Genomic DNA, 49,797 nt, shown 5'->3' with positions numbered 1-49,797 from the left:
GGAAGCATTCTTCTTAGCAAGGCTTCCTTAAGTTCTTGACTGTAGTTCATAGTGAAAGCTCCTTCCTGTGATAGTTATATACTACCACAAAAACTTTTTTCTTTCACTGACAACTATTCTAACACACAGGGCTGATGCCGGAAAACCATATCATAAATTACACAAAACATGCACAAAATGGTATAATTGCATCATGGATTAAACACAGATTTTATATATTTCAAATTATTATTTCATGAACATTTTCAATTATCGTATGGGGGACTCAAATGTATACAAATAATGCATATCTAAATAACTCAACAATCGACAGAAAAGATAAATCAAAGCCTCTCGTCGTAACCATGTGTGGAGCTTACAAGTTATATACTCACCCTAAACTTCCCACATGGAGACCACGGGGCAGAGTTGATTTTCAGTTGATCTTTATTGCTGCTGGGAAAGCTCATTTTCATTTTAACAATGATGAGGAAGAAACGATTGTTCATGCTGGTCATATGGTTTTATACCGTCCAAAAGAACCACAGAAATATGAATATTATGCCAAAGACCAGGTCGAAGTTTACTGGGTTCATTTTACAGGAAACAATGTCACTAATCTGCTCCGTTCCTATGGATTGACAAATGACAAAAGGGTGTTCCACTGTGGTTCTGGTTCGGAATATCAGTATCTTTTCCGTGCCATGATAAATGAATTACAAATGTGTCAGGATAGCTATTCTGAAATGCTTGAAATGTATTTAAGACATATTTTTATAAAACTACAGCGCCACTTTAAATCTTCTATCACCACAGTGAACTCCCATGCTGCTGAGGAAATAGACAAAGCAATTTCTTATTTCAGTGAGCATTACAATGAACCGATCAGTATTGATGACTATGCTGAACAAAATCATGTCAGTGCCAGTTGGTTTATCCGTAATTTCAGATTATATGCCGGAATTACACCAAAACAATTCATTTTGCAAAAAAGAATATATAATGCCGAAGCACTACTTCAGAATACACAATATAATATCAATGAGATCGCACAAATTGTTGGTTATGATAATCCACTATATTTCAGCCGGATTTTTCAAAAGGCAAAGGGGCTGTCACCTTCTGAATATCGTAAAAACATATAAAAAATGCAAAAAGCAGAGGATTAAAATCTCTGCTTTTTGCAATTTTTGTCCATTTATTTTTTTATTTTGGCAAGTAATATCCCCTTTCGTGTTTTATAATGACAGCGTAAACAGAAAGGAGATGAACTTCCATGAGAAACAAATTCCACAACTTTATTGAAAACTTACTTAGCTTTTATGCAACATTCTTCACAAGAGGATTTTATCATTTTTAAATATTATTCATATCTGTTCTCTTGCAACCGTAAGGAAATAAGATAACAATCTTGTCTCTATCATTTGTCACGCTTTCTTTAAAACAGGCATACGGAAAATCTGTATCAGAAGCGGAATTACCATGATAAACCATACAATTGGCTCCGCTAAGATAACGCCGGTATATCCAAGCCATGGAACCAGTGTCAATGCGATGACAATTTTTCCAAGCATCTCTAGAGAGCTTGATACAAGCGGAGTCACATGGTCTCCAAGTCCCTGCATCGCATTACGAAGCACACAGATGACAGCTGTCACATAATAAAAAAGCGTATCAAATTTCAGATAATTGGTTGCATTTGTGATAACCGTATCATTATAAGTTCCTGTAACGAGGTGCACAAGCCACGGTCCGATCGTATAGCTTGCAATGATCGTAAGCGTACACCAGATGCAGGTATATAAAATTGACAGGCGGATTCCCTTCTTCACACGATCGATCTTCCCTGCTCCAAGATTCTGTCCACAATAGGTAGCCATCGTCTGTCCGAACACGGTAAACATAATCATAAAGATTTCCGAAATCTTTCTCGCTGCGGTATGTGCCACAATGATCTCCTGTCCCAGTTTGTTGATGGCAGTCTGTAATGTCAATGAGCCAATGTTGATCAGGGAACTCATAAATCCCATCGACATGCCTGCACCGATCATATTCTTTATCATCTCCGGATCGTGATCTTTAAAATCCTCCTTCTCCAGCCTTAACATATCGTATTTACGGATCATATAGATCCAGCAGATCACAAAGGCCAGAATCTGGGCAAGCACAGTTGCAAGCGCAGCTCCTCGTACTCCTGCTTTCAAGACCATCACAAAGAACAGATCTCCAACAATATTAAGTCCAACCGAAACAGCAAGAATAATCAGTGGAGTAAGTGTATCTCCGAGTGCACGTAACGCTGAGGCACAGGCATCATAGAGAAACGTTGCCAAAAGCCCTGCTATGATAATCCATATGTAAGAAGCAGCAACCGAAACCAGCTCTTCCGGAACATTTAAAAAATTCAGGATCGGCCTTAAAAATAAAAGTCCTGCTGCAGTTAACAGCACTGCAATCCCGCATCCAAGCATCAGTGATGCTGCAAAAGATTTCTTCACGCCCTTCATATCTTTTGCCCCGAATTTCTGTGCTGTAATAATTGCCAATCCATTTGACAGTCCCATCAAAAATCCGATGATCAGATTACTGAGTGTTGTCGTTGCACCGACAGCAGCCAGTGCGTCCTCCCCCAGAAAAGAGCCCACGATACGTGTATCCACAAGACTGTAGGTCAACTGTAACAGATTGGCCAGAAAAATCGGTAATGCAAATGCCAGAATCAATGTGGATGGTTTTCCTTTTGTAAGATCTTTCATTCTTCCTCTCTCCTTGTATCTTTTCAGGCAGTGCCTGTATTTTCAAACTACGCCGCATTATTATATTCTGTTTTCTGCAATTAATCAACGAATTTTTATCCGGAATTTTCTTTTCTTTTGTTTAAAATTTCTAGGTAATTATCTCTATTTTCTCCTGTAGTACAAACCACCAGGATGTGATATAAGGAAAGTATCTAATTTATGAATTGGGGAGGTTTTTATAATGAAATATACAAATCCTGTCTTAAAAGGATTTTATCCGGATCCGAGTGTCTGCTTTGCCGATGGAAAATACTATATGGTATGCAGTTCTTTTCAGTATTTCCCAGGCGTCCCGCTTTTTGAAAGTGAGGATCTTGTTAACTGGACCCAGATTGGTCATGTTCTGACGAGGAAAAACCAGATTATGCTCTCACATGTTGAAAGCTCCGGCGGCGTTTTTGCTCCGACCATCCGTTACCATAACGGAAGGTTCTACATGGTAACTACAAATAATTCCACTCAGACAAACTTCTATGTCTATACAGATGATATTCACAAAGAATGGTCCGATCCTGTTCCGGTTGCCCAGGGAGGTATCGATCCGTCTCTTTACTTTGAAGACGGCAGAACCTTTTTTATCAGCAATGGCACCGATGATTCCGGAGTCTATGGTATCGTACAGTGCGAGATTGATATTGCAACCGGCAGAAAACTGACAGAAAGCAAGTGCATCTGGCAGGGATCCGGCGGACGTTTTATTGAAAGTCCACATATGTATAAGATTCATGGTGAATACTATCTTATGGTCGCAGAAGGCGGCACTGAATATGGTCATATGATCACCTATGCAAGAGGCAGCTCAGTCTGGGGACCATTTAAGGGTTATCCTGACAATCCAGTACTTACCAACCGCAACAAAGCCCCTTATATCATTCAGGGAATTGGACATGGTGAACTGGTCACCGATCCCTATGGAGACTGGCACATCTTAAGTCTTGGTTTCCGCCAGATTCATCTGTGGCAGGCATATCATACCCTTGGTCGTGAAGTTTTTCTCACTCCTGTTACCTTCCATGAAGACGGCTGGTTCACTGCAGGAAAAGACAAGACTACAGACGAAAGCTATGAGATCAAAGGAGATTTTCTGCAAAAACCTTTAAAAACCTACTCCTTTGATACAACCAATCCCGCCATTGACTGGTGTTATCTCCGTCATCCTTATGAGGAGAACTATACTTTCGGCGAGCATGATCTTACCATTTATGGAACCGAACTTACACTTGAAGATGTAGATTCTCCTACTTTTATTGGTTTAAGGCAGCGTGATTTCTGTTTTGAAATGTATGCTGATCTTATGGTCGATCACGGCGAGGGTGGAATCACAGTATATTCCACGGAAAACGAGCATTATGACCTTGCCGTTTTGCGGACACTCAATGAATCCCAGATCGTATTCAAGCGGAATATCGGTGGTATCAAGCATATTGAAAAAGCCATCCCTCTTCCACCTTCCAACACGGTTCGCCTCATCATAAAAGCAGATTCCCTGACCTACTCCTTCTATGCCGTCGTAGATGGCAAAGAAGTTCTCCTTGGAACAGCTCTATCCAAATATGTTTCCACGGAAGTCAGTGGAGGGTTTACCGGTGTCATCCTTGCATTCTACGCAACCGGGAATAACGAAGCCTGCATAAAAGATTTTCAGATAAAATATCTGCCACAGATTTGAGTGAGTCTTTCTGTAAAAAAAACTGTCCGTAATGGATGCCAATGAACTTTTATTTGAAATGAATGAACCTATTTTAACTTAAAAAAGCGTCCTGTCTGAATCACCAACGTCGGCAGAAAAGCGAGTCCCGCTATCGTAAATATCTGCCCTGTTCCAAGCGGTGCAATCTGAAACAGTCCATGCAGAGCCGGGATACACAAAACGCACATAAGCAGTCCGGTTCCTGCCGCAAAAGCAGCAACGCTCCACAGATTGCTTTTTATTCCAATCTGTACAATCGAGGCATCCTCGCTTCTGCATGTGAATCCATGAAACAGCCGTGCCAGCGTCAATGTGGAAAAAGCCATGGTACTGGCGGCAGATGCACTTATGGAATCTCCCATATAAAATGCCGCCAGAGTCACTGCTCCGATCAAAACACCATACAAAAGCAGGCTGCGCGAGAATTTTGCGGTAAAAATTCCCACTTTCGGATCTCTTGGTTTCTGCTCAAGAAGCCGCGAATCCGATGGCTCCATTCCGATTGCCAGTGCCGGAAGGGAATCTGTAAGCAGATTGATAAACAGCAGATGCACTGGCTGAAACGGTATATGAAGTCCGCCGAAGGTGCAGTATAACACGACAAGGATTGCTGCAAGATTGCCTGATAATAAAAACAAGATTGCATTCTGTATGTTCCGGTATACATTCCTGCCGTTTAATACAGCCTTTAAGATCGTTGCAAAATTGTCATCTGCCAGAATCATGGCGGCAGCGTCTTTTGCAACCTCGGTTCCTGTAATTCCCATTGCAATTCCAATATCCGCTTTCTTTAAAGCCGGAGCATCATTGACACCGTCTCCGGTCATGGCTGTAATATGCCCTTTTTTCTGCCATGCACTGACGATCCGGATCTTATCTTCCGGTGATACTCTTGCATATACTGAGATATTTTCAATGTTTTCTTCGAGTTCCTGATCCCCCATCTGCTTCAGTTCCTGGCCGGTCACAGCCTTGTCACCGGCTTTGAAAATTCCGATTTTTTCAGCAATCGAAACAGCAGTGATCTTGTGATCCCCGGTGATCATAACGGGTCTTATTCCTGCACCGATTGCTTCTTTTACAGCACGCACCGATTCCTCCCTTGGCGGGTCCATCATCGACACCAGTCCAAGAAATACCAGCTGTGTTTCACTTTCCTCTGTCAATTGTGTTTGTGTATATTCTCTATATGCAAATGCCAGCACACGCATCCCTTTTTGCGAAAAAAGGAGATTTTGTTTTTGTATACTTTCTTTATCCTCCTGAGTAATTGCTCTTACTCCATTCTCATCTGCGATTCCTGTAATGCGGTCCAGAAGGACATCCACTGCTCCTTTCGTAAAAAGCATTGGCACATTGTGTACCATATATTTGGTCGTCATGCATTTTCGCTCTGAATCAAACGGCAGCTCTGCAAGTCTTGGCATCAGGGAACGCAGATGTTCCACAGCACCTTCCTTTGCAAAAACAGGAATCTGTTCTGCCATAGCAAGCAGACAGCTTTCCGTTGGATCACCAATTGTTTTTCCCTCACGGATGCACGAATCATTATTTAATATGGCATTGTACAGAAAATACCTGTGATCCTGTTTCCAGATATCCAGTTCCTGTGGCATCATGCATGTTCCACCAATATAGATCTCCTGTACAGTCATTTTATTCTGTGTCAATGTTCCAGTCTTATCCGAACAGATCACCGATACGCAGCCAAGACTTTCTACCGCCTTTAGATCTTTGATGATTGCATGCTCTCTTGCCATCTTTCCGGTTCCCATCGCCTGCACAATAGTCACGATCGATCCGAGTGCTTCCGGTATTGCAGCAACCGCAAGTGCAACTGCAAAAAGTAGCGCATCAAGTATCTCTGCCCCCTGCCATACCTCAAGTGCAAGCACAAGTGCGCTTACTGCCAGAATAAAACCTGCCAGCTTCCTGCTGAATCCATCCAGACTGATCTGCAGCGGCGTACGCTTCTCTTTTGTATTATTCATAAGCCTTGCAATCTTTCCGATCTCTGTATCCATTCCTGTCGCAGTGACAAGTACCATCCCTCTTCCATATGTAACAAGGCTGCCGGAAAAGACCATGTTCTTCCTGTCTCCAAGCGGAACTTCTCCCGGAATCACTTCGTCAATTTTTTCAACATTGGCAGATTCTCCGGTAAGAGAGCTTTCATTTACCTGAAGGGAATGGCTCTCGAGAAGTCTTCCATCTGCGGCTGTCAGATCTCCCGCTTCCAAAATCAGCAGATCTCCAGGCACGATCTCTTCCGATGGAATCTCCTGCTTTCTCCCATCTCTTATAACCTTTGCATGTGGCGACGATAATTTTTTTAGTGCTTCCAGTGATTTTTCTGCTTTGACATACTGAACGGTTCCAAGCACCGCATTCAATACGATCACAGCCAGAATTACGATCGTACTTTCGGGATTTCCCGAGAACATGGAAATCACGGCTGCAATTATAAGGATGATCACCAAAAGATCTGCAAACTGTCCGGCAAAGACGATTCCAATACTCTTTTTCTTTTGTTCCGTCAGCTGGTTTCTCCCATACCGCTCCATGCGTTTCTGTGCTTCGGCACTGCTTAATCCCATTCCCGCCTGATATTGCTTCTGCACCTCTTCTTTTGTCATCTGATAAATTTCTTTCATGAGCTCCTCCTTTTCCTATAAACAAAAAAGACCTTCTGTGCACCAAAATAAATGCACAAAAAGTCTTGTTTAACATCGGTTATCTGCTTCCGGTCCCTGTGGACGTACTGACGGAACACAGCACATGTGATATTCACATGCAACTACTCCCTCTTTGTTGATACAAATCTATCATATCCATGTTCCAGTGTCAACGCACTGGCATTTTCTTTACCGGATCTTTACCAGCCTTTCGCCTGCTACAGCTGTCTTACCATATCCGCATCAAAGACAACCTGTGAAAGATGATCAACTTCGATCTGATAAAGCGCATTCGCCGCAATATGTTCTGCAGCCTGCTCCAGATCACGGATTCCTGTCGTATCAGCATACTGTTCGATCAACGCATCCAGTGCTTCATCCGTGATAATGCATTCTTCTTCCCGCATTCCCATACGTTTTAACACTTTTGGGAGCGCAAATTTTGAGAAAATAACCTTCTTTTCTTCCGGTGTATAATCCGGGATCTCGATCACTGCAAATCTGGATAAGATCGGAGCACTGATCTGATCTTTCTCGTTGGCCGTTGCGATCGGATAAACACCAACCGTCGGGATCATACATTCCATATAATTATCTGTAAAGCCAAGATTGTCTAACAGTGTCAGAAGGACATCTGCCGGGTTGCCATTTCCTTTTCCGGCTGCTGCCTTATCCAGCTCATTGATAATAAATACCAGATTGGATTCTCCCGCCATGGAAAATGCATCCATGATCAGCCCCGGTTTGGCGTTCGAATAAATCCGCGAGCTTCCGGTCAGCTGCTCCGGATCATGAATGGAGCTCATATCAAGCGTTGTCCATGGCAGTTTTAAAATACGTGCAACTGCATAAGCGATCTGGGATTTACCGGTTCCGGCCGGTCCGATCAGAAGAATACCATACGCAGGAAGTGTATGTGTCCGGTTGATCTGGATAATTGTCTCAATAATTCTCTGCTTTACACGTTCCATGCCATACAGTTCTTCGTCAAGGATCCGTCTTGCCTCAGCCGGATCGATTGCTTCAAAATAATTGCTTTTCCACTGTACATTCATCATAATGGACAGCGCTCTCTGTGCATGACGTCTTTCTTCCGGCGATACCTCATTGGATCTTGCAACAGCAAGATTTCTTCTTGCCCATAAACGGATATTATCCGGAAGCGTTCTTCCCGCACAGTTCATGAAATCCGTGATGCTCTGAATGCTTGTCAGCTTCATATCATCTCCGCTTTCTTCCTGCTCCTCATCCTCACTCATTTCTTCCGGTGCACTGCTTGCAAGAAGCCGGTCGATCATAAACTGTAAAAATCCATCTTCCGCTGAAAGCTTGGTTCCACCACCAAAAGCGATCTCTCGGATCTTATAAACCGCATATCCTTCCGGTCTGTTTTCTCCAGAAAGCCGCACATTAATATGATTCTCACCAAGCCACTTTAACAGGCTTACAAACCTGGAATCGATCTGCAGGATATCTGCACTGACGGTTCCTTCTTCTTCCTCAAATTCAAATGACGTGCGCCGGATCGGATTGGTGAATTTACCACAGGAATGGTGATTCCACTTTCTTTTTTCATTATCCAGCAAAAGTAACGGTTTGTCCGCAGTAGGCTTTGACTCATTGGACTGAAATGTCGTATATGTACATTCCGCCGTAAATTTATTATCCTGTTCCTCATTAAAATCAAATACTGGCATATCCATCCCTCTCAATTCCCTTGTAATCTGAAACTCTCTGTTTCTAATGATTATACGATAAACAACAGCCACCATGCAACTGCCTTAGTCAAAGCAGCGGTATTTTTCGCTGGCACAAAGTATCAATCAGCGCACAGACTGCCTTCTGTTCTTTCCCCGCATAGAGCTTCACACTGACTGCGATTGCATATTCACTGTATTTCCCGTCTTTCAGCCGCTCTTTCTCTGCATCCCCGTATGTATTCCCGATCAATGCAAGTACTGCCTCATTCAGCTGTTCGAGATAACCAAAAAGTGTCTCTTTCCCCTCTGTAATCGGAATCTTTTCCATTCCATGAAGACTTTCATATTCAAAAACAGATACCGCTTCCAGGCAAAGATGCAGATGTCCGTCAATATCTGAGGCTTCCATCAGGATATCCGGTCTTTTCTGGTAACACGACAGGAAGTATGTTTTTGCTTCCTCTACTTTCCTTTCTGCAAAAAGTGAAAGCATCTGCTCCACAACCTCACCCGTCTCATTTTTGGCACCGATCATGCCAACTTTGCATTCCCGCACTTTAAGTCCGCGGTATTCCGTCCATACCATAAGCAGAAATTCGGATAAAAATCCATACAGCCGCTTATGATAATCATCATAGCTGTCCAATTGCAGCAGTTTATGCATATTTGCAAAAATCGGAAAAAGGAAGCTGCAATATTCATCATAAAGCTTTTTCGAGCAGATCATCAGGTTGCCAAAATACGTATGATTTTCCTGAATGCGTTTCCGATACAGTGGATAAAAATCCGGATAAAGTTCATGGATCACGGTATCCGCCGCATCCAGATCTTCCTTCGTATGATTCACGGTAAAACCATACTCATAGGAAAAATTAAGTTTTAATTTCATGGAAGTCAGAATATCATAGTGCTGCAATAACTGCTCAAGTTCCTTTTTGGTATAGACAAACCCAAGTTCATTCAGCAGGTATCTTCGATAATGACATACTCCAACATAATCTGCATCAAATACATTTTTCCATACCCAGTACATGCCTGTAAGCTCTGCATAATAACAGTTCTGAGCCGAAATGTTCTCTCCGGAATCATCTCTTAAATAACCAAGTGGTTCGTGCACTGCACTCCCTACCTGAAGCGGAACATACATCGGGTCCGGTGGAACCGAAAACTTTTTGTGTGTCATTGTATAAATCTGGATACGCATCTTTTGCCCCCATATTCCTGTATCACTCTGTTTTGCCAAGTTCCCAGAACGCAACTGCACTTGCTGCCGCTACGTTTAAGGAATCCACACCATGCATCATCGGGATCTTTACGGTATAATCGCAGTCCGCAATCGTTGAATCTGCCAGCCCGTCCCCTTCTGTGCCAAGGATAACCGCCAGTTTATCCTCTTTTAAAAGCTCCGGTGCATCAATCCTTACTGTATCTTCTTTCAAAGCCATTGCTGCTGTCTTAAATCCTTCTTCTTTTAAGACTGCCATTGCATCCTGCGGCCATATGCAGCTTTTTGCATCCATCATCGTCCACGGAACCTGAAATACCGTTCCCATGCTCACTCTTGAAGCCCTGCGGTAAAGAGGATCACTGCACCCTGCTGTCAAAAGCACCGCCTCCATCCCAAGGGCAGCAGCAGACCGGAATATGGCACCGACATTCGTCGGATTCACAACATTCTCCAGGATAGCGATCCGACGTTTCTCTGCGATTGTCTGTCGAATGTCCAGAAGTCTCTTTCTTCTCATGACACCAAGCATTCCCCTCGTCAGTTTAAATCCCGTGAGTTTCGTCAGCACATCAAATTCTGCTGTATAAACAGGAATATCTCCGCATTTTTGAATTACCTTCGAACCTTCAGTCTCAATATGCCGTTCTTCCATCAGCAGGGAAACCGGTTCGTATCCCGCATCCAGTGCCCGTTCGATCACTTTCGGGCTCTCTGCAATAAATAATCCCGGCTGCGGTTCATAATAGCGAAGCAGCTGAACCTCTGGCAGACGCGCATACACATCCAGCTCCGGTGCATCAAACTCTTTGATCTTTATAATATTAGCCATATCTTCTTCCTTTGTTTTTCTGCATAAAAACTTTGACGGCTATTCATAAGAAAAGCCGTCAAAGCAATTGTATGGATTTTAAAAAAGCCTCTTTTACAACATAACTGTCCGTGGTTGGCATACTACTTGTGTTCCACCTTATCAAATGTAAATACGTTCAAAAACTGTTTTGCGCGTTCTGTCTTCGGATGCTCGAAAAATACTTCCGGTGCATCTTCTTCTACAATATGTCCCTGATCCAGAAAGATCACACGGTCTGCAACCGCTTTTGCAAACTGCATTTCATGTGTCACAATGATCATGGTACGTCCCTGCTTTGCAAGGTCAAGCATAACATCCAGTACTTCCCGTACCATCTCAGGGTCCAGTGCTGCTGTTACTTCATCAAACAAAAGGATCTCCGGATGCATACAAAGAGCTCTTACAATTGCCACCCTCTGCTTCTGTCCACCGGACAACTGTCTTGGATAACTATCCGCTTTCTCCTTTAATCCAACACGTTCCAGGAGCTGCAAAGTCTCCTGTTTTACTTCATCTTTTGCCCGTTTCTGCACCTTTAATGGTGCAAGCATAATATTGTCAAGCACGGTCAGATGTGGAAACAATTCATAGCTCTGGAATACCATTCCAATCTTCTGGCGGACTGCAGCAAGATTCCTGCTTCCGTATTCTATCGGTTTTCCGGAAAGAGTAACCGTTCCTCCCTGTATCGGCTCCAGTGCATTGATGCAACGGAGCAGTGTGCTCTTTCCACATCCACTTGGTCCTACGATTACTATGACCTCACCTTTCTTAATCTCCAGATTAAGTCCGTCTAATATGGTGTGATCTTCAAATTTTTTTGTAAGATTCTGTACGCTTAAAAGTGTCTCTGCCACATCTATCACCTCCATCTTTTTTCCAGATATCTTGCAAGCATACTGATCGGCCAGCATGCAAGAAAATATAAGATAAATACAATAAGGAATACTCCAAACGCTGCGTTTGGACTTGTCATACGGTTTGCTTCAATGATCTGCTGTGCTACCTTTAACATCTCGACAACACCGATCATAAGCACCAGACTGGTCGTCTTGATCATTCTGGTAATCAGGTTGATCGCAAGCGGAATCAGTCTTCGCACCGTCTGCGGTATGATCACATAACGGTATGTCTGCAGTTTGCTGAGTCCAAGAGCTTCGCTGCTTTCGTACTGATGCTTCGGAATACTGATCAAAGCTCCTCGTACAAGATCTCCCATCTCGGCCGTTCCCCAGAGAACAAACACAATCACAGAAGCACTCTCTCCTGATAAATTCCAGCCAAACACTCTTGTGCTTCCAAAATAAACAATGAATAAAAGCACCAGCTGTGGCATGATACGTATAAACTCCAGATAAATGCGGAAAATAAACCGAACGAGTCTATTTTTCATGGTCATCAGTCCACCGGCAAGAATTCCAAGCGGCATACTGATTGCGATGGACACAAGGCTGATCTGCATTGCAACCCAGAGTCCCTGCAGAAGACGCACCATGTTTGTGCCTTTCAATAAAACATCAAGCCCCAAATCCAGCATGACGCAGCCTCCTTTCGAGCAAACTTCCCAGAATGGATACTGGAAGCAGAATGATCAGATAAAATACAACCAGTAAGAACAGACTCTCTATGGTCTTGTAATAAAGTCCGATCAGGTCTTTTGCAGTAAACATCAGATCCATAAGGCTGATGGCACTGAATACACTCGTCTCCTTTAAAAGGAAAATTACGTTCGCAACAAAAGCCGGCACACTGATAGAAACCGCCTGTGGTAAAATGACATACTGCATCGTCTGCCGGTTCGTCATCCCAAGACTTAATGCGCTTTCTCTCTGAATCGGCTCAATGGTCTCAAGTCCGCTTCGGAAACTTTCTGCCATATAACTTCCCCCAAGGAAAGCCAGCCCGATAATACCACAAAGCTCGGGGCCAAACTGCAGCCCGAGCTTTGGTAATCCATAATAGATAAAGAACAACTGCACCAGAAGCGGTGTATTTCTGCTCAATTCAATATATACTGCAACAATCTGTCTCGCCACAGGTATTTTATGATATTGGATCATCGCACAGATCAGTCCGACAAGGACAGCAAAGGCAATTCCAATGAGGCCCAGTTTCACGGTAAGTATCGCTGCCCGTTCATACATCGGCAGATACTCCATTATAAAATCCCAATTCATGAAACTGCTTCCTCCTTTCTTTTTGTATTATATTATTCCCTGCGGCGTATGCAGGTTTCTTATTCTGTTTTGCCGCCTTCTACGACAAGGCTGTCTTCATAATCCATACCGTAAGTGTCAGCAAGTGTAGCTTCATAATCTGCATGGAAGAAGTTCTCTTCTCCTAAGCTTGTGATCTCATCGTTGATCCAGTTCAGTAAAGTATCATTTCCTTTGGTAACTGCCGGTGCAATACTGTCTGCACTTCCAAGTTCCGGAATACCAACAGTATAACCTTTATTCTGAAGTGAAAATGCAATAACTTCCGTATTATCATTTGCCCATGCAACCGATGTTCCATTTTCAAAAGCTTCTTTTGCAGTTGCATAAGAATCAAATTTCTGAAGTGGAATATCCGGATAATTCTTTGTCAGATAAGTCTCAGCGGTTGTACCAGAAATAACGATGATAGAATCATCCTTGTTCCAGTTGTCAAGGCTTGTGATCACATTGTCATCTCTTGAAACAACACCAAGAGAAACGTTCATATATGGATTTGCGAAATCAACCTCTTCTGCTCTCTCTTCTGTTACCGTAAAGTTTGCAAGAATCACATCTACTTTTCCTGTCTGCAGATATTCGATACGGTTTGCAGCCTCAGTCGATACATAGTTTACCTTAACACCAAGGTCTTTTGCAAGTCTGTCTGCAAAATAAACATCATATCCCTGATATTCACCGTTCTCATCTACATAACCAAATGGATTCTTATCGGAAAATACACCAATATTGATGGTTCCGTCTTTTTTGATTTCATCTAATGTGCGATATACTTCTTTGCCGGAAGCAGATGTATCAGAGCCTCCGTCCTTTGTGCTGCTTCCACAAGCGGACACACCGATTGCCAATACAAATGCAAGGGAAAGTGCTAACAGTTTTTTCAAATTCTTCATTTTCATGTCTCCTTTTCATATCTGAATGTTGTTTGCATTATATCCCTCATTTCCTAGTATGTCAATAGGTTTTATATGTTTTTGTTGGAAACTCAATATGAGACACATGATCCATCGGTATTCTGGCATCATCCTCCATCCAGATCATCCGTTGATCTGCATCGATTTTGCGGACAATTCCAGTGACATCTACATAAGAACCGCCGGATTTTTTCGAATCCGGCTTAAAATATGTGATCGTCACCATGGGTTGTTCTTTCCAATGTCTGATCAGTGTCTGAAGTTTATGATCCAGTTCTTCCCGCTCGTATTCATCCAGCTCCCGCTCTTCCTCTGTCAGCCGCGCAGTTTCTTTTACTGCTTCCTCATAACCGGAAAGTGCTGCAAACGGAGCAAACTGTGCGGCTCTCGACCGCATCGGCATCTGTGGATGTGTTCTGGAAACATGATGCGGTAGATCTATGATGTCATCATACCTGTGTTCATCCTCTGGTGTTTTTGCTGTCATCGGCTTTCCTCGCATTTCATCTTTTTATCTACTATTATGTACCTTTCTACTTACGGATATCAAACCTTTTTCCTTATGAAACCAGCATAAGAAAAGTTCCTGCCACGATCATTATCAGTCCGACCCGTGCTTTTCTGCCCAGTTTTTCATGGAAAACAAGATACGAGAACAGTATGGTTACCAGAATACTCAATTTATCGATTGGTACAACCACACTGGCGGGTCCATCCTGAAGCGCCTTATAATAGCAGAGCCACGATGCGCCCGTTGCGATCCCTGACAGGCAGATAAATCCCAGTTCCTTTTTCTCAATCTGATGTAATGTGCTCTGCTTTCCGGTCACAAACACGACAACCCATGCCATAAGTAAAACGACAACGGTACGGATCGCAGTTCCCAGATTGGAATTGATATTTTCCATTCCAGCTTTACCAAGGATTGAGGTAAGACTGGCAAATACTGCGGAGAGGAGTGCAAAAAAAAACCAGCTATGTCCTTTCTCTTCCACAGGTGCTTCCTGCTCCTTTCTGGTAATCATCAGAAAGGTTCCTGCTCCGATCAGTACAACACAGATAAATTTTAACAGACTGATCTCTTCTCTCAGGAAAATGAACGCAAGAAGCATCGTAAGGACCGTACTGGACTTGTCAATCGGTACAACTTTATTCACATCTCCAAGCTGTAATGCCCGAAAATAACAGAGCCACGATGCGCCTGTCGCAAGTCCTGACATGATCAGAAATATCCATGTTTTCGTTTCCACGCTTGTAATCTGCCCCTGTGCGCCTACGACAAATACCATGATCCATGAAAAGATCAGAACGACAATGGTACGGATTGCCGTTGCCACATTAGAATCTGTTTTCTTTATTCCACATTTTGCAAGAATGGATGTCAGACCTGCAAAAATCGCTGAGCCGAATGCAAATGCCACCCACATGTTCTATTTCCGCCTTTCATTTTTCTCCAGGTTACGTGCCACTTTATAAAGTACTCTGTTGATGGCCTCTTTGTCTTCCAGCGTCATTCCCTCACACAATAATCCATGTGTCTCCTGTTGAAGATTTTCTCCTGCCCGCACAATATTATATGATGCTTCCGTAAGAAAAAGTCTTTGTATTCTCCGGTCTTTCTCGTCCTCTTTACGTTCAAGATATCCCTTTTGTATGAGCTGCTCTACGACCACTGATACAATTCCGGTCTTAATTCCGCGAATCTCACAGATATCACGTGCCGTGTTATGATCCGGATTATGTCCAAGGAACAACAAAATATCCAATCCGCTCTGATTGATTCCGTACTCCTTGCACACCGGTGCGCACTTCTCGCGATACAGTTTTCGCATTTTCGACATAATATTCATTACTTCGATTGCTTTCATATTCTTCCTCTGTCTTTTTTTTCATGATATGCCTATTATACGCCCGGTGCATTTTTCTGTCAAAAAAGGAAGAGTCTGCATAAACAAACTCTTCCTCTCTTCTCTCTGCCACGTTACTTCTATTCTTCTAACTGGAATCTTCCAATCAGATCGCTCATGGTAACTGCCTGGGCAGATAATTCTTCACTTGTAGCAGATGTCTCTTCTGCTGTTGCAGAGTTATTCTGGACAACCTCAGAAATCTGGTCAATTCCCTGCTCTGCCTGCTCCATTGCCCTTGCCTGTTCTTCCGCAATACCACTGAGCTCCTGAGAAGCATTAGCTACTTCTTTCATACCGTTAATTACTTTTTCGATTGAAACCGTTACACGTTCCGCAGCTTCATTTCCTTCTTTGATCACGGCAATTGAGCCCTCGATCAGCTGACGGGTATCTACAGCCGCCTTCGCACTCTGTTCGGAAAGACTCCGGATCTGGTCCGCAACAACTGCAAATCCTTTTCCAGCCTCACCGGCTCTTGCCGCCTCAATTGCAGCATTGAGTGATAACAGATTCGTCTGGCTTGCGATATCCTCAATCTCGGATATAATATTCTCGATCTTCTGGGATGTCTCATTGATACGGTTGATTGCATCAACCATCCCCTGCATTTCTACCTGGCTGTTATCCGCCTCCTGCGCATACTGCTGTGCGATCTGATAGGTCTCATTCAGTTTGTCTGAGGTTTTCTCTACGCCTGACGTAATATCTGCAAATGTAGCCTGAAGTTCTTCGATGGATGCAGACTGGTCTGTTGCACCTTCTGCCAGTTCCTGTGCCGCCTCAGCAAGATTCTGTGATCCGGCTGATACAAGAGAAGATGCTTCATTGATCTTGCCTAATACTTCGTTCATCTGTGTCTTCATCTGACGCATTGCAGAAAGCAGTCCGGAAAAGTCCCCGGCATATTTCTCTTCTACCTGTGTCTTTGCGGTATAATCGCCATTTGCCATCTGACCAAGCAGACTGTCTGAATCCTGAATGATCGTATTCAGATCTGTTGCCATATTGCTTGCAACCTTTACCATGTCAGCAATCTCGTCCTCGGATTCCATCTGTGGAAATTCTGACCTCAGGTCTCCCTGTGCAAAGATAACCAGCCGGTTCTTCAATGCATCTAGAGGTTTCGATATTCCATCAGCGACCTCTTTTCCGATTTTAGATGAGATCTTGGTTGCAACTACAATAATCGCAATCATAACGATAACTGCAATAATCGCCACTTTGTCCAACAGAGAACTTAACGCATCTCCCTCATTTACCTTTTTATCCATAATATCTACCATATCCTGATAGATCTCATTGAATGCAGGAGCCATCTCATCCGTTGCTTTCTTCTCAATGGCTTTATCATCTTCTGCTGAACTTGCACTCGTTCCAAGCTGGATCAGTTCGCTGTCAATCTTCCAGTAATCATCTAACTCGCTGTTAATCTTATCATAAATCTCCCGCTCCTCAGAAGATGAAATACTGCTGTCCAGCTCTTCCCAGTATTTCTCGAAGGATGCCTTTTTCTTATCATGTGTCTCCGATAAATTCTTAAGAATGTCCGGATCTGAGTAGCCAATCAGTCCTCGTGTACAGCTTCTCGTTTCTGAAAAAGCTACCATAACCTTTCCAATGTCTCCCTGGGCAAACCCGTAATTCTTTAACGCTCTTGAATATTGCACGGACATCACTCCCATTACAATGATGCCGATCACTGCTGCTACGCTTGCAACCATCGTTGTAAAACGGAAGCCTTTATTCAGCCGGCTCAGAATATTCAGTTCATGCCATTTCTTCTTTGTGTCCTTTTTCACTCTGTTCACTCCTCCTATGTAAAAATCCACAGCATCTAATACTATAGTCCTATTACTTTTATTATATTCCAATAGTCAAAATAATCAAGCATGAAATAAGGAAAAGACTAGATATTTGCACCGTTATTTTTTATTACATCCCGATACCAGTATGCGGAGTCCTTAAAAATTCTTTTCTGTGTCGGATAGTCCACATATACAAGTCCAAAACGTTCGGAATACCCGCTTGCCCATTCAAAATTATCCATCAAAGACCACTGGAAATATCCTCGCACATCCACCTCCCCTGCTGCACGTTTTAACTCGTGCAGATATCTTGCAAGGAAATCAATTCTGTTCGGATCATGAACTTTTCCGTCCAGTGATATCACATCATGACAGGAAATTCCATTTTCCGTGATATAGATCGGCCTCTGATAGCGCTCATACAGAAATTTTGGTCCCCAGTACAATACTTCTGGCGTTACCGGCCAGTCAATGGCCGTTCGTGGGAATCCTTCCCATCGTTTCACGAACTCCGGTTTCCCGTCTGCGCCCATCCGTACACTTCTGCCGTTATAGATATTCTGTCCGTATATATCGATCGGTTCTGAGATCAGTTTCATATCCTCATCCGTGATCTTCGGAAGATACGGTGCAAACCGCATGAGTCCTTCCTCCGGATAATGTCCAAGAAGAACCGGATCTGACCACCATGCCACATTCCATGTCCAGTTTCTTACATCCTCCGGAATCTCAAAGAATAACTGTCTGGCAGCTTCAATGTCTTCCGTTTTGTCTGAATCCGGATAAGCAACTGATGCGGTCGGCGCATATCCGATCACAAGCGGCTGTTTTGCGTACTGTCTCAACATCTGGACTGCTCTTCCATGTGCGCGCATTGCATTGTGCGCCATTTCAAAGGTATCTCTGAGCGGGGCCTTCACGCCCGGTGCATGCACTCCGCTTAAAAAGCCTAGTCCAACGAAACACTGTGGCTCATTCAGTGTAAAGAAATACTTTACTCTGTCGCTGAAACGTTCCGCAACAAGCTTTGCATATCCGCCAAACCATTCTGCGATATCCCGGTTCATCCAGCCTCCCTTTTTATAAAGTTCATAAGGAAGCTCCCAGTGATACAGTGTGACATATGGTTCGATCCCATTGGCAAGAAGTTCATCGATCAGCGCATTATAAAATGCAATCCCCTTCTCATTCACCCTGCCGCTGCCTTCCGGCAGCACTCTTGACCAGTCAATGGAAAAACGGTATGCCTTGAGTCCCATTTCCTTCATAATCTTAACATCCTCACGGAAACGGTGATAATGATCACATGCGGTCTCCCCTGTATGATCCCCATACACATGTCCCGGCTCTTTTGTGAACACATCCCAGATGTGTTCTCCTTTTCCATCTTCCCGTACTGCACCCTCGATCTGATAAGAACTGGTTGCAGCTCCCCATACAAAATCATCTCGAAATCCCATAATATTTCCCCAAAAAAACTGATTAAATTTAATTTGCATAAAGTTAATTTAACAATACAACACACATTGTATTTATTCAAGCTGTTTCTTTTCCCACAAAAATATGTTATATTGATAAATTAGATTAAACAAAAACGAATGGGGATTCGATTACAAATGTCAAAACTATATGAAACCAAAAATAAAACTGCCTTCCGGGAAGGCATCCGGGACGCCGTACCGATTGGATTCGGTTACCTTGCGGTCTCATTTTCACTTGGTATTGCTGCAAGAAAGGCCGGTCTTGATCCTTTTCAGGGTTTTCTGGCAAGCTTCTTTAATAATGCATCCGCTGGAGAATATGCAGCTTTCACCCTGATCGCAGCGAATGCCACCTATCTGGAAATCGCACTTATGACTTTTATCGCCAATGCCAGATACATTTTGATGAGCTGTGCACTAAGTCAGAAAATGTCACCGGACACGCCTCTGATCCATCGCTTTTTGATCAGTTTTGATGTCACAGATGAACTTTTTGCAATTTCGATCGGACGCCCCGGTTACCTGAATCCTTACTATAGCTATGGGGCTTTTCTCATCGCACTCCCTGCATGGTCCATCGGAACTACACTTGGAATCATTACAGGCAATATCCTTCCACTCCGCATTGTAAGCGCATTAAGCGTTGCTCTTTACGGAATGTTTCTTGCTGTGATCATTCCACCGGCACGAAGCAATAAAGTAATCCTGATCCTGGTCATACTCAGTGCACTGTGCAGCTATCTGTCCGGTGTGCTGCCAGTAATCTCATCGCTTTCCGGCGGACTGCGCACCATTTTACTGACCGTAATGATATCTGTAGGAGCAGCGATCTTTTTCCCGATAAAAAACCCTGAGGAGGACGCAAAAGATGACGCATAATATTTATATCTATATCCTGGTAACCGGTCTGGTATCTTATCTCATCCGTGTTCTGCCTTTAACCCTGATACGCAAACAGATCCAGAGCCGTTTTGTCCGCTCATTTCTGTATTATGTTCCTTATGTTACATTATCGGTCATGACATTTCCTGCAATAATAGAAGCGACACAGGTTCCGATTGCCGGAGCCTGTGCCCTTATTCTTGGAATGATTGCTGCCTGGCGTGGTGCCAGTCTTTTTAAAGTATCGGTCGGCTGTTGTGCCGTTGTGTTTCTTGTGGAAACATTCTATTATTTTTTCTGATTGTTGCTGCGGAGAATATGAAGAATGTGGTATTCATAATAAACAGCTGCTACGATCATGATTCCAATTGCGATCAGGCTGTAACCACCCTTCATCTGATGTCCAAAAGCGTCTGAAATACATGGGATCAAAAGGCTGCTGATAAATAACAGCTTAATCACACGAACCATCCTTATCGAATACATCCGCACTTTTCCGGAACATTTTTCCGGGGGAAGTGCATGGATCTTCTCCGGATAATGCGTAAGAATCGTAAGCCCTGTATATACAAGTACCGCAACCAGCACATTCATGATCCACGTAACCGGTGACACATGAAAACGGATTCCATAATAAACCTGCAGCACCATATAGGCGATTCCAAGTATCATTCCAACTGCTTCTGCAATAACCGCTCCTGCAGACAGATCTTCTTTTCTCATTCTTTCTATCCCCCTGTATTCCATCACTGTAATCTTTTCTATATTTCTGCATTCTATCATATTTTTCCAGATTGGAACAGTCCGTACATTTTTTCTTTTCTTTTTGTTTCGGAATCATTGAAAAAGAAATCCATTATGCTATAATATTTAAGAAAATTCAGAATATATAAAAAGGAGCTACAATGGAGCATTTAATGATACCAAAAGATTATGAGTCCCAGCTGAATCTTCATGATACCCAGCTGGCAATCAAGACTGTCAAAGACTTTTTCCAGGGTTTACTTGCACAGCGCCTCAATCTTACCCGTGTATCCGCACCGATTTTTGTCGATCCGGACTCCGGAATGAATGATAATTTAAACGGTTATGAGCGCCCTGTTTCCTTCGGGATCAAAGAACAGAATGATAAGCAGGCAGAGGTTGTCCACTCTCTTGCTAAATGGAAACGTTATGCATTGCATAAATATGGTTTTTCCTACGGCGAAGGTATTTATACCGATATGAATGCGATCCGTCGTGACGAGGTGACCGATAATATCCATTCTATTTTCGTAGATCAGTGGGACTGGGAAAAGATCATCAACAAAAACGAACGCAATCTGGACTACCTAAAAGACACCGTCCGCACCGTATACAAATGTCTGCGCAAGACCGAGCAGTATATGTCGATCCAGTATGATTATATTGACCTGATCCTGCCAAAAGATATTTTCTTTATTACATCACAGGAATTGGAGGACATGTTCCCGGACAATACTCCAAAGGAACGTGAATATTACATCTGCAAGGCAAAAGGAGCTGTATGTATTCTTCAGATCGGTGACAAACTTGAATCCGGAGAACCACATGACGGCCGTGCACCGGACTATGACGACTGGTCCTTAAATGCAGATATCGTTGTATATTATCCGGTACTTGATATTGCACTGGAACTTTCTTCCATGGGTATCCGTGTTGACAAGAAAGCTCTGCTTGACCAGCTTGAAAAGGCAGGCTGCCCGGAACGTGCAGAACTTCCATTCCAGCACTCGATCATAAAAGGAGAACTTCCGCTTACCATCGGTGGTGGTATCGGTCAGTCCCGTATCTGTATGTTCTTCCTTCGCAAGGCTCATATCGGAGAGGTTCAGTGTTCTCTCTGGCCGGATGAGACGGTTGAAGAATGCAAGAAACGCGGAATCCAGTTATTATAACAGAAATCAAAAATTCCAGGTGAACAATTCACCTGGAATTTTTTCATCTCTTATAAAGTCTATAATCTGTCCACTTCATCCAGCCAGATCCTTCCACAGGCATCTGACGGCATACGAAGATCACCTCTTGGAGAAACAGCAACTGTTCCAACCTTTGGTCCGTCCGGCAGACAGGAACGCTTAAACTGCTGTGCAAAAAACCTGCGGTAAAAAGTCTTCAGCCACTTCAGAATAAACGTATCTTCATATACGCCCGCAAATGCGATCTTTGCAAGCCGGTAGATCTTCGCCGGTGCAAATCCCATACGAAGCACGTAATACAGGAAAAAGTCATGAAGTTCATATGGTCCTACAATATCTTCCGTCTTCTGAGAGATCTTACCGTTTTCCGGTGGAAGAAGTTCCGGTGATACCGGTGTATCGAGCACATCAAGAAGAATTGCCGACAGCTTTTCCTCTCCACAGGTATCCGCATAATAACGTACCAGATGGCGTACTAAGGTTTTTGGAACCGAGGCATTCACTCCGTACATAGACATATGATCCCCATTATAGGTTGCCCAGCCGAGTGCAAGTTCTGACATATCGCCGGTTCCTATCACCATACCATTCTTCTTATTTGCAACGTCCATCAGAATCTGCGTCCGTTCTCTTGCCTGGCAGTTCTCATAGGTTACATCATGCACCTGTGGATTCTGTCCAATATCCTTGAAATGAATGTTTACCGCCTCTTTGATATCCACTTCCATAAATTCTGCGCCAACACATTTGATCATGTTCACCGCATTGTCATAAGTCCTGTCCGTCGTTCCAAATCCAGGCATCGTCACTGCCGTAATGCAGCTATGGTCTTTCCCAAGAAGGTCAAATGCACGGACCGTTACTAACAATGCAAGTGTGGAATCCAGTCCTCCGGAGATCCCAACTACCGCACTCTGGCAATTGGTGTGCTCTAATCTCTTTTTCAGTCCCATTGCCTGAATCGAAAGGATCTCATCACATCGTTTATCACGTTCTGCCTGATCGCCTGGAACAAAAGGTGCAGGATCTACATAACGGGTAAGCTTTGTATCTTCTATCGTCAGATGGAACGGAATATGCACATGATCATCCTCAATCTGGAATGTCGACATTCTTCTCCGCTCTGCCTCTAAACGCTCTATATCGATCTCAGCATAGATGGTCTCGTTGGTAAAACGTCTGGATTCCTTTAAGATTCTTCCGTTCTCTGCGATTATGTTATGTCCGGAATACACGACATCCTGTGTAGATTCCCCATCTCCTGCCGATGCATAGATATAACCGCACAAAAGCCTTGCGGACTGACCACTTACAAGTGCTTCCCGATAGGTATCCTTACCGGTTGTTTCGTCGGATGCAGACAGATTCACGATCAGATCAGCTCCCGACAGTGCGTGGTGAATGCTTGGAGGTTCCGGCGTCCAGAGATCCTCACAGATCTCTGCTGCGATCTTCAGCTTCGGTAATTCCTCGCAGGTAAAGATCAGATCCGTATCTACCGGGACTTTCTGACCATTCTCAAATGTCAGTTCTGTACACAGATCCTGACCGGATGCAAAATGTCTTGCTTCATAAAATTCATTATAATTAGGAATAAATGTCTTCGGAACGATCCCAAGAATCTCTCCTTTCGACACTGCTGCCGCAACATTATACAGCTTTCCGTTCATATCCATCGGAAGTCCGATAAAGAATATCCCATCGTATTTCCAGCTTTCTTTTGCCGTCACAAGCAGTTCTTCCCTCGCATCTGCGATCAGCTTCTCCTGAAGGAACAGATCACCGCAGGAATATCCTGTCATACAAAGTTCTGGAAAAACAATTACCTTTGCCCCTTCTTCCGAAGTCTCCTTCATCAACTGGCGGATCCGTTCTCCGTTATATTTTGTATCTGCCACGCGAACTTTTGGTGTAACCGCTGCTACCTTTACAAATCCATGTCTCACTGTTTTCTGATCTCCTTTAATTCATCAATGCTGAATTTATATGCACGGTTACAGAACTGGCATTTGATCTCGATTTCCTCACCATCATTGATGATGTCATCCAGATCTTTTTTGCTGATCGTGGAAAGTGCTCTCGAAATCCGCTCCTTCGAGCAGTCACAATGGAACTGCGCCGGAATCGTATCATTGATCTCAAGTCCAAATTCGCCTAAGATATGCTCAAGAATATCCTCCGGTGTCATGCCCTTTTCCAGCATCTGGGTTACAGAATCAATTTCTGAAATACGCTTTTCAAGTTTCTCGATCACTTCCTCGCTTGTAAATGGCATGAGCTGGATGATAAAGCCTCCCGCCTGAAGTACCGAACAGTCCTTATCTACAAGTACACCAAGTCCTACTGCAGAAGGAATCTGCTCCGAAGTTGCAAAATAATACGTAAGGTCTTCCGCAATCTCTCCAGTTTGAAGCTGGCACTGTCCTACATACGGCTCTTTCAGTCCCATATCTTTTATGACACTTAAGACTCCAAGATCAAGTGCACCACCAACATTTAATTTGCCCTGCGCATTTGGTGGGAGATCTACAACCGGATTATTGGCATATCCTTTTACGTTGCCATGGGAATCCGCAGTTACAACGAGTCCCTTTGCCGGACCTCTGCACTGGATCTGTAACGTCAGAAGATCCTTCTCTCCTTTCATCATCGTTCCCATCATTGCACCGCCTGAAAGAAGTCTTCCAAGCGCAGCCGTCATGATCGGTGAAGTCTGATGTGCCTGTCTTGCCTTTTCCACAAGTTCCTTTGATGTGATCGCAAACGCACGGATGCTGTTATCCGCTGCTGTTGCACGTACAATATAATCTGACATAGTTGTCTCCTTTTCCTACTTATCTGTTATGTTCATTTTCCCTGCTATGACTGTCATACGTTCACTCTCTTTCGTAAGTGGTGATTCCGTATAGCCATCGTATGCTGCAAGAAATTCAAGTCCTGCTTTCCCCAGAAGTTCTTTTATCGTATCCAGGGAATAGCCTCTCTGATAATGCTGTTCCTGAAAACGCGAAAACCTTCCGTCCTGTTCCGCAATAAACAGCGTAAGGTCGTACTCATTGATTTTGTCCCGGGGATCATAATAATTCTCCCAGATAAAACTTCCGGTGTCTCGATTCTCTGCAAATGTATTCTCTGCAAGAAGCACTTCATACTTATAAAGTGTATTCATATCAAACACAAACACTCCCTGCGGTTCCAGATATTCGCTCACTCTTTCAAAAACCTGAAAAAGTCCTTCTTCCTCAAGGATATAATTCAGGCAGTCACATACACTGATCACAGCATTCACTGTCCCGTATAATTCAAATTCCCGCATATCCTGTAGCAGATAAAGCGGCTGACGCTGTAGATCCATAGCAGCTGTCTCACAGTCTGCCTCTTCTTCAGGATCAACTTCTGCTTCCCTCTCCATGGCAATCTCAAGCATTTCCATGGAATTGTCAAGGCCGATCATCTCATAGCCAGCCTGTGCCATTCTGCGGGTCATTTTTCCCGTTCCGCAGCCCAGTTCCAGAAGAGTTCCTGTCGTGATCCCATATTTGTCCAGCTGTGTTTTCAGATATTCACACCAGCTGTCATACGGTACGTTATCCATGAACATATCATAGACCTGTGCAAAACTTGTATATGCTTCCATGCTGCCTCCTGTTTCTTTTCTTCAATGAGATAATACTAACAACTTTTGCCCCGAAAAGCAAGGTTGATTATTCGATTCCAAACCTTTATACTAGTAGCATAAAGGCAGGTTTATCTATGATTGAAAATTATGAACATTATATATCCAAAAATATAAAAGCCTTCTATCGCAGAAGACTTTTTTCTCCAATCTTATATCTGGTATTTCTTGCAGTCCTGTGGATCATTTTTCCACTTTCTGAAATGAGACATCCGGACACGCTGTCTTCTGACCAGACACTTCACGCTGTCTATGAGGAAGGCAACCGTTTTGTACATGCAAAACTCACGGATCTGACATTTACCGGCTACACCAAGACACGTTTTGGTTCCACGATCGGCTATTATTATTACTGTACATTCGGAGACCGCGTCATTATCGTTCTTTTAAATCCTTCCACCTGTGAGCAGGGACTTCCAACGATTGACAGCCTGTCCGTAAGCTGCAAAGTGGTATCCGGCGGGAATGCCTATCATGAGCTTCTTGAGAACCTTTCCAGTAATCTGGAATGGACAACGAATGGTATTGCAAACCAGCTGAACACCTACTATCTCAGCCAGCCGGATTACTCCGTCGGTCCAACCTTATTTTTATTTATTGTTTACTATGGCACAATGATCTATGCAGTCCTGAGTGTGATCGCATATATCCTGTACATCCGCTTTCCGGTGCTTTCACCAACTTGTCAGAACCTGATCGTATTTGGAAGTCCGAAGAAGATGTTAGAAGAAGCCGAGGAAGAACTTGCAACGCTCCCTCAGCTGGCTACCGAAGATATGTTTATTACCCAGCATTATTTTATCGAGACTTCGCAATACGGAAATGCAATCGTACCGATCAAAGAGATTCTGTGGATCTATAAATACTCCACGCTGCATAAATTTCTCTGGTATCACTTCAGCATTTCCTATACACTTCATATATCAGCGAACAAGCACATTTACATTCACTGTCCGAAGAATATCAAATCCGATATCGACGGTATCATCGATTATCTTTCCGAAGCCAACCATGATATTCTTGTCGGATTCAATGAAGAGAACCGCCTCAAAGTAGAAGCGGTTCAGGGCAAGCCTCTCCACATCGAAAAGCTTTACGCATTTCTTCGACGCAGGGTCTGACTTTCTTATTCATGAAGATAAAGAATACTGCTCTCGGGAATACTCAGGTATCCCGGGAGTTTTTCTTTATACACATCCTCAAAAATTTCTTTGGATATTTTCCACCAGACATGATGTTCAAACACAACGACACGTTCAAACGGATCTTCAAGAATCTGTGGTCTGCTGCAAGCAACCACATTTTCCAGTTCACCAGTCTTTGGATTCCGATAATTCTCCAGCTGTTCCTTAGATACCGGATGCATATAATGCGCGCGGATGCCGATTGCAATCGTATGCTCCGGAATCTGACCTTTTACTGCAATCTTTGCATTCCAGTCCGGGATGAACAGATGATGATCATCGAGGATTTCTACATCAACGATATTTTTACATCCGGTCAGGCGTGCCGCAGCAATCGTTTCCGGATTGGCAAACAGGTCTTTTGTGGCACCATATCCCATCTGATGCCCGCCTTCGATCACAAGCATCCGATCACAAAATCGATAAATTTCATCTCTGCTGTGCGTTACCATCAGCACATCTTTTCCGTAAGAACCGAGCAGATCACATAATTCTAACTGCAACTGCTCTCTCAAATAGGCATCCACTGCGGAAAACGGTTCATCCAGCATTAATACCTCAGGATCGGATGCAAGAATTCTGGCCAGCGCCACTCTCTGCTGCTGTCCACCTGACATTTTCCGTGGATATTGGTCTTTCAGCTGATCCACATGCAAAAGCCGCATGTAGTACATTGCTTTTTCATTTTCTTCTTTCCGTGTGGTCTTAATTCCTTTATGCTGATTGGAATAATGAATCGCCATTTCCACATTGGCAGACGCGGTCATCCCCGGAAAAAGTGCATAATTCTGGAACAGATATCCGACTCTTCTTTCCTGTACTTTCATGTTGATCTTCTTTTCCGAATCAAAAAGCACACGTCCGTTTAATACAATCCGTCCCTGATCCGGTGTCTCGATTCCTACAATGCACTTTAACGTCATGCTTTTTCCACAACCCGATGCCCCCAGAATTCCCAGAACTCCATTCGCCGGATCGTTTACAAAATCCATTTTCAGCGTCATATTGGAAAGCTTTTTTTCAATATGCACTTCAAGACTCATGAGCGGTTTCCTCCTTTCCAGTTCATTGCAGATACAATGATCAGAGATACTGCCACCAGGATTGCAACGTATTTTCCGGCTCCGGCCATATCTCCCGCCGCCACATCCGTGTAAATAGCCAGCGGAAGCGTTCTCGTCTTACCTGCGATATTTCCTGCAATCATCGCTGTTGCACCAAATTCCCCGAGTCCCCTTGTAAATGCAAGGATGCCTCCCGCAAGAATTCCCGGTTTTGCCTCTGGAAAAATCACTTTCCAGAATATGGTTCTTTCTTTCATTCCAAATGTTCTTGCCGCGTAAACAAGGTTTTGGTCCACCTGTTCAATCGCCCCACGTGCGGAACGGTACATAAGCGGAAATGAGATCACCACCGCTGCAATCACGGTTGCCTGCCATGTAAATACAATCTTACAGGAAAAGACCTGCTGAAGCAGAATTCCAACAGGTCTTTTCGTTCCGAAGATATAAAGCAGGAAAAATCCGGCTACCGTTGGCGGAAGTGCCATCGGCAGCGTAAAGATTGCATCGATCATACCTTTTGTTTTTGCAGACTTCAGGCGCACAACTCCACGTGCAGCCCACAGTCCGAGAAAAAAGGTAAAACAGATGGAAACAATTGCCGTTTTAACGGAAATGAGTACCGGACTCCAGTCCATGTGTATCCTCCTTTACTTCTTCAGTGATTATTCTACAATTGTAAATCCGGCATCCTCAAATACCTTCGATGCCTGATCAGTCTGTAAAAATGCGATCAGTGCTTTGGCAGCTTCCGGATTTTTCGAGTTTTTCAACATTCCAACCGGATAAATAACCTTTGTGCAGCTTCCTTCCGGAGCTTCTGCAACAACGTCAACCTGATCCGGCATAGAAGCAGCATCTGTTGCATATACAATACCTGCCTGTGCACTTGATGCAGCGACCCAGTTTAATACTTCCGTAACGTTTGTTCCAAGACTTAATTTACCTTCTACCTGATCCCAGAGATTTAAGTTCGTAAGTGCTTCTTTTCCATACTGGCCAGCCGGAACACTTTCCGGATCACCGATTGCTACAGGCTGCGCATTTACGATATCCTCGAATTTGCTGTATCCTTCTTCACCGCCTGGCACGATCAGAACAATCTTATTCTCCAGCAGATCTACAATGGAATCATCTTCCATCATACCTTCATCCTTTAACGCATCCATCTGCTTTGTCGCAGCTGAAAAGAATACGTCCACATCTGCGCCTTCTTCGATCTGGGTCTGAAGTTTTCCCGAACTGTCGTAAGTTCCCTCTACCGTAACATCCGGATACATCTCATTGAACATTGGAATCAGTTCATCGTTAAAAACTTTCTCCAGACTTGCTGCAGCTGCGATCGTCACAGTTCCCTCAATCTGGGTTGTCTCACTTGCTGTTTCTGTTGTATTGTCTTTGGTGTTTTTGTCTGTATCATTTGTCTTTGTGTTTCCACAGGCTGCCACACTTACAGCCGTTACCATTGCAGTGAATACAGCAATCTCTTTTTTGAATTTCATATATTTTCTCTTCTTTCATAGACATTCGTGAAACTGCTTACCGTGCACAGTTAGAAGTAACTCCCTTTAAGATATCCAGACCATGCATCACAGGATCTATCACATATTCCAGACATTCCCGAACCGCCTTCGGGCTTCCCGGCAGATTTATGATCAGGGTCTTCTTACGGATTCCGGACACGCCTCTCGATAACATTCCTCTTGGTGTTACCTGCAGGGAACGATACCGCATTGCCTCAGAAATTCCATTTGCATTTCTCTCAATTACCTTTAAAGTAGCTTCCGGTGTATGATCACGCTCTGAAAATCCAGTTCCGCCTGTCGTAAGGATCAGATCCACCCGGTCTTCATCACAAAGCGTACAAAGAAGCTCTGATAAGGTCTGTTCGTCGTCCGGAATCACTTTTGTAAAAGTAACCTGACAGCCTGACTTCTCTGCGATCTCGCAGATGACCTTTCCGCTTATGTCTTCCCGTTCTCCCTTTGACGCAGAATCACTCAGGGTGATTACTGCGGTCCGATACATGCACTGAAGTGTGTCTCCCGCTGCAATTGTTCCACCTTTGACCACTCTGGCAAAAACGCCATTGTGCGGCATAATGCATTCTCCCATTTTCTGAAAGATTGCACAGCCATTATGACACTCTTTCCCAATCTGCGTCAACTCCAGGATCACTTCTCCACAGGAAAATCTGCTTCCAACCGGAAATCTGGTAAAATCATATCCACTTACCACAAGGTTCTCTCCGAATGCCCCGTCTACAACATCTGCTCCCCTTTTTCGAAAATCCTCGATTGTTTCATAAGATAAAAGCGAAACCTGTCTATGCCATTTTCCGGCATGCGCATCGCCTTCAATCCCCCAGTCTTCTATAAACTTTGCTCTATGCACATTTTCTTTTTGTGTTCCACGTACCTGACTGGTACACACTGCAATTACTTTTGCCATTTTATCCTCCGATCTGAGCCATGGAATGTTTCTCCAAACCACACGCTTTCTGATCCGACCAAAACTGATGCTCCTTCTGTTTTCTCCTGACAGCCTCACTGATCAGACTGAGCAGTTCTTCATCTGTTGCATGCTGTTCCATCGCTTTTCGAAGATCTGTCCCTGCTTCATATTGCAGACAGGTCTTCAGTTGTCCATCTGCCGTCAGCCGGATGCGGTTACAATCCTTACAAAATTTATGGGATATTGCGCTGATAAACCCGATTTTCCCCTGAAAACCGGAAAAACTGTAGTACTCCGCCGGTCCGTTTCCAAGCCTCTTCTCATATAAAACAGCAGGTCCGTACTCTGCTTCAAGCAGGCCAAGGATCTGCTGTTTTGTCATGCCTTTTTGTCCTGCCGCTGTTCCGATCGGCATAAGTTCAATGAATCGTACAGAAAGGTTCCTGTCACGTGCCAGAGCTGCAAGCCGGATCAGATCGTTCTGATACGGTTCAAACGGAACACAATTGATCTTGACATTCAAATCAGGAACGTTCATAGCAGAATGGATTCCTTCCAGCACCTGATGCAGGAACGGATATCCTGTAATCTTTGTAAAATGCTTTTCATCCAGAGTATCCAGACTGATATTTACGCCATCCAGTCCGGCCTGGACCAGTGCAGCAAGCTGCTGTTTCAGATAAACACCGTTCGTTGTGATCGTCACTGACTGCATATGACATGTTTCTTTTAATGACCGGATCAGATCCGGAACATTGTCCCGAAGAAGTGGTTCTCCTCCGGTCAGTTTGACTTTCCGCACACCAAGCTGATAAAAAAGGCCGCATAACCGCACGATCTGTTCATCTGACAGGGGTAGCGAAGCCTTTTTACTACACAGATTCTGCTGTTTCGGATTGCAGTATATACAATTCAGGTTGCATCTGTCTGTAAGCGAAATACGCACATAATCGATTGTCCGGTTATACTGATCTTTCATAAACGCCTGATTTTCCGCCTTCCTTTTTCAGAAGATGCACCTCTGTAATCTCCATTCCGCGATCGATCGCCTTACACATATCATAAATCGTCAGAAGCGCCGTGTTCACTCCCATAAGTGCTTCCATCTCAACTCCGGTCTTTCCCGAAACTTTCACCGTGCAGATTGCTTCTATCCTGCCGTTTTCTTCATCGATCACAAAATCTACCGATGCTTTATTCAGACAAAGCGGATGGCACATCGGGATCAGACTTGCCGTCTGTTTCGTGCCCATGATCCCAGCAACTCTTGCAACCCCAAGCACGTCCCCTTTTTTAGCTGTTTTCTGAACGATTGCATCCATCACCGCCCGATTAACTTTGATGATTCCGCTGGCTGTTGCAACCCGTTCGGTAATCTCCTTTTCGGAGACGTCTACCATAACAGCGTTCCCCTGTTGATCAAAATGATTAAATCCTGCCATTTGTTCTCCTTTCTATTTTCCAAAAGAGCAGTCCGGATAACGGCATTCCTTACATCCAAGACAAAGGCCTCCATGTCCCAGCCCATAAAAATCCTCTGCTTTTATCCTCGTCTTCGTTGCAATCCTTGGAAGCATAATATCAAAAATCGTGCTTTTCGCATACATCACGCATCCAGGCAGACCGATCACCGGTGTTCCGTCTTCAAAATAACTTAAAAGGAACATCGCTCCCGGAAGAACCGGTGCTCCATACGTGATAATTCTGGCTCCACTGGCCTTGATTGCACCCGGTGTTTTATCATCCGGGTCCACACTCATTCCTCCGGTACAAAGAATCATATCCAGTCCCTGTGCTTTCATCTCACCGATTGTCTTTGTGATCAGTGCATCATCATCTCCCGGATATTCATGAGCCACAACCTTGATTCCATATGCTGCAAGCTTATCGATTACCACATCGGAAAAGGTATCCTGTATCAGTCCCTTTTTTATCTCATTACCGGTTGTGATAAGTCCGGCTGTTTTCATCTGATATGGAATCACATTCAGAATCGGCTTATCCCCCGCAGCCTTTTTGGCCTCCTCCATCTTTGTCTTTTCAATGACAAGCGGAATAATGCGCGTCCCGGCAAGTTTGTCTCCTTTTTTGACAGGTGTATACGAATGTCTTGTAGCGATCATCATATTACCAAGTGAATTCACAGCATATAGCTTCTCTACATCGATCTGGAGCATGCCGTCACATTCCGCCGTGATCTCGATCTTGCCCTCTTTCGGCTGACCCGAAGTGACATTTTCTCCGGAGCAAATCTCTCTTAAATATTCAACGGCCTCATCCTCATGAAGCATATTCTCGTCCTTTTCCCAGACATAAAGATTTTCTTTTCCCATGGAAAGAAGCACCGGAATATCCTCCGGCGTAACAATATGTCCCTTTCGGAATCTGACATCCTTTGTGACACCACGAATGATCTGCGTCATATCATGGCACAGCACATGTCCCACTGCATCTTCTGTTTTTACAAGCTTCATGTTATCAACTCCTAATCCATTCGTAATACCTGTTTTATTTCCACAGTCCTACATCATAACCAGATATACGGTAGCAACGGAAATAACGATCTGAATGATTGCAAAACGAAATACGACCTGAGCATTTGACCACTCCATCTTTTTTCTTGCATGATCATGCAGCGGAGTCGTTGTATTCTTCAGGATATGTATTTTCAGATAACGTAAAAGTGCCAGTTTGATCAGTCCAAGACCACCATCTACAATGAGTACCGCTGCAACCAGAAGATACAGAAGCGGGCTGCCTGTCTTTAATACTGCAATTGCAATAAAAATTCCCATTGCTCTGGAACCGGCATCTCCCATTAAAAGCTTGCTTGGTGTTGCATTATACCAGAGATATCCAAGCAGACATACTGCAAACAACAGGATACAGTAATTAAATCCATCCTGGATTCCAAGCACATTATCAATCACAAAAATGGTCATGATCGTAATGATCGTTAAAGTTCCGGACAGACCATCTACTCCGTCCGAACAGTTTGTTACATTAATCGATGCCCATACAAGAATTACTGTAAGGATTGCAAAAACCACTGGTGGAATTGTGACAGAACCACCAAAAATTGCGAAATTGATTACCGAACTGTTGTAATGCAGATATACAACGGCTACCACAACCGCTACTACAAAATCCAAAAATCCCTTCAGATACTCTCCCCATGGCTTCTCTGCTGCGTCATCAAAATATCCGGTCAGCATCTCTACTACGATCAGACACAGATAAATGCCGATCTCCAGATTGACCTGTGCAAAAAGAACTGCTGCGATCACAAACGTAAATACAAAAATAATACCTGCCCCTCTTGGTTTTCCGGCGGAAAGCTTGCCGTCGTGCGCAAATTTACGCCCCATGTCCTTTGGCAGATACTGATTTAATTTGGCAATGGCAATACATGTAATTGCAAAAGCAAACAGTATTCCAATAAATGCTACGATTGAGAGGTCGAAAGCCCCTGTGAAATTTATCATTTCTAATCCTCCTCAATATACATAAAAATTCACTCATTCATTATATTAGCACCCCGGCTAAAAGTAAAGTATGCTTTTTTTTACAAAAGACTTGCAAAATCTTTTTTTTGTGGTATTATGTACTCACACGCTTTAAAGCGTCGAAGCGTTGAAGTACTAAATAATTCAAAAGAACAATCATTCATTTATTTAAAGGAGGAACTTACCAATGGCTCAAAAAGGAGACTTAATGACCGCCCGCTCAGATATCCGGGTATTAGATGCAACCATGCGTGATGGAGGACTTGTAAACAATTTCCGTTTCACAGATGACTTTATCAATGCCCTCTACCGTACCAATGTAAAGGCCGGTGTAGATTATATGGAGTTCGGTTACAAAGCGTCCCGTGAACTGTTCGATCCTGATAAATTTGGCAAATGGAAATTCTGCAGCGAAGAAGACATCCGTGCAATCGTTGGCGAAAATAATTCCGATATGAAGATCTCTGTCATGGCAGATGTCGGACGATGCGATTACAAACATGACATTATCGACAAAAAAGACAGTGTCATCGATATGGTGCGCGTTGCCACTTATGTACATCAGATGCCGACTGCAATCGAAATGATCGAAGATGCCAAGGCAAAAGGTTACGAAGTCACCTGTAATATTATGGCTGTCAGCAATGCCAAAGAAGCCGATATCGACCAGGCTCTGGAAATGGTCGGACAAAGTCCTGCCGACGGTATTTATATTGTTGACAGTTACGGTTCCCTTTATCCGGAACAGATCCGTGCCATTTCTGATAAATATATGGATGTCGCTGAGAAATACAATAAATACATCGGAATGCATGCACACAACAACCAGCAGCTCGCTTTTGCCAATACCATTGAAGCAACTGCACGTGGGGTAAGCTACCTTGATGCAACCATGATGTCTATGGGACGTGGCGCAGGCAACTGTGCAATGGAACTTCTGATCAGTTTCCTGAAGAATCCAAAATATAATATTTTCCCGGTACTGAAATTTATCGAAGAACATATGCTCCCTCTGAAAGCAGACGGCATTGTCTGGGGTTATGACATCCCTTACCTTCTGACCGGTCGTCTGAACCAGCATCCATCCGCTGCCATCGACTATACCAAAGCGGGACGTACTGATTATGCAGACTTCTACGCAGATCTTCTGGACAAATAATAACGGCATTTATAAGAAAATAAGACAAAAAGAAGGCAGATTTTGAAAATCCGCCTTCTTTTTGTCTGTATTAAAACTCTTTCTATATTTATTCTACTGGTCCATATATTTGTCCAGCTGATGTGAGTAATCAATTACCTGCTCAAGCATATCTTTTGCCTGTTTTGAACTTTCTTTGTTGCTCTGTGTGATTCCGGTTGCTTCTTCACTGCTTGCCGTAATCTGCTGGCTTGCCGCGGAAAGCTGACTGATACTGTCCACAATCGCATTATTGGAATTCATAAGTTCTGACATCATGGAATCAATGCTTCCCATCTCATTGTTCAATTCCTGCATATTCTGATTAATACGTTCGAAATCTTTGGAAGCATCTCCGATCAGATTGTTCTGTTCTTCTGTTACCGCAAGAGAGTCCTGAATCGATTCTGATGCTTCTGCTGAGTATGCACTCAATTCTCCGACAATCTCGGTAATGCTTTCTGTCGAATTCTTCGTCTGTTCTGCAAGCTGACGGATCTGCTCTGCTACAACTGCAAAGCCTTTTCCAGCCTCACCCGCTCTGGCAGCCTCAATGGAAGCATTCAATGCAAGAAGGTTGGTCTGGCTTGAAATGTCCAGGATCATATCCGTAATTGCTTTGACATCGTCTGTCTTCTTCTGAAGCTTCTCCATGGAAGCAACTACCTTGGAGTTTGTAACCGCAATATGGTCGGAATGCTGGCTGAGCTCCTCCATAGTCTTTAAGCTTTCTTTCACAGTCTCCATGGATTCTGTTGCCTTATCCGCTGCATTCTTCGTGCGCCCTGCTGCATCCTGAATGGAATCCTGGATTGTCTGTGTCATAACGGTCTGGTTCTGGATGTTATCTGCAGTACTCTGTGTACCGGAAGTAATCTCTCCAACAATATTATTAATATTCTGCGCAGAATCATACAGATGATCGATTACAACATCGGCCTCTTTTGTCTTGTCCTGAACTCCTTTTGCAATCGCGAGGACATCTTTCATGATAATTCCCTGAATCTCTTTCTCATCCTCCATGGAATGCATGGCATCATGATTAAATCTCCAGGAGATCTTAGTTGCCATAGACAGAACAAAAAGCGATACGATCAGTATAATATAAGTAATTCCCTCCTGATGTATACTGTTCGATGACTCATAAACACCGACAAAAATCAAAATCATACGTACCGTATTCACAATCGCACAGGTAATACAGTCCAGGTCCATCTGTCTGCAGTTATTGTACATGATCGTAGCAACAAAAATAGGAAATGCAGCAAATATCATACTGTTATTGGTATTCAGGAAAATTGCCATCGTATAGACAACCCCAAACTGAATCGTCCAAAAGTGATTCATCCTGTCATCGCCCGGATCTCTGAAATAAAGAAAAACGGAAATAATCTCACCGACAATCACAAGTGCAATCATTGCGATAATCGCAAATGTCACTCCTTTTGTTGCAGAAATAAAACCAACATTCAAAAGAATTCCAAATTCCAGAATAAGCTGGACGATCAATACAATCCGGTTCGCCCGCCTGATCTTAGGTGCTTTCTCCCTGTAAATTCGTGATTCAATCTTGTCCCTTAACTGCTGTACTCTCTGTTCGCCCGACATGCTTCTCTCATTATCCATATTCATACCTCGCCTCTGGTCTGTATCTTATGTACCACTTCTGTTCTCATTTTACTCTCAGAAAGAAGAAAATTCAATCTCTTCCTCTGCGATCTTATAGTTTTCTTCCGAATGCTCCATCTCCTTGGAAAAAATACGTACAACATCGATACGGTCTGCTCTGTCATAATGCCCGTTCTGCTTCCGGTAACGGAGTGCATCCATATCACGTATAATCCTGGTATAGGTAACTGCAAGTCTTGCTCTTGTAAGGAAATTATAATCATAGATCGTACGAAGCAGATACCGGTAATTGAAATATACCAGAAGATGTTCGTAATCACGCTCCACGCAGTCCCCAGAAGCAAGCCATTCCTTCATGCCTTGGAGATATGCTTCCTCGTTCTGGCCGGCAAGTTCATTTTTCACACCACGCCACTCTGCATTTAAGATGTCCATCTGCTCAAGCATATAGATTCTGTCCTGATACTGTTCAAAAGAGTCCATGCTTTCTTCCGCCGGCATATGCTGATCCACTTCCACCATCTGGTAATCGATCTGTTCTGTATTCCAGTCCGGATCATCCAGATCCTGTTCGCTGATCACATCCTGCACTTTCCTTGCATATTCCAGATAATGGTTCATACGTTCCCAGATTGTAAATCTCCGGTCCTGAAGAATCTCAAAGGTCTTTTTCTGCGCATACTCTAAGAAATGATACCAGCTGATATCCGCTTCGTCTTCCTCTTCATCGCATTCCGCCGATGTCATCTGAAGTTCTACCAGCGTGATTGGTTCTTCCTTCTCAAATACCATTCTTCCAGCTTCCACACAGGAAAGTCCCAGACATTTCTGCATGACATTACCATATTCAATCGTCGTCCTCGGATATTCCGTACACACCTCACTGAGTGCCACCTCCCCGTATGCACTGCAGATGTCACACAGGTTCTTTTCATCAAGGAAAGGGCATCTTCCGCGCGGATCAAGTCTTAGACCATACTCGCCGTCCTCTGTTGTGAACACATTCTTACGGAACCGCTCTCCGAGTTCTCCTTCCAGTCCATAATAATATTCATAGGTATCTTCATCGATATCGATTTCCCAGCCTATACAGCAGCTGTCTGTACATTTATCTGCAATACAGGAAAAATCCTCATAAAAATCCGGTATTCGTAAAATCATCCTTCTGCACCACTTTCCTTATTATATAGCTCTACCTTTTTCCTCTGTTCATGGCGTTCCCGTCTCCGCTTCATCTCCTGCTCGATCAGGCGGTCATACTCATCCTCTGTTCCTCTGAAATAATTACATCCGATGTAACCGACACACCAAACAAGTCCCGCAACCGTAGTAGACAATACAATTTTTAAAATACAGACAGCAAGAAGCTTTACACTTAACGTGCCTGTTCCATAAGCATACATCAAAAGCCGGACCGGTTTTACTAACATCAGCCAGCCACCAATATATATGGAAGCAAACACGCCGAAAATATAGCATGCCGCCGCCAGAATGACTTTCCATCTCTTTTTCATCACAGTCTCTCCCAAAACTCCTGATTCTATGTCATGCAGTCCCCTGCACAACGCCCATTCATAAAAAACATATGGTATTATAGCATAATTTCGTACCTTCAACAAGATAAACGGTCAGGTGCTATTCACCTTCTTTTCGCAGGTACACCCGCGCATTTATAAAAATTTCTTAATTTTTAATTCATTTCTGTTTCAATTCAAACAAAATTGTGTCATAATGTGACAATAGGTGTAAAAATACTATTTTCCCGTAATTATGGGAATAATTATGAACACATGAAAGGAAGAATATCATATGTGTGGAATCGCAGGATTTATGGATACCAAACATCAGGATCCATCCATTATCAATACGATGCTTGATGAAATCAAACACCGTGGTCCGGACGGACACGGAACTTATCATACTGCAAACGGCTATCTTGGACACTGCCGTCTGTCAATTATCGACCTTGCAACCGGTGGACAGCCAATGTTCAGCCAGGATAAAAACCTCGTACTTGTCTTCAACGGCGAGATCTACAACTACCTGGAGATCAAAGAAGAGCTCTCTGCCCAGGGTTATACATTCCAGACAACCAGTGACAGTGAAGTACTTCTTGTAGGTTATCAGGCGTGGGGAGAAAACCTCGTCGATCATCTGCGCGGAATGTATGCATTTGTGATCTACGATGTACAAAACGATCAGTATTACGGTGCACGTGATCATTTTGGAATCAAACCTTTTTATTACTACCATGGCGAGAACAGCTTTATTTTTGCCAGCGAAGCAAAAGCCATCTTAAAACATCCGGATTATCATCTGGAGCTTGATAAAGAGCTTCTTCCTCTTTATCTGCGTTTTAACTATGTTCCTGTTGACAAGACCATGTTTAAAGGCATCCATCGTCTGGAAGCCGGAACATGCTTCACTTACCGTCAGGGCAAATTATCTTTACGTAAATATTTCCGAATGGAAATGACCGGCGAAGGAACAACCAAAGAAGAGATCCAGAAGACCATGAAAAACTCGGTTGACCATCATCTTCTCAGTGACGTTAAGGTTGGTTCTTTCTTAAGCAGTGGTATCGATTCCTCTTACCTGGTATCGTTATCCAAGGTTCAGGATACCTATACAATTGGTTACCACGAGAAAAAATACAGTGAGCTGGAATATGCCAAGGATCTGTGCAACAAGCTTGGCATTGAAAGCCACAAGAAGATCATCACAAAGGAAGAATATTTCAAATCCCTGCGTGATGCTGTATATCATCTGGACGAGCCTCTTGCAGATCCTTCTGCCATCTCGCTTTACCACGTTGCCAAACGTGCCAGTGAGGATGTCAAAGTTGTCTTATCCGGAGAAGGTGCTGACGAGTTCTTCGGCGGATACAATACTTATAACCAGATCTCTGCATATGACAAAGTTCCATATGTGATCCGTCATGCAATCGGCTCCTTTGCCTCCCTCTTCCCTCCTTTCCGTGGAAGAAACTTCCTTGTACGAAAAGGCAGAAAGATCGAAGATGGATATATCGGTGTAAACTCTGTATTCTCCGAGAAGGAAATGACAAAGATCACGAAAGTGAAAAATCCAATGACCAACAAAGAGATCTCCCGTCAGATCTTAAAGGGGTACGAGGACCTGGATGACGTAAGTAAAATGCAGATCGTTGATATCCGCCTGTGGCTGGAAAAAGATATCTTCACCAAGGCAGACCGTATGACGATGGCTTCCTCCATTGAAGGCCGTGTGCCATTCAGTGATTTTTCTGTATACCAGACAGCCAGAAAGCTGACTTTAGACGAGAAGCTTCATAATGGCACCACAAAATATCTGCTCCGCGAAGCAAGCCGTGATGTCATTCCAACCGAAGCATACAATAAGAAAAAGCTTGGTTTCCCAGTACCGCTCCGCGAGTGGATCAAGGATGACGATGTCAAAGCTGATATCTTAAAAGCACTTGAAATGCCGATCGCATCCGAATTATTTGATGTTGACTACGTAAAACATCTGATCGAGGATCATTGCTCCGGCAAACACGATAACTATAAAAAGATCTGGTGTGTATACATCTTCCTTCTCTGGTATCAGATCTACTTTACCGATGAGAAAGCTGCATAAAACACCAAAAGGAATCCTTTATGAAATTAACTATGCTTGGAACAGGGTGCGCAGTTGTTACAGACTGCTATAATACCTGCTATGTATTAAGTGAAAATAATAAACATCTGCTTGTAGATGGTGGAGGAGGCAGCGGTCTTCTCCATCAGCTGAAAGCAGCAAATATTCCGGTAAATGATATCCACGAGATCTTTGTCACACATAAGCATATCGATCATATTCTTGGCATTGTGTGGCTGATCCGTGTCATCGGTCAGAATATGAACAAAGGAACTTATCAGGGTGAGGCAACGATCTATGGCCACGATGAAGTAATCCGTATCCTCCGATCGATGTCTGAGACACTGCTTCAGACCAAGGTGACCCGGTTTATCGATGACCGCATTCACCTTGTCACCGTAAACGATGGGGAAGAAAAGACGATCCTTGATAAAAAAGTCACTTTCTTCGATATCCACTCTAGCAAAGATAAACAGTTTGGCTACTGCATGGATCTTGGAGACGGAAAGCGTCTGACCTGTTGTGGAGATGAGCCATACAATGAATATGAGCTCGACTACGTAAAAGACTGTACCTGGCTGTTACACGAAGCATTTTGTCTCTACTCTGAGGCCGATATCTTCTCTCCTTATGAGAAGCATCACTCTACCGTAAAAGACGCATGTGAGCTTGCAACGCAGATGCATGTAACCAATCTTCTTTTATATCATACGGAAGACAAACATATCCAGAACCGCAAGGAATTGTATACCAAAGAAGGAGCACGCTATTTCCACGGCAGCCTTTTTATTCCCGATGATCTGGAAGTTTTAGATCTGTAGCAAAAAAGAACCGGACTTGTAACGCCGGTTCTTTTTCTATTCTATCTGATCTGCTTCTGAAGGGCTTCAAACATATCTGAAAAATCCTGTTTTGTCTCATCGGAATTACTGCCCAGCATTGGATAATAGCAGTCCTGTGGCACAACAACGCCGGATCTTTTTCCATGATCATAGATGATATAATTTCCGTTGTCCTTCTCCCCTGCATCCACATACTGATGAAACGCTGTATTCATCTTTCCAATCAATGCCGGTCCAAGATGCGAATTGCTTCTCCTTTTTACAAGGATCAGCTGATGGATCTTCCCATCCCATTTCATCGGATCAAATGCAATATGGATATTGCCTGTGGAAGGATCAATGTGTGGGAAGTTCTCTGAAATGCCCCAGCCATTACTTCCTTTCTGCTTTATGTAATGCATGTTATTCATTTCATTTTCTTCTTCGGTAATGCCCAGAGCCTCCTTCGCATCTTCTAATGTCACACGATACGGCATGCAAAGGATATGGGTATACTCCTGTAATTCTTCTTTCAGATACGAAGGATTAATCCTGAGCTGCCACCAGAACAGTCCTGCAAGATTGTTGCTTCTCGCCCAGGTCTCTTTCACCTCAGCTTCCACAAACCCTGTATTCACCGCTTTCCGGATATGATCCAGTGCCTTCTGTCTTAAATCTGTAAATGGTTCATCTGCTTTCCATTCTCTCTGTTTTTCTGCCCACAATGCTTTTGCCATATGATCTTCCTCCTTATTCTTTCGTAAAAATTAGAAATGGTATTCGTTTTTATACGAATACCAAATCTATATTAAATTTTAGTAACCAGCGGCCTCCATATACTGAACAGCTGTATTAACATCATCCTGGCAACTAAGTTCAAAACAATAAAGAATAGGATTAACTCCATTTACGTAGTATGCAGTTCTGTTTTTATATGCTGCAAATGTATTTAAACTACCACAATAAATTTTTGCATCTGGTCTAATAAATCTATTTAATGCTGAAATGTCGTATGGGGTATTATTATCAATATATGTATAATAATTTGGATCTTCCCACTTATTATAAGTATTAGATGAAGAATCATCGGAGGTGCCAGACGAAGAATCTGATACTGCTGGAGCTGAAGAATCAGATGACTCATTGCTTGGAGCGCTCGCTGATGCAGAGCTGTTTGAAGCAGACGAAGAACCTGAGCTACCCTTCTTTGAACCGGAGTTTGAAGACTTTGAGTTACTCTTCTGAGCTTCGGCTTCTTTCTTAGCTGCCTCTTCTGCTGCTACTCTCTGAGCTTCTGCTTCCTGCTTTAAGTTATTTAATGAAGTTTCGGCATTTGCAAGTGTCTCACTATTTGAAACAAAAGTCTTATCCTCATCAGATAATGAATCATATGCTGATTTCGTATTGTTGATATTTGTTTCGCTATCAAGTGTAATGTCACCAAGAGCATTGATCTGATCGATTACAGATTTAATTGTCTCAACACGAGATAAAGTCTCCTCAGACTTCGTTAACTTGTCATAGTTCTCTACTGCTTCCTGTAAGAAGTTCTGTAAAGAATTGTATGAGTTTCTTGCATCCTCGATACATGTAGAACTGTCGTTTGAGATACCATTGATTACTAAATTCTGAGTATCGTTACCTAAAGACTCGTCATAACCGATTTTATCGATTTTGTCTTCAACAGACTGAACCTCTGTCTTTAAAGTCTCTAACTGGGCTTCTGACTTCTTTAAGGTATCATAGTTACTTACCTTTTTCTGAACCTTCTCTGAAGCCTTATCGTATGCTGCGCGTGCCTCTGTGATAGCAGTCTCACTATCCAGTGTAATTCCGTGATCTGATTCCGTATCAACACCAACCGCAACGTTCTCGGTATCACCGTTCGTCTCTGTTTCCTCAGAAGTGTCCACCTTTTCTGTCCCACTTCCGTTATCTTCATACCCAATTGCATCAATCAGTTTTTCAACCTTTTCGACCTCCTTTGTTGTCTTTTCATGATCCACATACAGATATCCACCGATTCCGGCTATAAGCACTGCCAGAACAACTGCGACCACAATAATAATTAATTTTTTTCGATTCATAGTATTCCTCTTTTCTATCTCTTGTTTATTGTGAATATATTCACTATACCACATTGTGATTATATTCACAATATAAGAAGTAAAAGGGATTTCATATAATAGATTTATCTTATTTTAAGGAGATGAATACCATTATTAGCTACGACCCTCTATGGAGAACGCTGAAAGAAAAAGAGATTTCCCAATATCATCTGTTAAAATCCGGGATCGACAACAAAACTCTCGATAATCTGAAAAAAAATAAAAATATTACTCTGCTTACCGTTGAAAAGCTCTGCAATATCATTCAATGCTCTCCAAATGACATCGTAGAATTCAAATAAGGAAATCAGAGGCGCTATGATGGTTTTCCTCTTATTTACGCCCAATTTTCTAACCATGACACGCAGAATATTGGCATTTTCTCCGTAGATTGCCATTTCTATATGATTACACCGCCAGTTTTGCCGTATTGAGCGGTGTAATCAAGGATTTTCTTTTTCCTACGGAGAATATGCAGTTTTCTATGCCGAAATTCGTATATTTTTCGGTGTAATGACTCAATTTTTCTCATTTACGGAGAATACTACCTGGATTTTTGTAATAAAATATAACTCCTATTAATATCTATAGCAAAAGGACGTGTGAAAAAACTTTCGTTTTTTCGCACGTCCTTCAATACCCTGAATTATACTTGATTTAATTTTCTCCGAATCAGTATTTGCATATACAGTGAAGCTCCTACCATGATGCTAAATAGGATCATCATCTATACCTCAATATCAAAAATAAAATAACAAATGGGTACTGCCATATTAGCGGCTACCACACAGGCAGCTTATGTTCAAAATATTCACACACTAATATGGGCTTACATACCCATCAAACTTCTATTGCTACTTTAACATATAGTATGCAGAAATGCAAGTGTTTATTCCGTTTTTAACCATAATTTTCTTTATGTCCTACTTTCCAAATTTTTTATATGGGAAATGTTGCACTATTGAGTTTCCTTTTCATTATATTATGTAATGATTTTGCATTCATTGTATCTATACAAGATATCACAAAATATCTTCCAGATACCCCTAAATTACCTGATTCATCAAATATAAGACATCGTTCATTATCATACATACATTTAATCCCATTCTTTTGTGAATAATAAATACATTATAATACTTCAACAGATTTATAGCAATATTCAAAATAACACTTGTATCTAACCAGTTGTTACAAAAATAGTTTTATTTCATATTGACTTAACTAAATGACATTAGAATTGCTCCGGTTCCTTTTTCAAACGTCATTCGATATCTACATCCTCCGCATTTAAAAGCTCTGCCTCACTGATTCCCAGATCATTCATCACTGAATCAAATGAAAGAGTCTTTTTATCTCCATTATCTTCCATACGTTTATTCGCTTCCACTAATAACAAATCGTCTATAATTGTCATACAAACACCTCCATTACCTAATCCTACGCATTCTTTACCCTACCAGCTCGTCTTATGTTCATCCGTGACTTCAAGCGTTGTGCGATTTACCAGATAGAAGCCGAGAAGTTCTGTCTGATCCTCGCCTTCCTGCTCCAGGACATATTCGGTACACGCGTTGCCGTTGTCGTCTGTTTGACTGCCATTGCCCTTTAAAACCAATCGGTCTCCCTGAGCGTTTCCAACAACCACATAGGTATAGCCTTTCGCATCCATGTCGATCGTAAAGCCCTGGTCTTCGATCACCGAATTCGACACAAGATATTGCCACACTGCATTCATCTCGTTTTCTTCCGTTTCATATTGTTTTGCTTCTGTGCTGTCATTTGAACTTTGGGTATCCTGATAGAAATTCGTATCTCCATTATCTGCTGCATCGGAACTCAAACCCGAACTTTCCTCACCTGTTGTATCAGAACCTCTGCTTTCCTTATCTGCCTTATCAGAATCGGACAGACCGGAATTTTTATAATATGTCTCCCGGATAAACGGATTATCCGCTTTTGCAGACCAGATGTAGTAACCGGTGCCATAGGATACATCAAGATATACATACTTATCGTCTCTGCTCACTTCTCTTTCCTCAGGTACACTAAGTAATCCAAGCGCACCCACGATAAGGAAAAACAGTGCAAAAAGGACAAGCAGAACCATAAGCAGAATCTGGGATATATTTCTCCTGTTGTGTTCCTGTTTCCATGCCTTATAACGTTTCCAGACCTGTGCAATCCAGATGCCACAGCAGACTGTTCCGCCGACCGCTACAATAAGCTCTGACCACATCTGATATGCTGTACGCAGTTCATACGGTTCCTGCAGTCCGATACTCAGTCCTTTATACGCCAGCAAATAACTCAGAAAAAGGAAGATCAGACTGTTTCTGATCGAGTGGAATTTTCTTACAACCGGAAATTCTCCCTGAATTCCGGTAAAACGCACTCTCCATTCCTCCGCAGCTGCCACATCACCGATATACATAGCCGCATCCATCTGTAATTTATAGTAAAGCTTCAGATCCGGCTGCTGCAGTTTTTCCGTTTTTACAAGAGCCAGCGCGTCTTTACATGCTTCGTATTCTCTGCGCTCCGCCTTGATCTTTGCCATACCAAGCAAGGAAAGATTATCCATCAAGACACTTCTGTTCCTGTTTCTCCGATATATCCAAAGAAGAAAGTCATGCTGCGCTTCCGGCTCAAGCTTATGGCTTTTCCACCGGTAAAATCCGGCAATCAATAGGAGAAATGCGATGTCCAATGCGACAAAAGCAAGCATCTCACAGAGAGCACCTGAAAAACTCAGCATTTCCATTTTTGTTGAAACTACCATATATACAATTCCAGCCATGATCAGGATCGATACGATCCATCTCCACACAATATAATGAACTGCTGTTTTCTTTCCTTTTTCATTCCAGGGATAACTTTTCGGATCAAATTGTCTCATGTCATACCGGTTCATCTTCTGCTTCCTCCATCTGCTTTTTCATTTTAACGTACCTGATAATCGGAGATTACAATGTGTCCTGCCTCAAATGTCTTTGGTACATCTATGATTCTCTGGTTGGAAGAACCACGGAAGCTTAAAGCAATATCTTTCTTCTCTTCTACAAATTCTCCATCCACCAGAATATCAATCTGCGATAAAATTGCATCGGTGTATTCTCCATGACATCTTTTATTATCCGGATCATTTAATTCTTCCCATGTATATCCTGAGTAGATCCAGATTGATGCATGCGGAACTTCTTTTTTTACCCGCTCGATCAATGGTGCGATTGCTTTCTGGTTTAAGAGTTCCATCGGTTCTCCTCCAAGAATCGTAAGACCCGAAATATAGGATGGTTTTAAAGATTCCACGATCTTATCCTCTGTTTCCTGTGTATATGGATGACCATATGTGAAATCCCAAGTCATATCATTAAAGCAGCCTTTGCAATGGTGCGTACAGCCTGACACAAAAAGAGAAGTTCTGCATCCGATTCCATTTGCAACATCTGCATAATAAATTTGTCCGTAATTCATAGTGTTTCCTTTCATATATCAAAAGACCGGATGTTTTATCTCCGGTCTTTTCCATAATCTGTTTTATTTAGATTCCTATTTCTCCGCGTTTGGATTCATCTCTGCATCAAATTCCGGAGTAGAAAGATGAAGTACACGTTCTTTGATCTCCTGTGTACGTCCCTGATTCCAGAACTGTGTTCCGATATAACCACAGGTACGGCGGGCAACACTCATCTTGTCCTGATCACGGTTCCCGCAGTTCGGGCATTCCCAGATCAGCTTACCTGAGCCTTCTTCCTCGACGATCTTGATCTCTCCGTCATATCCGCACACCTGGCAGTAATCGCTCTTGGTGTTAAGTTCTGCATACATAATATTCTCGTAAATATACTGCATAACTGCAAGTACCGCATCAATATTATTCTGCATATTTGGAACTTCAACGTAGCTGATCGCTCCTCCCGGAGATAACTCCTGGAACTGGGATTCGAATTTCAGCTTGTCAAACGCATTCATTTCTTCTGTTACATGAACATGATAGCTGTTTGTAATATAGTTTTTATCGGTTACACCCGGGATAATTCCAAAACGTTTCTGCAGGCATTTTGCGAATTTATATGTTGTGGATTCCAGTGGAGTTCCATACAGACTGAAGTCCATGTTCTCCTTCTCTTTCCACTTCTGGCATGCATCATTCAGATGCTGCATAACTTCAAGCGCAAATGGTGTTCCTTCCGGATCTGTATGTGATACGCCTTTCATATAGCGGGTACATTCACACAAACCTGCGTAACCGAGTGAGATTGTAGAGTATCCACCGAATAAAAGCTTATCGATAGTCTCGCCTTTCTTCAGTCTTGCAAGCGCACCATTCTGCCACAGAATTGGTGCTACATCCGAAGGTGTTCCGAGCAGACGTTTGTGTCTGCACATCAGTGCACGGTAACACAAATCCAGTCTTTCATCAAAGATCTTCCAGAATTTATCCATATCTCTTCCGGATGAACATGCAACATCCACAAGGTTGATTGTTACAACACCCTGGTTAAAACGACCATAGTATTTTGGTTTGTTGGTCTCAGGATCAACATATGGAGTCAGGAAACTTCTGCATCCCATGCAGGTATAGCAATGTCCTTCTCCGTTCTTGTCTACCTTAAGTTCTTTCATCTTCTTCTCAGAAATATAATCCGGAACCATACGTTTTGCAGTACATTCTGCAGCGAGTTTTGTCAGATACCAGTATGGAGAGTCTTCGGTAATATTGTCCTCTTCCAGAACATAGATCAGTTTTGGGAATGCCGGGGTGATAAATACCCCCTTCTCATTCTTCACGCCTTTGATTCTCTGATGCAGCATCTCCTCAATGATTGCAGCAAGATCGGCTCTTGTCTGCGGGTCCTGTACTTCATTCAGATACATGAACACCGTAATAAACGGAGCCTGTCCATTCGTCGTCATAAGTGTAATGACCTGATACTGGATCATCTGGACACCACGGTTGATCTCTTCTTTTACACGAAGCTCTGCGACCTCATTGATACGCTCTTCATCCAGTTCCAGTCCAATTGCCTCGAATTCCGATGCAACCTGTTTACGGAACTTCTCACGGCTCACCTGAACAAACGGTGCCAGATGTGCAAGTGAGATACTCTGTCCTCCGTACTGGGAACTTGCAATCTGCGCAATTGCCTGTGTTGCAATGTTACATGCGGTCGAGAAGCTCTTTGGCCGGTCAATCATGGTCTCTGAAATAACCGTTCCGTTCTGAAGCATATCTTCCAGATTGACCAGACAGCAGTTGTGCATATGCTGTGCAAAATAATCGGCATCATGGAAATGAATCATTCCTTTCTCATGTGCTTCCACAATATCCTCAGGCAAAAGGAAACGCCTTGTGATATCTTTGCTGACCTCGCCTGCCATATAATCACGCTGAACACTGTTTACCGTCGGATTCTTATTGGAATTCTCCTGTTTTACCTCCTCATTATTGCACTCTAAAAGGCTTAGGATCTGTTCATCTGTTGAGTTTGATTTACGTACCAGTGCTCTCTTATAGCGATACGTAATATAGTTACGTGCAACATTAAACGCACGGTGATTCATCAGCTGGTTCTCCACCATATCCTGAATCTCCTCCACACTTGGAGAACGCTTCATATTCTCACAGGCAACCTCAACATTGTCTGCGATTTTCCGAATCTGTTCATCCCCTAATTTCTCGTAATCGATGACGGATTCATTCGCTTTTCTGATCGCTGCAACGATCTTTGCAGCATCAAATACGTCTTCGCTTCCGCTACGCTTAATAATCTTCATCGTTTCATACATCCTCTCTCATATTTCTCATCACTGATTCAATTATACAATATCTAGTGTTATTGTCAATATTATTTAACTAGATTATGTGGTCTGACATTGACATGCAAAACACGCAAAAAGCGTCACAATCTATGATTTTGCGACGCTTTTTGAAATAATTCCTTAAATTATCAGATAAGAGTAAATTTTACTTCGATTCTCCTTTTTCCTCAAAACAGCAGAGTTCTTCCACATTATGTAAGGCTCGCTCCAGCAGATCGTTAAACAGACATGCTTCCTCATCCGTCATCCCTTTTACGATCGTCTGCTCCATCCGGTAAACATTGCACTTTGCCTTCTGGTCCCCCTCATATGCGAGATCTGTAAGGATGATCCGCTTTAATCTTGCATCATATTCCGTCGGTATCCGCTCGATCAGTCCCTTTTTTTCCATTCCTTTTAAAATATTAGTTGCTGTCGCACCACGAATGGAAAATGCAGCTTCAATATCCTTCTGGAACACCTCCTGTCCATTTCGTTCTCTCTGGATCAGGTAACGCAGCGTCGCACATTGCACACTGGTAAGAACCTCTTCGTTTTTCCCCCGTCTGATCTCCATAAATTTCTCGATCCCGTTGTGAAGCATACGGAATTTGTGTCCGTAAGTCTTCTCCGGTTCAAAGTCCGGTGGACATTGCAGACTCATCGGTTGTGATACTTTTCTTTCCAAATTTT

The 49,797-nt window shown here is 43.0% G+C and carries 46 protein-coding genes (1 of these 46 running past the window's edge); 10 read left to right on the top strand and 36 right to left on the bottom strand.

Annotated features, from left to right (window positions below; all coding sequences use genetic code 11):
• Window positions 1-269: 269 nt before the first annotated feature.
• On the top strand, window positions 270-1,124 hold the full coding sequence (locus FYJ75_RS05635) for a helix-turn-helix domain-containing protein (RefSeq protein ID WP_154429484.1): 855 nt from the start codon (window positions 270-272) through the stop codon (window positions 1,122-1,124).
• Between the two features lie 282 nt (window positions 1,125-1,406).
• On the opposite strand, the gene FYJ75_RS05630 is transcribed toward FYJ75_RS05635, so the two are convergent.
• The gene (locus FYJ75_RS05630) at window positions 1,407-2,735 is read right to left on the bottom strand and encodes an MATE family efflux transporter (RefSeq protein WP_154429483.1); all 1,329 of its coding nucleotides are present in this window, start codon (window positions 2,733-2,735) and stop codon (window positions 1,407-1,409) included.
• Window positions 2,736-2,958: 223 nt separating this feature from the next.
• Here FYJ75_RS05630 and FYJ75_RS05625 point away from each other — a divergent pair, with 223 nt between their 5' ends.
• Complete coding sequence (locus FYJ75_RS05625; RefSeq protein WP_154429482.1) at window positions 2,959-4,446, top strand: glycoside hydrolase family 43 protein; 1,488 nt, start codon at window positions 2,959-2,961, stop codon at window positions 4,444-4,446.
• Between the two features lie 68 nt (window positions 4,447-4,514).
• On the opposite strand, the gene FYJ75_RS05620 is transcribed toward FYJ75_RS05625, so the two are convergent.
• The 13 genes from FYJ75_RS05620 to FYJ75_RS05560 all read right to left on the bottom strand — a co-directional run bounded on the left by FYJ75_RS05620 (window position 4,515) and on the right by FYJ75_RS05560 (window position 19,225).
• Window positions 4,515-7,121: a cation-translocating P-type ATPase gene (locus FYJ75_RS05620; RefSeq protein WP_154429481.1), complete on the bottom strand. Its 2,607-nt coding sequence runs from the start codon at window positions 7,119-7,121 to the stop codon at window positions 4,515-4,517.
• A 239-nt stretch (window positions 7,122-7,360) separates the two neighbouring features.
• Window positions 7,361-8,839 (bottom strand): AAA family ATPase, encoded by a 1,479-nt coding sequence (locus tag FYJ75_RS05615; RefSeq protein WP_154429480.1) that lies wholly within the window; start codon window positions 8,837-8,839, stop codon window positions 7,361-7,363.
• A gap of 88 nt (window positions 8,840-8,927) precedes the next feature.
• Entirely contained in the window at window positions 8,928-10,046 is a 1,119-nt protein-coding gene (locus tag FYJ75_RS05610) for a DUF4422 domain-containing protein (RefSeq protein ID WP_154429479.1), read from the bottom strand.
• A gap of 22 nt (window positions 10,047-10,068) precedes the next feature.
• Window positions 10,069-10,899 (bottom strand): TrmH family RNA methyltransferase, encoded by an 831-nt coding sequence (locus FYJ75_RS05605; protein WP_154429478.1) that lies wholly within the window; start codon window positions 10,897-10,899, stop codon window positions 10,069-10,071.
• A 122-nt stretch (window positions 10,900-11,021) separates the two neighbouring features.
• Entirely contained in the window at window positions 11,022-11,792 is a 771-nt protein-coding gene (locus tag FYJ75_RS05600) for an amino acid ABC transporter ATP-binding protein (RefSeq protein WP_154429477.1), read from the bottom strand.
• On the bottom strand, window positions 11,783-12,457 hold the full coding sequence (locus tag FYJ75_RS05595) for an amino acid ABC transporter permease (RefSeq protein WP_154429476.1): 675 nt from the start codon (window positions 12,455-12,457) through the stop codon (window positions 11,783-11,785). Before FYJ75_RS05595 ends, FYJ75_RS05600 begins: the two co-directional genes overlap by 10 nt.
• A complete protein-coding gene (locus FYJ75_RS05590) occupies window positions 12,438-13,097 on the bottom strand; it encodes an amino acid ABC transporter permease (RefSeq protein ID WP_154429475.1) in 660 nt (219 codons plus the stop codon). Before FYJ75_RS05590 ends, FYJ75_RS05595 begins: the two co-directional genes overlap by 20 nt.
• A gap of 59 nt (window positions 13,098-13,156) precedes the next feature.
• A complete protein-coding gene (locus FYJ75_RS05585; RefSeq protein WP_331467480.1) occupies window positions 13,157-14,029 on the bottom strand; it encodes a transporter substrate-binding domain-containing protein in 873 nt (290 codons plus the stop codon).
• Between the two features lie 61 nt (window positions 14,030-14,090).
• Window positions 14,091-14,537 (bottom strand): hypothetical protein, encoded by a 447-nt coding sequence (locus tag FYJ75_RS05580; RefSeq protein ID WP_154429473.1) that lies wholly within the window; start codon window positions 14,535-14,537, stop codon window positions 14,091-14,093.
• A gap of 73 nt (window positions 14,538-14,610) precedes the next feature.
• Window positions 14,611-15,477 (bottom strand): EamA family transporter, encoded by an 867-nt coding sequence (locus FYJ75_RS05575; RefSeq protein ID WP_154429472.1) that lies wholly within the window; start codon window positions 15,475-15,477, stop codon window positions 14,611-14,613.
• A 3-nt stretch (window positions 15,478-15,480) separates the two neighbouring features.
• The gene (locus FYJ75_RS05570; RefSeq protein ID WP_154429471.1) at window positions 15,481-15,918 is read right to left on the bottom strand and encodes a MarR family winged helix-turn-helix transcriptional regulator; all 438 of its coding nucleotides are present in this window, start codon (window positions 15,916-15,918) and stop codon (window positions 15,481-15,483) included.
• Window positions 15,919-16,037: 119 nt separating this feature from the next.
• Window positions 16,038-17,759: a methyl-accepting chemotaxis protein gene (locus FYJ75_RS05565; protein WP_328596867.1), complete on the bottom strand. Its 1,722-nt coding sequence runs from the start codon at window positions 17,757-17,759 to the stop codon at window positions 16,038-16,040.
• Window positions 17,760-17,866: 107 nt separating this feature from the next.
• The gene (locus tag FYJ75_RS05560; RefSeq protein ID WP_154429470.1) at window positions 17,867-19,225 is read right to left on the bottom strand and encodes a GH1 family beta-glucosidase; all 1,359 of its coding nucleotides are present in this window, start codon (window positions 19,223-19,225) and stop codon (window positions 17,867-17,869) included.
• Window positions 19,226-19,381: 156 nt separating this feature from the next.
• Between FYJ75_RS05560 and FYJ75_RS05555 the strand changes: the two genes are divergently transcribed.
• Both FYJ75_RS05555 and FYJ75_RS05550 read left to right on the top strand, forming a co-directional pair.
• Entirely contained in the window at window positions 19,382-20,125 is a 744-nt protein-coding gene (locus FYJ75_RS05555) for an AzlC family ABC transporter permease (protein WP_154429469.1), read from the top strand.
• Window positions 20,115-20,429, top strand: a complete 315-nt coding sequence (locus FYJ75_RS05550) for an AzlD domain-containing protein (protein WP_154429468.1) — start codon at window positions 20,115-20,117, stop codon at window positions 20,427-20,429. The genes FYJ75_RS05555 and FYJ75_RS05550 overlap by 11 nt, the downstream gene beginning before the upstream one ends.
• Here FYJ75_RS05550 and FYJ75_RS05545 read toward each other — a convergent pair.
• Entirely contained in the window at window positions 20,417-20,851 is a 435-nt protein-coding gene (locus tag FYJ75_RS05545) for a transglycosylase (RefSeq protein ID WP_154429467.1), read from the bottom strand. The two genes, FYJ75_RS05550 and FYJ75_RS05545, sit on opposite strands and share 13 nt — an antisense overlap.
• Before the next feature lie 182 nt (window positions 20,852-21,033).
• On the opposite strand from FYJ75_RS05545, the gene asnA reads away from it, so the two are divergent.
• On the top strand, window positions 21,034-22,044 hold the full coding sequence (gene asnA / locus FYJ75_RS05540; RefSeq protein ID WP_154429466.1) for an aspartate--ammonia ligase: 1,011 nt from the start codon (window positions 21,034-21,036) through the stop codon (window positions 22,042-22,044).
• A 59-nt stretch (window positions 22,045-22,103) separates the two neighbouring features.
• On the opposite strand, the gene FYJ75_RS05535 is transcribed toward asnA, so the two are convergent.
• The 3 genes from FYJ75_RS05535 to FYJ75_RS05525 are packed head-to-tail and all read right to left on the bottom strand — an operon-like array spanning window position 22,104 to window position 25,702.
• Window positions 22,104-24,011, bottom strand: a complete 1,908-nt coding sequence (locus FYJ75_RS05535; protein WP_328596865.1) for an NAD(+) synthase — start codon at window positions 24,009-24,011, stop codon at window positions 22,104-22,106.
• On the bottom strand, window positions 24,008-24,880 hold the full coding sequence (gene hslO / locus FYJ75_RS05530) for an Hsp33 family molecular chaperone HslO (protein ID WP_154429465.1): 873 nt from the start codon (window positions 24,878-24,880) through the stop codon (window positions 24,008-24,010). The genes FYJ75_RS05535 and hslO overlap by 4 nt, the downstream gene beginning before the upstream one ends.
• A 15-nt stretch (window positions 24,881-24,895) precedes the next feature.
• Window positions 24,896-25,702 carry a class I SAM-dependent DNA methyltransferase gene (locus FYJ75_RS05525; RefSeq protein WP_154429464.1) on the bottom strand — a complete coding sequence of 269 codons (807 nt, stop codon included), beginning with the start codon at window positions 25,700-25,702 and terminating at the stop codon, window positions 24,896-24,898.
• A 116-nt stretch (window positions 25,703-25,818) separates the two neighbouring features.
• Between FYJ75_RS05525 and FYJ75_RS05520 the strand changes: the two genes are divergently transcribed.
• Entirely contained in the window at window positions 25,819-26,862 is a 1,044-nt protein-coding gene (locus FYJ75_RS05520; protein ID WP_154429463.1) for a DUF6709 family protein, read from the top strand.
• 5 nt (window positions 26,863-26,867) lie between these two features.
• On the opposite strand, the gene FYJ75_RS05515 is transcribed toward FYJ75_RS05520, so the two are convergent.
• The 8 genes from FYJ75_RS05515 to FYJ75_RS05480 form a co-directional block, all read right to left on the bottom strand.
• Window positions 26,868-27,968, bottom strand: coding sequence for a sulfate/molybdate ABC transporter ATP-binding protein (locus FYJ75_RS05515; protein ID WP_154429462.1), 1,101 nt, complete (start codon window positions 27,966-27,968; stop codon window positions 26,868-26,870).
• Window positions 27,965-28,624, bottom strand: a complete 660-nt coding sequence (modB, locus tag FYJ75_RS05510; RefSeq protein WP_154429461.1) for a molybdate ABC transporter permease subunit — start codon at window positions 28,622-28,624, stop codon at window positions 27,965-27,967. Before modB ends, FYJ75_RS05515 begins: the two co-directional genes overlap by 4 nt.
• Window positions 28,625-28,651: 27 nt before the next feature.
• Window positions 28,652-29,452 carry a molybdate ABC transporter substrate-binding protein gene (gene modA / locus FYJ75_RS05505; RefSeq protein WP_408638901.1) on the bottom strand — a complete coding sequence of 267 codons (801 nt, stop codon included), beginning with the start codon at window positions 29,450-29,452 and terminating at the stop codon, window positions 28,652-28,654.
• A 73-nt stretch (window positions 29,453-29,525) separates the two neighbouring features.
• Complete coding sequence (locus FYJ75_RS05500) at window positions 29,526-30,437, bottom strand: MOSC domain-containing protein (RefSeq protein WP_154429459.1); 912 nt, start codon at window positions 30,435-30,437, stop codon at window positions 29,526-29,528.
• A gap of 1 nt (window position 30,438) precedes the next feature.
• The gene (moaA, locus tag FYJ75_RS05495) at window positions 30,439-31,419 is read right to left on the bottom strand and encodes a GTP 3',8-cyclase MoaA (protein WP_154429458.1); all 981 of its coding nucleotides are present in this window, start codon (window positions 31,417-31,419) and stop codon (window positions 30,439-30,441) included.
• Window positions 31,403-31,882: a cyclic pyranopterin monophosphate synthase MoaC gene (moaC, locus tag FYJ75_RS05490; RefSeq protein ID WP_154429457.1), complete on the bottom strand. Its 480-nt coding sequence runs from the start codon at window positions 31,880-31,882 to the stop codon at window positions 31,403-31,405. The genes moaA and moaC overlap by 17 nt, the downstream gene beginning before the upstream one ends.
• A gap of 12 nt (window positions 31,883-31,894) precedes the next feature.
• Window positions 31,895-32,914: a molybdopterin-binding protein gene (locus tag FYJ75_RS05485; RefSeq protein ID WP_154429456.1), complete on the bottom strand. Its 1,020-nt coding sequence runs from the start codon at window positions 32,912-32,914 to the stop codon at window positions 31,895-31,897.
• 48 nt (window positions 32,915-32,962) lie between these two features.
• Window positions 32,963-33,925: an MraY family glycosyltransferase gene (locus FYJ75_RS05480; RefSeq protein WP_154429455.1), complete on the bottom strand. Its 963-nt coding sequence runs from the start codon at window positions 33,923-33,925 to the stop codon at window positions 32,963-32,965.
• Window positions 33,926-34,133: 208 nt separating this feature from the next.
• Here FYJ75_RS05480 and FYJ75_RS05475 point away from each other — a divergent pair, with 208 nt between their 5' ends.
• Window positions 34,134-35,105 (top strand): aldolase catalytic domain-containing protein, encoded by a 972-nt coding sequence (locus FYJ75_RS05475; RefSeq protein WP_154429454.1) that lies wholly within the window; start codon window positions 34,134-34,136, stop codon window positions 35,103-35,105.
• Window positions 35,106-35,198: 93 nt separating this feature from the next.
• Here FYJ75_RS05475 and FYJ75_RS05470 read toward each other — a convergent pair whose 3' ends face one another.
• Genes FYJ75_RS05470 through FYJ75_RS05460 form a run of 3 tightly spaced genes read right to left on the bottom strand, consistent with a single transcriptional unit; the run spans window position 35,199 to window position 38,266 of the window.
• Entirely contained in the window at window positions 35,199-36,749 is a 1,551-nt protein-coding gene (locus FYJ75_RS05470) for a methyl-accepting chemotaxis protein (protein WP_195838947.1), read from the bottom strand.
• A 57-nt stretch (window positions 36,750-36,806) separates the two neighbouring features.
• On the bottom strand, window positions 36,807-37,913 hold the full coding sequence (gene fliB, locus FYJ75_RS05465) for a flagellin lysine-N-methylase (RefSeq protein WP_154429452.1): 1,107 nt from the start codon (window positions 37,911-37,913) through the stop codon (window positions 36,807-36,809).
• The gene (locus tag FYJ75_RS05460) at window positions 37,910-38,266 is read right to left on the bottom strand and encodes a hypothetical protein (protein ID WP_154429451.1); all 357 of its coding nucleotides are present in this window, start codon (window positions 38,264-38,266) and stop codon (window positions 37,910-37,912) included. Before FYJ75_RS05460 ends, fliB begins: the two co-directional genes overlap by 4 nt.
• 295 nt (window positions 38,267-38,561) lie before the next feature.
• Between FYJ75_RS05460 and asnB the strand changes: the two genes are divergently transcribed.
• Window positions 38,562-40,370, top strand: a complete 1,809-nt coding sequence (gene asnB / locus FYJ75_RS05455; RefSeq protein ID WP_154429450.1) for an asparagine synthase (glutamine-hydrolyzing) — start codon at window positions 38,562-38,564, stop codon at window positions 40,368-40,370.
• Window positions 40,371-40,390: 20 nt separating this feature from the next.
• Window positions 40,391-41,191, top strand: a complete 801-nt coding sequence (locus tag FYJ75_RS05450) for an MBL fold metallo-hydrolase (RefSeq protein ID WP_154429449.1) — start codon at window positions 40,391-40,393, stop codon at window positions 41,189-41,191.
• A gap of 41 nt (window positions 41,192-41,232) precedes the next feature.
• Here FYJ75_RS05450 and FYJ75_RS05445 read toward each other — a convergent pair whose 3' ends face one another.
• Window positions 41,233-41,928 carry a hypothetical protein gene (locus FYJ75_RS05445; RefSeq protein WP_154429448.1) on the bottom strand — a complete coding sequence of 232 codons (696 nt, stop codon included), beginning with the start codon at window positions 41,926-41,928 and terminating at the stop codon, window positions 41,233-41,235.
• A gap of 78 nt (window positions 41,929-42,006) precedes the next feature.
• A complete protein-coding gene (locus FYJ75_RS05440; RefSeq protein ID WP_154429447.1) occupies window positions 42,007-43,278 on the bottom strand; it encodes a hypothetical protein in 1,272 nt (423 codons plus the stop codon).
• Between the two features lie 122 nt (window positions 43,279-43,400).
• Between FYJ75_RS05440 and FYJ75_RS14820 the strand changes: the two genes are divergently transcribed.
• Entirely contained in the window at window positions 43,401-43,601 is a 201-nt protein-coding gene (locus FYJ75_RS14820; RefSeq protein ID WP_154429446.1) for a helix-turn-helix domain-containing protein, read from the top strand.
• Window positions 43,602-44,563: 962 nt separating this feature from the next.
• Here FYJ75_RS14820 and FYJ75_RS05430 read toward each other — a convergent pair.
• From FYJ75_RS05430 to FYJ75_RS05410, 5 genes are all read right to left on the bottom strand, one after another.
• On the bottom strand, window positions 44,564-44,716 hold the full coding sequence (locus FYJ75_RS05430) for a hypothetical protein (protein WP_154429445.1): 153 nt from the start codon (window positions 44,714-44,716) through the stop codon (window positions 44,564-44,566).
• Window positions 44,717-44,755: 39 nt separating this feature from the next.
• The gene (locus FYJ75_RS05425; protein ID WP_154429444.1) at window positions 44,756-46,213 is read right to left on the bottom strand and encodes a 6TM ABC transporter family protein; all 1,458 of its coding nucleotides are present in this window, start codon (window positions 46,211-46,213) and stop codon (window positions 44,756-44,758) included.
• Window positions 46,214-46,242: 29 nt separating this feature from the next.
• A complete protein-coding gene (nrdG, locus tag FYJ75_RS05420; protein WP_154429443.1) occupies window positions 46,243-46,776 on the bottom strand; it encodes an anaerobic ribonucleoside-triphosphate reductase activating protein in 534 nt (177 codons plus the stop codon).
• 75 nt (window positions 46,777-46,851) lie between these two features.
• Complete coding sequence (gene nrdD, locus FYJ75_RS05415) at window positions 46,852-49,080, bottom strand: anaerobic ribonucleoside-triphosphate reductase (RefSeq protein ID WP_154429442.1); 2,229 nt, start codon at window positions 49,078-49,080, stop codon at window positions 46,852-46,854.
• 190 nt (window positions 49,081-49,270) lie between these two features.
• Window positions 49,271-49,797 carry the 3' portion of a MarR family winged helix-turn-helix transcriptional regulator gene (locus FYJ75_RS05410; protein WP_154429441.1) on the bottom strand. It continues 13 nt past the right edge of the window, so only the last 527 of its 540 coding nucleotides appear in the window; its start codon lies off the right edge, out of view; the stop codon is at window positions 49,271-49,273.

It is taken from the genome of Roseburia porci (assembly GCF_009695765.1).
GTDB classification, from domain to species: Bacteria; Bacillota; Clostridia; order Lachnospirales; family Lachnospiraceae; genus Roseburia; species Roseburia porci.
This window is presented reverse-complemented; position numbering and strand designations above follow the sequence as displayed.

What these genes read in the sequence shown, in the direction of transcription:
- FYJ75_RS05470 (WP_195838947.1), bottom strand. Translation starts at nt 36,749, where the DNA reads ATGGATAATGAGAGAAGCATGTCGGGCGAACAGAGAGTACAGCAGTTA.
- FYJ75_RS05620 (WP_154429481.1), bottom strand. Translation starts at nt 7,121, where the DNA reads ATGAAAGAAATTTATCAGATGACAAAAGAAGAGGTGCAGAAGCAATAT.
- FYJ75_RS05575 (WP_154429472.1), bottom strand. Translation starts at nt 15,477, where the DNA reads ATGTGGGTGGCATTTGCATTCGGCTCAGCGATTTTTGCAGGTCTGACA.
- asnA (WP_154429466.1), top strand. Translation starts at nt 21,034, where the DNA reads ATGGAGCATTTAATGATACCAAAAGATTATGAGTCCCAGCTGAATCTT.
- FYJ75_RS05550 (WP_154429468.1), top strand. Translation starts at nt 20,115, where the DNA reads ATGACGCATAATATTTATATCTATATCCTGGTAACCGGTCTGGTATCT.
- FYJ75_RS05520 (WP_154429463.1), top strand. Translation starts at nt 25,819, where the DNA reads ATGATTGAAAATTATGAACATTATATATCCAAAAATATAAAAGCCTTC.
- nrdG (WP_154429443.1), bottom strand. Translation starts at nt 46,776, where the DNA reads ATGAATTACGGACAAATTTATTATGCAGATGTTGCAAATGGAATCGGA.
- FYJ75_RS05570 (WP_154429471.1), bottom strand. Translation starts at nt 15,918, where the DNA reads ATGAAAGCAATCGAAGTAATGAATATTATGTCGAAAATGCGAAAACTG.
- FYJ75_RS05445 (WP_154429448.1), bottom strand. Translation starts at nt 41,928, where the DNA reads ATGGCAAAAGCATTGTGGGCAGAAAAACAGAGAGAATGGAAAGCAGAT.
- FYJ75_RS05425 (WP_154429444.1), bottom strand. Translation starts at nt 46,213, where the DNA reads ATGAACCGGTATGACATGAGACAATTTGATCCGAAAAGTTATCCCTGG.
- FYJ75_RS05545 (WP_154429467.1), bottom strand. Translation starts at nt 20,851, where the DNA reads ATGAGAAAAGAAGATCTGTCTGCAGGAGCGGTTATTGCAGAAGCAGTT.
- nrdD (WP_154429442.1), bottom strand. Translation starts at nt 49,080, where the DNA reads ATGAAGATTATTAAGCGTAGCGGAAGCGAAGACGTATTTGATGCTGCA.
- FYJ75_RS05480 (WP_154429455.1), bottom strand. Translation starts at nt 33,925, where the DNA reads ATGATAAATTTCACAGGGGCTTTCGACCTCTCAATCGTAGCATTTATT.
- FYJ75_RS05630 (WP_154429483.1), bottom strand. Translation starts at nt 2,735, where the DNA reads ATGAAAGATCTTACAAAAGGAAAACCATCCACATTGATTCTGGCATTT.
- FYJ75_RS05595 (WP_154429476.1), bottom strand. Translation starts at nt 12,457, where the DNA reads ATGCTGGATTTGGGGCTTGATGTTTTATTGAAAGGCACAAACATGGTG.
- FYJ75_RS05560 (WP_154429470.1), bottom strand. Translation starts at nt 19,225, where the DNA reads ATGGGATTTCGAGATGATTTTGTATGGGGAGCTGCAACCAGTTCTTAT.
- FYJ75_RS05555 (WP_154429469.1), top strand. Translation starts at nt 19,382, where the DNA reads ATGTCAAAACTATATGAAACCAAAAATAAAACTGCCTTCCGGGAAGGC.
- fliB (WP_154429452.1), bottom strand. Translation starts at nt 37,913, where the DNA reads ATGATTTTACGAATACCGGATTTTTATGAGGATTTTTCCTGTATTGCA.
- FYJ75_RS05450 (WP_154429449.1), top strand. Translation starts at nt 40,391, where the DNA reads ATGAAATTAACTATGCTTGGAACAGGGTGCGCAGTTGTTACAGACTGC.
- hslO (WP_154429465.1), bottom strand. Translation starts at nt 24,880, where the DNA reads ATGTCAGATTATATTGTACGTGCAACAGCAGCGGATAACAGCATCCGT.
- FYJ75_RS05475 (WP_154429454.1), top strand. Translation starts at nt 34,134, where the DNA reads ATGGCTCAAAAAGGAGACTTAATGACCGCCCGCTCAGATATCCGGGTA.
- FYJ75_RS05485 (WP_154429456.1), bottom strand. Translation starts at nt 32,914, where the DNA reads ATGAAGCTTGTAAAAACAGAAGATGCAGTGGGACATGTGCTGTGCCAT.
- moaC (WP_154429457.1), bottom strand. Translation starts at nt 31,882, where the DNA reads ATGGCAGGATTTAATCATTTTGATCAACAGGGGAACGCTGTTATGGTA.
- FYJ75_RS05585 (WP_331467480.1), bottom strand. Translation starts at nt 14,029, where the DNA reads ATGAAGAATTTGAAAAAACTGTTAGCACTTTCCCTTGCATTTGTATTG.
- FYJ75_RS05625 (WP_154429482.1), top strand. Translation starts at nt 2,959, where the DNA reads ATGAAATATACAAATCCTGTCTTAAAAGGATTTTATCCGGATCCGAGT.
- FYJ75_RS05525 (WP_154429464.1), bottom strand. Translation starts at nt 25,702, where the DNA reads ATGGAAGCATATACAAGTTTTGCACAGGTCTATGATATGTTCATGGAT.
- FYJ75_RS05635 (WP_154429484.1), top strand. Translation starts at nt 270, where the DNA reads ATGTATACAAATAATGCATATCTAAATAACTCAACAATCGACAGAAAA.
- FYJ75_RS05605 (WP_154429478.1), bottom strand. Translation starts at nt 10,899, where the DNA reads ATGGCTAATATTATAAAGATCAAAGAGTTTGATGCACCGGAGCTGGAT.
- FYJ75_RS05440 (WP_154429447.1), bottom strand. Translation starts at nt 43,278, where the DNA reads ATGAATCGAAAAAAATTAATTATTATTGTGGTCGCAGTTGTTCTGGCA.
- FYJ75_RS05515 (WP_154429462.1), bottom strand. Translation starts at nt 27,968, where the DNA reads ATGAGTCTTGAAGTGCATATTGAAAAAAAGCTTTCCAATATGACGCTG.
- FYJ75_RS05610 (WP_154429479.1), bottom strand. Translation starts at nt 10,046, where the DNA reads ATGCGTATCCAGATTTATACAATGACACACAAAAAGTTTTCGGTTCCA.
- FYJ75_RS05615 (WP_154429480.1), bottom strand. Translation starts at nt 8,839, where the DNA reads ATGCCAGTATTTGATTTTAATGAGGAACAGGATAATAAATTTACGGCG.
- FYJ75_RS05460 (WP_154429451.1), bottom strand. Translation starts at nt 38,266, where the DNA reads ATGAAAAAGAGATGGAAAGTCATTCTGGCGGCGGCATGCTATATTTTC.
- FYJ75_RS05430 (WP_154429445.1), bottom strand. Translation starts at nt 44,716, where the DNA reads ATGACAATTATAGACGATTTGTTATTAGTGGAAGCGAATAAACGTATG.
- FYJ75_RS05600 (WP_154429477.1), bottom strand. Translation starts at nt 11,792, where the DNA reads ATGGAGGTGATAGATGTGGCAGAGACACTTTTAAGCGTACAGAATCTT.
- modB (WP_154429461.1), bottom strand. Translation starts at nt 28,624, where the DNA reads ATGGACTGGAGTCCGGTACTCATTTCCGTTAAAACGGCAATTGTTTCC.
- modA (WP_408638901.1), bottom strand. Translation starts at nt 29,452, where the DNA reads ATGGTAACGGCTGTAAGTGTGGCAGCCTGTGGAAACACAAAGACAAAT.
- FYJ75_RS05590 (WP_154429475.1), bottom strand. Translation starts at nt 13,097, where the DNA reads ATGAATTGGGATTTTATAATGGAGTATCTGCCGATGTATGAACGGGCA.
- asnB (WP_154429450.1), top strand. Translation starts at nt 38,562, where the DNA reads ATGTGTGGAATCGCAGGATTTATGGATACCAAACATCAGGATCCATCC.
- FYJ75_RS05580 (WP_154429473.1), bottom strand. Translation starts at nt 14,537, where the DNA reads ATGACAGCAAAAACACCAGAGGATGAACACAGGTATGATGACATCATA.
- moaA (WP_154429458.1), bottom strand. Translation starts at nt 31,419, where the DNA reads ATGAAAGATCAGTATAACCGGACAATCGATTATGTGCGTATTTCGCTT.
- FYJ75_RS05500 (WP_154429459.1), bottom strand. Translation starts at nt 30,437, where the DNA reads ATGGCAAAAGTAATTGCAGTGTGTACCAGTCAGGTACGTGGAACACAA.
- FYJ75_RS14820 (WP_154429446.1), top strand. Translation starts at nt 43,401, where the DNA reads ATGAATACCATTATTAGCTACGACCCTCTATGGAGAACGCTGAAAGAA.